General features: G+C 69.3%; 62 protein-coding genes and 1 riboswitch (2 of these 63 cut by a window edge). Of the genes, 30 read left to right on the plus strand and 32 right to left on the minus strand.

Annotation, left to right across the window (positions count from 1 at the left end; genetic code table 11):
- On the plus strand, positions 1-885 hold the 3' portion of the coding sequence (locus ACODR1_RS09625; RefSeq protein WP_488880253.1) for an EamA family transporter. It extends 30 nt beyond the left edge of the window; the window shows 885 of its 915 coding nt (coding positions 31-915); its start codon lies off the left edge, out of view; its stop codon occupies positions 883-885.
- Between the two features lie 10 nt (positions 886-895).
- Here the strand turns inward: ACODR1_RS09625 and ACODR1_RS09630 are convergent, their stop codons facing one another.
- Together ACODR1_RS09630 and ACODR1_RS09635 are read right to left on the minus strand one after the other, a co-directional pair.
- A complete protein-coding gene (locus ACODR1_RS09630) occupies positions 896-1192 on the minus strand; it encodes a hypothetical protein (RefSeq protein WP_488880254.1) in 297 nt (98 codons plus the stop codon).
- Between the two features lie 6 nt (positions 1193-1198).
- A complete protein-coding gene (locus tag ACODR1_RS09635) occupies positions 1199-2335 on the minus strand; it encodes a serine hydrolase domain-containing protein (RefSeq protein WP_488880255.1) in 1137 nt (378 codons plus the stop codon).
- Positions 2336-2388: 53 nt separating this feature from the next.
- On the opposite strand from ACODR1_RS09635, the gene ACODR1_RS09640 reads away from it, so the two are divergent.
- Complete coding sequence (locus ACODR1_RS09640) at positions 2389-2769, plus strand: hypothetical protein (protein WP_488880256.1); 381 nt, start codon at positions 2389-2391, stop codon at positions 2767-2769.
- Here ACODR1_RS09640 and ACODR1_RS09645 read toward each other — a convergent pair.
- Genes ACODR1_RS09645 through ACODR1_RS09665 form a run of 5 tightly spaced genes read right to left on the minus strand, consistent with a single transcriptional unit; the run spans position 2766 to position 5047 of the window.
- A complete protein-coding gene (locus ACODR1_RS09645) occupies positions 2766-3044 on the minus strand; it encodes a hypothetical protein (protein WP_488880257.1) in 279 nt (92 codons plus the stop codon). The two genes, ACODR1_RS09640 and ACODR1_RS09645, sit on opposite strands and share 4 nt — an antisense overlap.
- A 50-nt stretch (positions 3045-3094) precedes the next feature.
- Positions 3095-3514 carry an acyl-CoA thioesterase gene (locus tag ACODR1_RS09650; protein ID WP_488880258.1) on the minus strand — a complete coding sequence of 140 codons (420 nt, stop codon included), beginning with the start codon at positions 3512-3514 and terminating at the stop codon, positions 3095-3097.
- 4 nt (positions 3515-3518) lie between these two features.
- Positions 3519-3860 carry a Grx4 family monothiol glutaredoxin gene (grxD, locus tag ACODR1_RS09655; RefSeq protein WP_488880259.1) on the minus strand — a complete coding sequence of 114 codons (342 nt, stop codon included), beginning with the start codon at positions 3858-3860 and terminating at the stop codon, positions 3519-3521.
- A 53-nt stretch (positions 3861-3913) separates the two neighbouring features.
- Positions 3914-4804 carry an aldo/keto reductase gene (locus ACODR1_RS09660; RefSeq protein WP_488880260.1) on the minus strand — a complete coding sequence of 297 codons (891 nt, stop codon included), beginning with the start codon at positions 4802-4804 and terminating at the stop codon, positions 3914-3916.
- A 6-nt stretch (positions 4805-4810) separates the two neighbouring features.
- A complete protein-coding gene (locus ACODR1_RS09665; RefSeq protein WP_058350024.1) occupies positions 4811-5047 on the minus strand; it encodes a BolA family transcriptional regulator in 237 nt (78 codons plus the stop codon).
- A gap of 673 nt (positions 5048-5720) precedes the next feature.
- Between ACODR1_RS09665 and ACODR1_RS09670 the strand changes: the two genes are divergently transcribed.
- The 4 genes from ACODR1_RS09670 (at position 5721) to dmeF (ending at position 8202) form a co-directional block, all read left to right on the plus strand.
- On the plus strand, positions 5721-5885 hold the full coding sequence (locus ACODR1_RS09670) for a hypothetical protein (RefSeq protein ID WP_488880261.1): 165 nt from the start codon (positions 5721-5723) through the stop codon (positions 5883-5885).
- A gap of 105 nt (positions 5886-5990) precedes the next feature.
- Positions 5991-6908: a M20/M25/M40 family metallo-hydrolase gene (locus ACODR1_RS09675; RefSeq protein ID WP_488880262.1), complete on the plus strand. Its 918-nt coding sequence runs from the start codon at positions 5991-5993 to the stop codon at positions 6906-6908.
- Positions 6909-7003: 95 nt separating this feature from the next.
- Positions 7004-7279, plus strand: coding sequence for a metal/formaldehyde-sensitive transcriptional repressor (locus ACODR1_RS09680; RefSeq protein WP_488880263.1), 276 nt, complete (start codon positions 7004-7006; stop codon positions 7277-7279).
- Positions 7280-7287: 8 nt separating this feature from the next.
- The gene (gene dmeF / locus ACODR1_RS09685) at positions 7288-8202 is read left to right on the plus strand and encodes a CDF family Co(II)/Ni(II) efflux transporter DmeF (RefSeq protein ID WP_488880264.1); all 915 of its coding nucleotides are present in this window, start codon (positions 7288-7290) and stop codon (positions 8200-8202) included.
- A gap of 116 nt (positions 8203-8318) precedes the next feature.
- Here the strand turns inward: dmeF and ACODR1_RS09690 are convergent, their stop codons facing one another.
- Both ACODR1_RS09690 and ACODR1_RS09695 read right to left on the minus strand, forming a co-directional pair.
- Positions 8319-8510, minus strand: a complete 192-nt coding sequence (locus tag ACODR1_RS09690) for a hypothetical protein (protein ID WP_165256608.1) — start codon at positions 8508-8510, stop codon at positions 8319-8321.
- An 80-nt stretch (positions 8511-8590) separates the two neighbouring features.
- Positions 8591-9388, minus strand: coding sequence for an SDR family NAD(P)-dependent oxidoreductase (locus ACODR1_RS09695; RefSeq protein WP_488880265.1), 798 nt, complete (start codon positions 9386-9388; stop codon positions 8591-8593).
- Between the two features lie 125 nt (positions 9389-9513).
- Here ACODR1_RS09695 and ACODR1_RS09700 point away from each other — a divergent pair, with 125 nt between their 5' ends.
- From ACODR1_RS09700 to ACODR1_RS09720, 5 genes are all read left to right on the plus strand, one after another.
- Entirely contained in the window at positions 9514-10014 is a 501-nt protein-coding gene (locus ACODR1_RS09700; RefSeq protein WP_488880266.1) for a winged helix-turn-helix transcriptional regulator, read from the plus strand.
- A gap of 84 nt (positions 10015-10098) precedes the next feature.
- Positions 10099-10860 (plus strand): hypothetical protein, encoded by a 762-nt coding sequence (locus tag ACODR1_RS09705; RefSeq protein ID WP_488880267.1) that lies wholly within the window; start codon positions 10099-10101, stop codon positions 10858-10860.
- 158 nt (positions 10861-11018) lie between these two features.
- Complete coding sequence (locus ACODR1_RS09710; protein WP_488880268.1) at positions 11019-14201, plus strand: efflux RND transporter permease subunit; 3183 nt, start codon at positions 11019-11021, stop codon at positions 14199-14201.
- Entirely contained in the window at positions 14194-15402 is a 1209-nt protein-coding gene (locus tag ACODR1_RS09715; RefSeq protein ID WP_488880269.1) for an efflux RND transporter periplasmic adaptor subunit, read from the plus strand. The genes ACODR1_RS09710 and ACODR1_RS09715 overlap by 8 nt, the downstream gene beginning before the upstream one ends.
- The gene (locus tag ACODR1_RS09720) at positions 15389-16777 is read left to right on the plus strand and encodes an efflux transporter outer membrane subunit (protein ID WP_488880270.1); all 1389 of its coding nucleotides are present in this window, start codon (positions 15389-15391) and stop codon (positions 16775-16777) included. The genes ACODR1_RS09715 and ACODR1_RS09720 overlap by 14 nt, the downstream gene beginning before the upstream one ends.
- Positions 16778-16891: 114 nt before the next feature.
- On the opposite strand, the gene ACODR1_RS09725 is transcribed toward ACODR1_RS09720, so the two are convergent.
- From ACODR1_RS09725 to ACODR1_RS09740, 4 genes are all read right to left on the minus strand, one after another.
- Positions 16892-17383, minus strand: coding sequence for a nuclear transport factor 2 family protein (locus ACODR1_RS09725; RefSeq protein WP_488880271.1), 492 nt, complete (start codon positions 17381-17383; stop codon positions 16892-16894).
- Positions 17384-17414: 31 nt separating this feature from the next.
- Positions 17415-17792, minus strand: a complete 378-nt coding sequence (locus tag ACODR1_RS09730) for a hypothetical protein (RefSeq protein ID WP_488880272.1) — start codon at positions 17790-17792, stop codon at positions 17415-17417.
- Between the two features lie 63 nt (positions 17793-17855).
- Entirely contained in the window at positions 17856-19295 is a 1440-nt protein-coding gene (locus ACODR1_RS09735; RefSeq protein WP_488880273.1) for a heavy metal sensor histidine kinase, read from the minus strand.
- Entirely contained in the window at positions 19292-19975 is a 684-nt protein-coding gene (locus tag ACODR1_RS09740) for a heavy metal response regulator transcription factor (RefSeq protein ID WP_488880274.1), read from the minus strand. Before ACODR1_RS09740 ends, ACODR1_RS09735 begins: the two co-directional genes overlap by 4 nt.
- A 309-nt stretch (positions 19976-20284) precedes the next feature.
- On the opposite strand from ACODR1_RS09740, the gene ACODR1_RS09745 reads away from it, so the two are divergent.
- Positions 20285-20935, plus strand: a complete 651-nt coding sequence (locus tag ACODR1_RS09745) for a hypothetical protein (RefSeq protein ID WP_488880275.1) — start codon at positions 20285-20287, stop codon at positions 20933-20935.
- A 16-nt stretch (positions 20936-20951) separates the two neighbouring features.
- Positions 20952-21614, plus strand: a complete 663-nt coding sequence (locus ACODR1_RS09750) for a hypothetical protein (protein WP_488880276.1) — start codon at positions 20952-20954, stop codon at positions 21612-21614.
- A 7-nt stretch (positions 21615-21621) separates the two neighbouring features.
- On the opposite strand, the gene ACODR1_RS09755 is transcribed toward ACODR1_RS09750, so the two are convergent.
- Positions 21622-21981, minus strand: coding sequence for a hypothetical protein (locus tag ACODR1_RS09755; RefSeq protein ID WP_488880277.1), 360 nt, complete (start codon positions 21979-21981; stop codon positions 21622-21624).
- Positions 21982-22019: 38 nt separating this feature from the next.
- Positions 22020-24227 (minus strand): phosphoribosylformylglycinamidine synthase subunit PurL, encoded by a 2208-nt coding sequence (purL, locus tag ACODR1_RS09760; protein WP_488880278.1) that lies wholly within the window; start codon positions 24225-24227, stop codon positions 22020-22022.
- 68 nt (positions 24228-24295) lie between these two features.
- Here purL and ACODR1_RS09765 point away from each other — a divergent pair, with 68 nt between their 5' ends.
- From ACODR1_RS09765 to ACODR1_RS09775, 3 genes are all read left to right on the plus strand, one after another.
- On the plus strand, positions 24296-24568 hold the full coding sequence (locus ACODR1_RS09765) for a type II toxin-antitoxin system VapB family antitoxin (RefSeq protein ID WP_488880279.1): 273 nt from the start codon (positions 24296-24298) through the stop codon (positions 24566-24568).
- Positions 24565-24957 carry a type II toxin-antitoxin system VapC family toxin gene (locus ACODR1_RS09770; RefSeq protein WP_488880280.1) on the plus strand — a complete coding sequence of 131 codons (393 nt, stop codon included), beginning with the start codon at positions 24565-24567 and terminating at the stop codon, positions 24955-24957. The genes ACODR1_RS09765 and ACODR1_RS09770 overlap by 4 nt, the downstream gene beginning before the upstream one ends.
- 138 nt (positions 24958-25095) lie before the next feature.
- Positions 25096-25242: a hypothetical protein gene (locus ACODR1_RS09775; protein ID WP_165256576.1), complete on the plus strand. Its 147-nt coding sequence runs from the start codon at positions 25096-25098 to the stop codon at positions 25240-25242.
- A 134-nt stretch (positions 25243-25376) separates the two neighbouring features.
- Here the strand turns inward: ACODR1_RS09775 and purQ are convergent, their stop codons facing one another.
- Together purQ and ACODR1_RS09785 are read right to left on the minus strand one after the other, a co-directional pair.
- Positions 25377-26039 (minus strand): phosphoribosylformylglycinamidine synthase subunit PurQ, encoded by a 663-nt coding sequence (gene purQ, locus ACODR1_RS09780; RefSeq protein ID WP_101712516.1) that lies wholly within the window; start codon positions 26037-26039, stop codon positions 25377-25379.
- 83 nt (positions 26040-26122) lie between these two features.
- Positions 26123-27067, minus strand: coding sequence for a LysR family transcriptional regulator (locus ACODR1_RS09785; RefSeq protein WP_488880281.1), 945 nt, complete (start codon positions 27065-27067; stop codon positions 26123-26125).
- A 122-nt stretch (positions 27068-27189) separates the two neighbouring features.
- On the opposite strand from ACODR1_RS09785, the gene ACODR1_RS09790 reads away from it, so the two are divergent.
- From ACODR1_RS09790 to ACODR1_RS09800, 3 genes are read left to right on the plus strand one after another with little or no spacing between them, the layout of a single operon-like run.
- Positions 27190-28266 (plus strand): HlyD family secretion protein, encoded by a 1077-nt coding sequence (locus ACODR1_RS09790; RefSeq protein WP_488880282.1) that lies wholly within the window; start codon positions 27190-27192, stop codon positions 28264-28266.
- Positions 28266-29807: a DHA2 family efflux MFS transporter permease subunit gene (locus ACODR1_RS09795; RefSeq protein ID WP_488880283.1), complete on the plus strand. Its 1542-nt coding sequence runs from the start codon at positions 28266-28268 to the stop codon at positions 29805-29807. Before ACODR1_RS09790 ends, ACODR1_RS09795 begins: the two co-directional genes overlap by 1 nt.
- Positions 29791-31251 (plus strand): efflux transporter outer membrane subunit, encoded by a 1461-nt coding sequence (locus ACODR1_RS09800; protein ID WP_488880284.1) that lies wholly within the window; start codon positions 29791-29793, stop codon positions 31249-31251. The genes ACODR1_RS09795 and ACODR1_RS09800 overlap by 17 nt, the downstream gene beginning before the upstream one ends.
- Before the next feature lie 4 nt (positions 31252-31255).
- On the opposite strand, the gene ACODR1_RS09805 is transcribed toward ACODR1_RS09800, so the two are convergent.
- The 3 genes from ACODR1_RS09805 to purC form a co-directional block, all read right to left on the minus strand.
- On the minus strand, positions 31256-31918 hold the full coding sequence (locus tag ACODR1_RS09805) for a DUF3885 domain-containing protein (protein ID WP_488880285.1): 663 nt from the start codon (positions 31916-31918) through the stop codon (positions 31256-31258).
- Positions 31919-31926: 8 nt separating this feature from the next.
- Positions 31927-32166, minus strand: a complete 240-nt coding sequence (gene purS / locus ACODR1_RS09810; RefSeq protein ID WP_058350003.1) for a phosphoribosylformylglycinamidine synthase subunit PurS — start codon at positions 32164-32166, stop codon at positions 31927-31929.
- Positions 32167-32304: 138 nt separating this feature from the next.
- Positions 32305-33060 (minus strand): phosphoribosylaminoimidazolesuccinocarboxamide synthase, encoded by a 756-nt coding sequence (purC, locus tag ACODR1_RS09815; protein ID WP_101712523.1) that lies wholly within the window; start codon positions 33058-33060, stop codon positions 32305-32307.
- Positions 33061-33446: 386 nt separating this feature from the next.
- Here purC and ACODR1_RS09820 point away from each other — a divergent pair, with 386 nt between their 5' ends.
- The 3 genes from ACODR1_RS09820 (at position 33447) to ACODR1_RS09830 (ending at position 34956) form a co-directional block, all read left to right on the plus strand.
- Positions 33447-33764, plus strand: coding sequence for a DUF1476 domain-containing protein (locus ACODR1_RS09820; RefSeq protein WP_101719177.1), 318 nt, complete (start codon positions 33447-33449; stop codon positions 33762-33764).
- Positions 33765-33988: 224 nt separating this feature from the next.
- A complete protein-coding gene (locus ACODR1_RS09825) occupies positions 33989-34408 on the plus strand; it encodes a DUF1842 domain-containing protein (RefSeq protein WP_488880286.1) in 420 nt (139 codons plus the stop codon).
- Positions 34409-34584: 176 nt separating this feature from the next.
- Positions 34585-34956, plus strand: a complete 372-nt coding sequence (locus tag ACODR1_RS09830; RefSeq protein WP_488880287.1) for a DUF1842 domain-containing protein — start codon at positions 34585-34587, stop codon at positions 34954-34956.
- Between the two features lie 3 nt (positions 34957-34959).
- Here ACODR1_RS09830 and ACODR1_RS09835 read toward each other — a convergent pair whose 3' ends face one another.
- The 4 genes from ACODR1_RS09835 to ACODR1_RS09850 form a co-directional block, all read right to left on the minus strand.
- Positions 34960-35463 (minus strand): DNA-deoxyinosine glycosylase, encoded by a 504-nt coding sequence (locus ACODR1_RS09835; protein WP_488880288.1) that lies wholly within the window; start codon positions 35461-35463, stop codon positions 34960-34962.
- The gene (locus tag ACODR1_RS09840) at positions 35460-36212 is read right to left on the minus strand and encodes a 2OG-Fe(II) oxygenase (RefSeq protein ID WP_488880289.1); all 753 of its coding nucleotides are present in this window, start codon (positions 36210-36212) and stop codon (positions 35460-35462) included. Before ACODR1_RS09840 ends, ACODR1_RS09835 begins: the two co-directional genes overlap by 4 nt.
- A gap of 5 nt (positions 36213-36217) precedes the next feature.
- Positions 36218-37528: an adenylosuccinate lyase gene (purB, locus tag ACODR1_RS09845; RefSeq protein WP_116488057.1), complete on the minus strand. Its 1311-nt coding sequence runs from the start codon at positions 37526-37528 to the stop codon at positions 36218-36220.
- 211 nt (positions 37529-37739) lie between these two features.
- Positions 37740-39233 (minus strand): spinster family MFS transporter, encoded by a 1494-nt coding sequence (locus tag ACODR1_RS09850; protein ID WP_488880290.1) that lies wholly within the window; start codon positions 39231-39233, stop codon positions 37740-37742.
- Between the two features lie 217 nt (positions 39234-39450).
- On the opposite strand from ACODR1_RS09850, the gene ACODR1_RS09855 reads away from it, so the two are divergent.
- Positions 39451-39618 (plus strand): hypothetical protein, encoded by a 168-nt coding sequence (locus tag ACODR1_RS09855; protein WP_488880291.1) that lies wholly within the window; start codon positions 39451-39453, stop codon positions 39616-39618.
- Between the two features lie 112 nt (positions 39619-39730).
- On the opposite strand, the gene ACODR1_RS09860 is transcribed toward ACODR1_RS09855, so the two are convergent.
- Positions 39731-41065 (minus strand): spinster family MFS transporter, encoded by a 1335-nt coding sequence (locus ACODR1_RS09860; RefSeq protein ID WP_488880292.1) that lies wholly within the window; start codon positions 41063-41065, stop codon positions 39731-39733.
- A 94-nt stretch (positions 41066-41159) separates the two neighbouring features.
- Here ACODR1_RS09860 and ACODR1_RS09865 point away from each other — a divergent pair, with 94 nt between their 5' ends.
- Complete coding sequence (locus tag ACODR1_RS09865; protein WP_488880293.1) at positions 41160-41777, plus strand: glutathione S-transferase family protein; 618 nt, start codon at positions 41160-41162, stop codon at positions 41775-41777.
- On the opposite strand, the gene ACODR1_RS09870 is transcribed toward ACODR1_RS09865, so the two are convergent.
- The 3 genes from ACODR1_RS09870 to ACODR1_RS09880 form a co-directional block, all read right to left on the minus strand.
- A complete protein-coding gene (locus ACODR1_RS09870) occupies positions 41774-42424 on the minus strand; it encodes a glutathione S-transferase family protein (RefSeq protein ID WP_488880294.1) in 651 nt (216 codons plus the stop codon). The genes ACODR1_RS09865 and ACODR1_RS09870 overlap by 4 nt on opposite strands.
- 132 nt (positions 42425-42556) lie before the next feature.
- Positions 42557-43540, minus strand: a complete 984-nt coding sequence (gene meaB, locus ACODR1_RS09875) for a methylmalonyl Co-A mutase-associated GTPase MeaB (protein ID WP_488880295.1) — start codon at positions 43538-43540, stop codon at positions 42557-42559.
- 9 nt (positions 43541-43549) lie between these two features.
- Positions 43550-43867, minus strand: coding sequence for a heavy metal-binding domain-containing protein (locus ACODR1_RS09880; protein ID WP_101719187.1), 318 nt, complete (start codon positions 43865-43867; stop codon positions 43550-43552).
- A gap of 174 nt (positions 43868-44041) precedes the next feature.
- On the opposite strand from ACODR1_RS09880, the gene ACODR1_RS09885 reads away from it, so the two are divergent.
- Both ACODR1_RS09885 and ACODR1_RS09890 read left to right on the plus strand, forming a co-directional pair.
- Positions 44042-44506 carry a DUF4112 domain-containing protein gene (locus tag ACODR1_RS09885; protein ID WP_101719188.1) on the plus strand — a complete coding sequence of 155 codons (465 nt, stop codon included), beginning with the start codon at positions 44042-44044 and terminating at the stop codon, positions 44504-44506.
- Positions 44507-44538: 32 nt separating this feature from the next.
- Positions 44539-45009, plus strand: coding sequence for a DUF4112 domain-containing protein (locus ACODR1_RS09890; RefSeq protein ID WP_488880296.1), 471 nt, complete (start codon positions 44539-44541; stop codon positions 45007-45009).
- A 4-nt stretch (positions 45010-45013) separates the two neighbouring features.
- On the opposite strand, the gene ACODR1_RS09895 is transcribed toward ACODR1_RS09890, so the two are convergent.
- The 4 genes from ACODR1_RS09895 to ACODR1_RS09910 form a co-directional block, all read right to left on the minus strand.
- Positions 45014-45589 (minus strand): Uma2 family endonuclease, encoded by a 576-nt coding sequence (locus ACODR1_RS09895; protein ID WP_488880297.1) that lies wholly within the window; start codon positions 45587-45589, stop codon positions 45014-45016.
- Between the two features lie 44 nt (positions 45590-45633).
- Complete coding sequence (locus tag ACODR1_RS09900) at positions 45634-46092, minus strand: hypothetical protein (RefSeq protein WP_488880298.1); 459 nt, start codon at positions 46090-46092, stop codon at positions 45634-45636.
- Between the two features lie 91 nt (positions 46093-46183).
- Positions 46184-48340: a methylmalonyl-CoA mutase gene (gene scpA / locus ACODR1_RS09905; protein ID WP_488880299.1), complete on the minus strand. Its 2157-nt coding sequence runs from the start codon at positions 48338-48340 to the stop codon at positions 46184-46186.
- A 3-nt stretch (positions 48341-48343) separates the two neighbouring features.
- Positions 48344-49786 (minus strand): methylmalonyl-CoA mutase family protein, encoded by a 1443-nt coding sequence (locus ACODR1_RS09910; protein ID WP_488880311.1) that lies wholly within the window; start codon positions 49784-49786, stop codon positions 48344-48346.
- Between the two features lie 181 nt (positions 49787-49967).
- On the opposite strand from ACODR1_RS09910, the gene ACODR1_RS09915 reads away from it, so the two are divergent.
- From ACODR1_RS09915 to ACODR1_RS09930, 4 genes are all read left to right on the plus strand, one after another.
- Positions 49968-50975, plus strand: a complete 1008-nt coding sequence (locus tag ACODR1_RS09915) for an NAD(P)H-dependent flavin oxidoreductase (RefSeq protein ID WP_110121457.1) — start codon at positions 49968-49970, stop codon at positions 50973-50975.
- 92 nt (positions 50976-51067) lie between these two features.
- On the plus strand, positions 51068-51805 hold the full coding sequence (locus ACODR1_RS09920; protein ID WP_488880300.1) for a DUF2793 domain-containing protein: 738 nt from the start codon (positions 51068-51070) through the stop codon (positions 51803-51805).
- 104 nt (positions 51806-51909) lie between these two features.
- A riboswitch (yybP-ykoY riboswitch) is annotated at positions 51910-52049 on the plus strand.
- A gap of 61 nt (positions 52050-52110) precedes the next feature.
- A complete protein-coding gene (locus ACODR1_RS09925) occupies positions 52111-52686 on the plus strand; it encodes a TMEM165/GDT1 family protein (protein ID WP_488880301.1) in 576 nt (191 codons plus the stop codon).
- A gap of 58 nt (positions 52687-52744) precedes the next feature.
- Positions 52745-53420 carry the 5' portion of a hydantoinase B/oxoprolinase family protein gene (locus ACODR1_RS09930; RefSeq protein WP_488880302.1) on the plus strand. 2933 nt of this gene lie beyond the right edge of the window, so only the first 676 of its 3609 coding nucleotides appear in the window; it begins with the start codon at positions 52745-52747; its stop codon lies off the right edge, out of view.

A 53420-nucleotide genomic window follows, 5' to 3' on the forward strand; every position in this document is an offset into this window, starting at 1 on the left:
CTCGACGCGCTGTTGCCCTATGCGGCCCTGTTCGGCGCCATGGTGACGCTGGCCGGCGGCACGTCGTTCGCCAAGAGCCTGTTCCCGGCGGTGGGCGCCCAGGGCGTCTCGGCCTATCGCGTCGGCTTCGCGGCCGTGTTGCTGCTGCTGCTGTGGCGGCCGTGGCGGTTCCGCCTGACGCGCCAGGATCTCCTGGGCGTCGCGTTCTACGGCGCGGCGACCGGGGTGATGAACCTCTGCTTCTACATGGCGCTGCGGACCATCCCGCTGGGCGTGGCCATCGCTATCGAGTTCCTCGGCCCGCTGACCCTGTCGCTGTTGCATGCGCGCAAGGTCAGCCATTTCCTGTGTATCGGCCTGGCCGCCTTTGGCCTGCTGCTGCTGTTGCCGCTGAAGCTGGGCGGCCCGGCGCTCGACCCGGTCGGCGTGGGCTTCGCCCTGGCGGCGGCGGTCTGCTGGGCGCTCTACATCATCGCCGGCAAGCGTATCGGCCACCTGCACGGCGGCCGCTCGGTGGCCATGGGCATGAGCGTGGCGGCCCTGATCGTGGTGCCGTTCGGCGTCGCCTCGGCCGGTGCGACCCTGCTTGACCCGCACCTGATGCTGCTGGGCCTGGTGGTCGCCGTCTGCTCCAGCGCCGTGCCCTATTCGCTGGAAATGGTCGCCCTCAAGCGCATCCCCAAGCGCACCTTCGGCGTGATGCTCAGCGTCGAGCCGGCGATCGGCGCCATAGCCGGCCTGCTGGTGCTGTCCGAGCACCTGTCGCTGCAACAGTGGGCCGCCATCGCCTGCATCGTCGCTGCCTCGGCCGGCGCGATCCTGACGACAACGCCCGAAAACGCCGTGGTCGAAGATCCCGAGGAACTGGAGCGGCCGGGCGCCTGAGACGTGGCGGTCAGTGGCAGGGGCCGATGTCGCGGCCCTCCAGGTTGCTGACGAACACCTCGGGATCGATCCGCATCCGGGTCTCACCGCCGGCATAGGCGTCTCCGGGGCCAAGCCCGTGGCGGAAGCTCAGCGCAGCCGTGCGTCCGTGGTGCTCGACGACGACGCGCCGGCCGCGGTCGGTGGGACGCAGGGTGATGGGGGCCTCGTCCGGACACGCGATGGTCCGGGCCCGGTCGTCCGCGAGGTAGGTCGGCCCGCAGCCAGCGAGCGACAGGCCGGCTGCCACGGCGACATAGGCGCACATTCGCATTCAGGGCGCCTCCACCGGCATCAGACGGCTGTATTCCCAGGCCCAGGGCATGCCGGTCTCGCCTAGCGCCGCCTTGACCAGCGACGGGAAGATCCGCTGGCCGTCGCCGCTGTTGGTCAGGATCACCACGCAGCGCCGACGCTTCTCGACGCAGACCATCATGTTGTCGGTGATGTCGTTGTGGCCGCCCTTGAAGAAGGCCCGGCCCTGCGGCCCCTCGAAGGTGACGACGCCGACGCCGGCCGCCAGCTTGATCCTGGCGTTGTCGGGGTTGGTCTCTTCCGACAGGGTCGGGAACTCCGAGCGCGAGACGATCGGCAGGCTGCCGCGGGTGAACTCGGCGCGGACCTTCTTCGACAGCCCCCAGCCGCCGGCCATGGCCGCCGCCAGCTTGCCCATGTCGTCGATGGTGGTGTCGAGCGAGCCGGCCGCCTTGACGCTGGAGCGGTCGTCGTGCGGCTGCCACTTGCCGCCTTCCTCGCGGCCGTCGGCGATGTCGGGGGCGAAATCGTCGCGCCAGACCATGCCCGAGCGGCTCATGCCCAGCGGCTTGAAGAGGCGCCGGTCCATGTCCTCGCCGACCTTTATCGAAAGGCCCTGCTCGATGACGAACTGCATCAGGTTGATGCCCTCGCCGGCATAGGCGTAGCGGCTGCCGGGCGCGAACTTGATGTCGAGCTTCTCGTCGGGGTTCAGCCAGCGGAAGTTCGGAAAGCCCGCCGAATGGCTGAGCAGGATGCGCGGGGTGATCTTGCGCCAGCGCTCGTCGCCGGCCAGGTCGGCATAGGCCTTGTAGTCGGGCAGGGGCTTGGGGAGGTAGGCCGCGATCGGCGTGTCGAGGTCGAGCCTGCCTTCGTCGACCAGCATCATGACGTAGTAGGAGAACACCGCCTTGGTGATCGAGGCGGCGTACATCACCGTCTGGGGCTTGAGCGGATCGCCTTTCTCGTTGCGGACGCCCTGGGCCGTCACATGCGCGACCTTGCCGTCCTCGACAACGGCGACGGCCACGCCGGGAACCTTGCCCAGGGCCATCAGCCGGGCGATCTCGGCGTCGAGTTTCGGATTTTCGGCATGCGCCGACCCGCCGGCCAAGCACAAGGCGGTCGCCGCCCACGCCAGAGACTTTCCACGCATTTCCAGAGGCCCCACTGTTGCGCGCACCCTCGCGCCGGGCGACCTTGGAGCCCATGGGCGTCATTTTCAACCGCCGCGTGCTGCTGGCCGGGCTGCTGCTTTCAGGATGCGCGACCGTTCCGTCGCGCCCGCCGCGCCTGCTGCCGGGCGATCCGGAGCTCTATGGAGAACTCGAGCCGCTGCTCGATGTTCGTTCGGAGGCCGACGCCCTGGTGATACGCCTGTCGTCGCAGGGCTGTCTGCGCAAGGAGGACCTGCGGTTCTTTGTCGACGGCAAGGATGCCATCCCCGACGTCGCCTTTGCGCGCAGGCGGCTGGAGACCTGCAAGCAGGTGGAACCTGGCTCGGCGGAGATACGGTTCGGCTGGAGCGAGTTGGGGATCGCTGGCGCGATGGCGGTGCGGGTGCTCAATCCGATCGGGAAGGCCGGCTAGCGCGCAGGCTCCTGGATCAGGCCGGTCTTGACGGGTGCGCCCTGCTTTTCCAGTTCACGGTGCAGGCAGACAATGTGGTCGTAGGCGGCGTCTTGCGGGAGGATCAACTGCGGTCGTCCGTCCGAGCCGATATGCAGCCATTCGCGCGGTGCGCCGCAGGCCTTGGCGACGGCGTCCAACTGCTCTGGGCTGGGCGGCGTGACCCGCGACGCTGCCGGCGTCCGAGAGCAGCCAGCGATGACCGCGAGAGCGACGAGGGCGAGCAAAAGCTTCATGCGGTGAAGCTTGAGTCGAGGTTGGCGCGAAGGTCAACCGAGGGGGCTGATCAGCCCTTGGGCGTGAAGCGCTCGACCATCCAGGGCAGCACCCGGGCGGGGCGCTTGGCGGCGATGTCGATCAGCACCCAGTCGGTGCGGCTCTGGGCGCACATCTCGCCGTCGGGGCCGTCGATGCGGACATAGCGCTCGAAGCGCGGCCCCTTCAGTTCGCCGACCCAGGTGTAGCCGGTGGCGACCTCGTGCGGCAGCAGCTCGCGGCGGTAGTCGATCTCGTGGCGGCGGGCGACCCAGCTCCAGGAAGCCCGCTCCTCGGGCGAAGCCCAGGCCTCCCAGTGCGCGATCGCCAGGTCCTGGGCCCAGCTCAGATAGACCACGTTGTTGACGTGGCCGTTGGCGTCGATGTCCGACGCCTTCGGCTCGAAGGTCAGGGGGAAGGCGTCGCTGGGCGGGACGAACAGGCGGCTCACGCGGTTAGGCCGCGATGACGCCCTGCTCGATCAGGAACGACTTCAGCTCGCCCGACTGGAACATCTCGCGGACAATGTCGCTGCCGCCGACGAACTCGCCCTTCACGTAGAGCTGGGGAATGGTCGGCCAGTCGGTGAAGGTCTTGATGCCCTGGCGCAGTTCGTCGTCCTGCAGCACGTCGACGCCGACGAACTCGACGCCCAGGTGGTCGAGGATCTGCACGGCCACCGACGAGAAGCCGCAGCGCGGCTGGTCGGGCACGCCCTTCATGAACAGCACGACGGGGTGTTCGGCCACCGTCTTGGCGATGAATTCGAGGGCGGGGGAGGCGGCGACTTCGGTCATGGGGAGGCATTCCTTGGCGGTAGCCCCTCAGCTAGGCGCCGGAGGGCCCCCGGTCAAGCGCGGCGCTTGGTCCCGGCGGCCTGTTCGGCCGAAAACCGCGCCATCTCGATCTGGGCCGCGCAGCCGGTCGGCAGGTCGCGCTCGACCACGGCGGCCAGGGCCTCGAGCTTGTCGCGCTTGGTGGTGATTACCTGCACCGTGGCCAGGGACGGTTCGGTCAGGGCGTAGCCGAGGCAAAGCTCCTGGCCGGTCCAGCCGGTGGTGTTGTCGAGGAAGTCGTAGCCGCCGAGATTGGTCAGCGGGTCGGTGCGCCGCCGCCACAGCGACGGCTTCTTGAAGATCGGCTTGGCCTCGCGGTCACGGATGCTCTGCGGCCAGAAGTCCTCGCCGATCACCGCCACGTCGTGGGCCATGGCGTTGCGGATGCGGTGGCGGTCGGCCCAGCCGGACGACAGGTTGAACGGCGCGGCCAGGGCGTCGAACAGGCCGCCGGCCAGGTGCCGGTCCTGGCTCTCGCCGCGGCTGGCCAGGCCCAGCGAGCGGATCAGGCCCGACTGGCGCAGGCCCAGCAGCGCGGCCATCGCGGTCGGCGGGAAGGCCGAGCCCGGGTCGTCGACCGTGACGAGGTCCACGTAGGACAGGCCGCAGCGTTCGACGGCGGTGTCCACCAGGTCGTGGATCGCCTGGGCGCTGAGAAGCTCGCCGCCGCTGCGAAGCCGCCAGCCGACGAACAGCAGTCGACGCTCGATCGTGGTCAGCGACTCGCCCACGCCCTCCAGCAGGGCGTTGGACGAGCCGTGGACCTCGAAGCTGTTGATGCCCGCTTCCAGGGCCGTGAAGATCAGGTTGCGCCAGTCCTTGCCGCTCATGCGCGGGTGGTCGGCGAGCCGCAGCGTCACCGCCGAGATCGCCATGCCCGCCTTGCCGAAAGGACGATAGCGCAAGGTGCGTTACTCCGCCGGGGCCGCGGTTTCGAGCGCCAGGGCGTGCAGTTCGCCGCCCAGCACGTCGGCCAGGGCGCGGTTGACCATCTGGTGCTGCTTGACACGATTGAGGCCACGGAAGGCGGGGGAGACGATGCGCGCCTTGTAGTGGTCGCCGTCGCCGGCCAGATCGGTCAGCACGATTTCGGAGTCCGGAAAGGCCGCGTTGAGGCGGGCTTCGAGCACGTCGGGCGCCATGGGCATGGGACGGAGATCTCCGATCTTGGAAGGGCTAGATGCCCGATAAACCTTAAGATCGCGCATATGGCGGGCGTCGCGGCCGGAAGCAATCGCTGGAAAGTCGAGCGCAGGGCGGCGATCGCGCTTGACGATGAAGCGATTTCGCCCAACCAGTCACGCATCCGTGAATATTCCGTGAGGTGTGCGTGATGCGTTCCTTGATGTCGGCGCTCGCGGCGATGGCGCTCGGGTTGGGCGGATGCGCGATGGTGACCTCGGAGGCGCCCTGGCTGACGCCCGAGGCGGGCGGGGCGCGACTGAAGATGGGCTGGTGGATCCTCGACGAGGCCGACTGTCCCGCGCCCAGGAACGACAGGCCCTTTCGCCGTTGGCCCGCCTGTGTCCGCAGCGGGGCCGTCCTGGTCCGCGACGGGGAGATCCTCAGCCTGCAGGGCGCCGCGCCAGACGTGAGCTGGACAGCGCGGGCCCATGTCGTGGGTCTGCGCGCGCCAGTGGTCCTGCAGGTGCGGGATTCCGAAGAGGGGACCTCTTACGGCTACATGGGGCTGGAGCCGGTCGAGACGGACGCCGAAGGCCGGATGACGCGCGTGCGCGTATGGAGCGCGCTCTGCGGTGCGGACGGTTTCCGGGCGCCGTGGAGCGAGCCCACCCCGGAACAGACGGTCGAGCGGCGGCTGTGGCCGGGCCTAGCCTGGGGCGAGGGCAAGAACAGCTGCACGGCCACGAGCCTGGCGGCCCGCAGGCGAGCATCGCCGCCAGCCGGACCGAAGAGGACAACGAGAGCGGCTATCGCTGGGTGCGCGAGGCCCGGCCGGACGACTTCTCCGTTGGCGGGCGATAGGTGCTGGGCGCTCGCCGGTTGCACGGCGCGCCGGCCGATGATCAAAACGGGTGAAAGCCGCGTTGAGCGACGGCGAAGACCGTCCGCCGTCGGTAGGGAGTTCCAATGCGTTCGACGTTCGCCGCCGCCGTCCTGGCGATCCTTGTCTCCGGCCTCGCCGCCCCCGCCATGGCCGGTCCAGGCGACCTCGCCCTCGACGACGTGAAGATCCTGTCGGCCGACGCCATGCAGGGGCGCGCGCCGGGCACGCCGGGCTCGCAACTGGCGCGGACCTACATCCTCGAGCGCTTCAAGATGATCGGCCTGGCCCCCATCGGCGAGGGCTTCGAGCAGCCGTTCGGCTTCACCCGCAAGGACGGGACGGCGATCACAGGCGTCAACCTGGTGGCCCGCATCAAGGGGACGGCTCCGGACGGCAAGGCCCTGGTGGTCACCGCCCACTACGACCATGTCGGCGTGAAGAACGGCCAGATCTACAACGGCGCCGACGACAACGCCTCGGGCGTGGCGGGCCTGCTGGCCGTGGCCGAGGCGTTCAAGGAAAATCCGCCAAGGCATGACGTGCTGATCGTGGCGCTGGACGCCGAGGAGGGCGGCCTGCGCGGCGCCAAGGCCTTCGTCGCCCAGCCGCCGATCCCGCTGTCGGCGATCGGGCTGAACGTCAATTTCGACATGCTGAGCAAGAACGCCAAGGGCGAGCTCTACGCCGCCGGCGCCGCGCCGCAGCCGACCCTGAAGCCGATCCTCGACGCTGTGGCCAAGGCCGCGCCGGTCAAGCTGAAGCTCGGCCACGACACCGACGCCGACGGCAAGGAAAACAACTGGACCAGCCAGTCCGACCACGGCGCGTTCGCCGAGAAGGGCGTGCCGTGGGTCTATTTCGGGGTCGAGGACCACCCCGAATATCACCAGCCCACCGACGACTTCGAGACCATCCCGCAGCCCTTCTTCAAGGCCTCGGTGGCGACCGTGGTCCTGGCGACGCGGGCCTTCGACGACCGGCTGGGGGAGATCGCGCGATAACGAATCCCCACCCGTAAAATCGCAGCTTTCGCGGGGATTTTACGGGGAAGAGAGAGGCTTCACGTGATTGGGGTAATACTATAGGGGGGTATGCTATGGCTCACCTCTCCACCGACAACGACGCCCTGCTCAAGCGCGTCCGCCGCATCGCCGGCCAGGTCGCGGCGATCGAACGCGCGATCGCCGACGACCATGACTGCGCCAAGACCCTGCACCTGGTGGCCGCCACCCGGGGCGCCCTCAACGGCCTGCTCGACGAGATCGTCGAGGCGCACCTGCGCGAGCACGTCGCCGCGCCCGGGCTCACCGACGCCGAGCGCGAAAAGGGCGCGGCCGAGGTGATGGAGGCCTTCCGCCGCTATTCCAAATGAGTTCCGACATGACCGCCGCCGTCACCGCGCCTCCACATCCGCACGATCACGTCTTCCTCGCCGCCGACCACGACGCCAACGCCCGCCGCACGCTGTGGGTGGTGGGCCTGACCGCCGTGATGATGGTGGTCGAGATCCTGGCCGGCTGGTGGACCGGCTCGATGGCCCTGCTGGCCGACGGTTTTCACATGGCCACTCACGCCGGCGCCCTGGCCGTGGCGGCCGCCGCCTACGCCTATGCCCGCAAGCACGCCGCCAGCCGGCGCTACAGCTTCGGCACCGGCAAGGTCGGGGACCTGGCCGGCTTCGCCTCGGCCCTGGTGCTGGCGGTGATCGCCATCGGCGTGGGGGTGGAGTCGGTGCGCCGCCTGTTCGAACCGTCGTCGATCGCCTTCATGGAGGCCATCGTCATCGCGGTGGTGGGCCTCCTGGTGAACCTGGCCAGCGCGGCCCTGCTGTCGGGCGGCCATCACGGTCACCATCACCACGGCCACGATCATGACCACCATCACGGCCATGGCCACGACAACAACCTGCGCTCGGCCTACATGCACGTGCTGGCCGACGCCCTGACCTCGGTGCTGGCCATCGTCGCCCTGATCGCCGGCCGGCAGTTCGGCTGGACCTGGCTGGATCCGATCATGGGCGTGGTCGGCGCGGTGGTCATCGCCCGCTGGGCCTGGGGCCTGATGCGCGACACCGCCGCCGTCCTGCTCGACGCCACCGACGACCACGTCGCCGAGGAGATGCGCGAGCTGCTGGAAGGTCCCGGCGACGCCGAGATCCTCGACCTGCACGTCTGGAAGGTGGGCCCGCAGGCCCATGCGGCCATCGTCAGCGTCGCGGGCCTGTCGGCGCAGGCCGTGCGCGGGCGGCTGGAGCCGGTGCACGAGCTGCGCCACTTGACGGTGGAGGCGGGGTAGGTCCGGATCCTCTCCCAGAGGGGGAGGTGGCCCAGAGGGCCGGAGGGGGATAGCGCAGCGCCGGCCCCCTCAGTCGGCTTCGCCGACAGCTCCCCCAGAAGGGGAGCATCTATGCGCTACTCCGCCTCGTCGTTGGCGGCCTCGACCTCGACGCCGAACACCTCGTCGATGACCTCCATGATCTCTTCGAGATCGTCGAGCGTGACCTTGACGCGCATGGTCTGGTCGTCGTCGGCCGTGAGCGTCAGGAAGATGCCGTGCTCGGTCTCTTCCAGGATGAACTCGTCGAGATTGGCTATGACGGCCATGTTGCGCCTCCCGGTTTCACAAGGGGGAGCGGCCGGCGACGGCTTTCGTTCCGCGATCTGGCCGCCGCCGACATAGGGTTTCAGGCCACGCCGTAGCGAGGCGCGGGCCGGTCGCGCGACAGGTTGGGAGCCAGGTTCAACCGGGCCGCGTCATAGGCGGCGAAGTCGCCGGCCTCGGGCAGCGAGGGGATGGTGACCAGCTCGCCCTGGTCGAAGCCGGCCAGCGCCGCGTCTACGAGGTCGCCGACCTCCATCACCGTCGACGGATCCAGCGCGTCGACGCTGCCGCCCGAGCGGTCCCAGATCTCGGTGCGGGTGGCGCCGGGCAGCACCGCCTGCAGCTTCACCGCTTCGGGCAGCTGGCTGCGCAGGCCCTGCGTGAAGTAGGTCACATAGGCTTTGGTCGCGCCGTAGACCGGCGAGCGGAACTCGGGCAGCAGGCCCACCACCGACGAGATGTTTACGATGGCGCCGCGCCCGCGGGCGTTGAAGGCGCCGGCCGCCGCGTGGGCCAGGCGCGTCACCGAGACCACGTTCAGCTGGATCAGGTTGTCGACCTTGTCGACGTCCTGGTCGACGAAGTCGCCGCCCAACGCCGCGCCGGCGTTGTTGATCAGGATGTCTATGCCCGCATCGTCGCGCAGGCGGGCCTCGACGCGGGAGAGGTCGACGGCGTTGGTCAGGTCGGCCTGGATGACGTCGACCTTCACGCCGGTCTCGCCGCGCAGGCGTTCGGCGAGGGCGGCCAGGCGCGCCGCGTCGCGGGCCACCAGAACCAGGTCGTGGCCGCGCCTGGCCAGGCGGTCGGCATAGGTGGCGCCGATGCCGGTGGAGGCGCCCGTGACCAGGGCCGCGCCGGGAAACTGCTTCTTGCTCATGTCTCGATCCCCTCGGGATGCTGGCCGCCACGCTCGTCGCGGCGGGGTGACTTGCAGATGGCTAGTTACTTTCGAATTGCAAGTGACTGGCTTTCATTTTGCTATCGACCGCCTATCTTCATCTCATGACCACGCGCGCCTTCGATCCCGGACAGTGCCCCGTCGGCCGCACGCTCGAACGCGTCGGCGACACCTGGAGCCTGATGATCCTGCGGGACGCCCTGCAGGGGCTGTCCCGCTTCGACGAGTTCGAGAAGAGCCTCGGCGTGGCCCCCAACATCCTCACCAAGCGCCTGGCCGGACTAGTACGATCCGGCTTTCTCGAACGGCGGCCCTATCAGGAGCGGCCGGTGCGCCATGAATACGTGCCGACGGCGCGGGGGTGGGACTTCGCGCCGGTGCTGACCGCGCTGCTGGCGTTCGGCAACCGCCACTTCGCCGAAGAGGGGATCGCCGGCCAGCTGGTCGACCGGGCGACCGGCGAGGCGGCCGAGCCGATCGTGGTCGACGCCGTAAGCGGCCGTCCGATCGACGGCGAGACCTTCACCTATGCGGCCGGCCCCGTCGCCGGCGAGGTGGTGCGCAACCGCGTGGCCCTGGTCGAGGCGCGACGCGGGCGCGGCTGAAACGGCGCCTTTGGGTAATCTCTGTAGGGTTGTATGCTGCCCAGGATTGCGAAGGCCGCGCGCCTTCGCCGAGGGGACACGACCATGGACACGATCACCGCCAAGAGCGCCAACGGCGCGAGCGATCCGGGCCTCGTCTCGGCCCTGGTCGAGGATGTCGCGCTCGCGCCGCCGCCGGCCGACGAGGCCGCCGAGGAAGCCCCGGTCCTGGCCGCGGGCGCGGGCGCGACGGGGCCCGAGGTGAAGCTGAACTTCGTCAATCGGTCGAACGACGCCGGCAACGTGCATGTGCTGGTGTTCGGCCAGCCCCCTTCGCCGGAGCTCGACGGGATCGGGCAGGCCTGGCGAGTGATCGACAACTGCGGCCCCGGCTGGAGCCATCCGTTCACCTGGCCCGTCGCGGTCACCCTCGGCGTCGTCGATCCCAACGGCAATGTCTCGCCGCAACTGGACATCGCCGAGGGCCAGGTCGCGGAGGTCGTCGCCGCCCCGTCCGGCACGGTCCTGAAGATCGCCGACCAGCAGGGGCCTTCGCGCGCGATCGCCCTGATGAACCAGCTGCCCCAGGGCTTCGTCGCGGCCACCGTCTTCCGCGACGGCCAGCCCTATGCGCGGACGTCCCTCGCGCCGCACACCACCGTCACCCTGGCGTTCAAGCCGACGATCTGGATCGGCGCGGCCGCCCGGACCGAGGCGGGCGAGGCGAACGGGGGCGAGGCGGTCTCGACGCTGACCGAAATCAACCTGATGGGCATCGCCAGCGCCGACATCGTGATGACGGGCGGCGGCCAGGGGGCGGACGCCAAGCCGTTCCTCTTTACCCTGGCGAACATCGCGTACGTCTGAGGGGGAGGGGGCTTCGGAAGCCTTCCGCGCCCCGCTTTCCCGTCCAGGCAGCCAAGGTTGTCCACCGTTGCTGACCGCCTTGTCAGGCGGGCGTCAGCCTGACGACCCGATGGCGCCGCTACATCCGTCGCAACCTCTCCGGAACGACGGATTTCTCGATGATCTCGCTTGTGCGGACGGCTTTGGCGCGTCCCTACACCTTCGTCGTCATGGCCGCGATGATCCTCATCGTGGGCGTGCTGGCCATTCTGCGCACGCCCACCGACATCTTTCCGGAGATCCGCGTCCCCGTCGTGGCGGTGGCCTTCACCTATAACGGCCTGTCGCCGGAAGACATGTCGGGCCGGATCCTGACGCCTTACCAGCGAGCGCTGACCACCACGGTCAACGACATCGAGCACATCGAGGCCACGTCGCTGCAGGGCATCGGGGTGGTGAAGGTCTATTTTCAGCCCGGCGCCGACATCCGCCTGGCCAACGCCCAGATCACCGCCGTCTCCCAGACCCTGCTGCGCCAGATGCCGACCGGCACCACCCCGCCGCTGGTGCTGAACTACAACGCCTCGACCGTGCCGATCGTGCAGCTGGCGCTGTCGGGCCAGGGCATGAGCGAGCAGCAGCTGTTCGACTACGGCGTCAACTTCATCCGCACGCGGCTGGTCACCGTGCCCGGCGCGGCCGTGCCGTTCCCGTTCGGCGGCAAGACCCGCCAGATCCAGGTCGACATCGATCCGCAGGCCCTGCTGTCCAAGGGGCTGTCGGCCACCGACGTCGGCGCGGCCATCGCCGCCCAGACCCAGATCACTCCCGCCGGCTTCGTCAAGATCGGCGAGTTCCAGTATTCCCTGCGGCTCAACAACGCCCCCGGCTCGGTCGGCGAGCTGAACGCCCTGCCGGTGCGCACGGTCAACGGCGCGACCATCCGCCTGGGCGACGTCGCCCACGTGCGCGACGGCTCGGCCCCGCAGCAGAACGTCGTCCACGTCGACGGCCAGCGCTCGGTGCTGATGACGGTGCTGAAGTCGGGCGCGACCTCGACCATCGCCATCGTCGACGGCATCAAGGGGGCGCTGCCCGAACTGAAGGCCCAGCTGCCGGCCGAGCTGTCGATCACCCCGCTGAACGACCAGTCGACCTTCGTGAAGGCGGCCGTCGAGGGCGTGGTCCACGAGGGCGCGCTGGCCGCGGTGCTGACCTCGCTGATGATCCTGCTGTTCCTGGGCAGCTGGCGCTCGACGGTGATCATCGCCGTATCGATCCCGCTGGCCGTGCTGGCGGCGGTGGCGGCCCTGGCCGCCTTCGGCCAGACCCTCAACGTCATGACCCTGGGCGGTCTGGCCCTGGCCGTCGGCATCCTGGTCGACGACGCCACGGTGACCATCGAGAACATCAACTGGCACCTGGAGCACGGCAAGGACGTGAAGACCGCGATCCTCGACGGCGCGGCCCAGATCGTCACCCCGGCCTTCGTCTCCCTGCTCTGCATCTGCATCGTCTTCGTGCCGATGTTCTTCCTGCCGGGCGTGTCGGGCTTCCTGTTCGTGCCGATGGCGATGTCGGTCGTCTTCGCGATGATCGCCTCGTTCCTGCTGTCGCGGACCCTGGTGCCGACCATGGCGGCCTTCCTGCTGAAGCCGCACGCGCCGCACGATCAGGAGGCGCCGTCCAAGAACCGCCTGGTGCGCTTCCAGCGCGGCTTCGAGCGGGTGTTCGCCAAGGTGCGCGACGCCTATGCCGGCCTGCTGGGCTTTGCCTTGGGCGCGCGCGGCAAGTTCGTCGCCGGCTTCCTGGCCTTCGCGGTGCTGAGTCTGGCGCTGGTTCCGTTCCTGGGCCGCAACTTCTTCCCGGCCGTGGACTCCGGCTCGATCGCCATGCACGTCCGCGCGCCCTCCGGTTATCGCGTCGAGGAGTCGGCGGCCCTGTTCGACCGCATCCAGCGCCAGGTGCGCACGGTGATCCCCAGCGCCGAGATCGACACCATCGTCGACAACATCGGCCTCTCCACCAGCGGCATCAACGTCGCCTACAACGCCTCGGGCACCATCGGCCCGATGGACGGCGACATCCTGATCAGCCTGAAGAAGGGCCACAAGCCGACCGACGACTACGTGAGGGCGCTGCGCCGGGAACTGCCCAAGGCCTTCCCGAACGCGACCTTCTCGTTCCTGCCGGCCGACGTCACCAGCCAGATCCTCAACTTCGGCAGCCCCGCGCCGATCGACATCCAGGTGGCCGGCGGCGATGCGGCGACCAACCAGGCCTACGCCCAGAAGATCCTGCGGGCCATTCGCGGCGTCGAGGGCATCGCCGACGTGCGCATCCAGCAGCCCACCGGCTCGCCGCAGCTGCGCTTCGACGCCGACCGCACCCGTATCCACGCTCTGGGCCTGGACGAGCGCGACGTCACCGCCAGCCTGGCCGGCGCCGTGGCCGGCAGCGGCCAGACTGCGCCGGTGTTCTGGCTGAACCCGCAGAACGGGGTGTCCTATCCGATCGTCGCCCAGACGCCGGAGTACCTGATCGACAGCTTCGAGAAGCTGGGCGCCATCCCGGTCACCGGCAGCCGTGTGCCCAACGAGGCGCCGCAGGTGCTGGGCGGCCTGGGCGCGTTGAGCCGAGGCGCGACCCCGGCGGTGGTCTCGCAATACAACATCCAGCCGATGGTCAACGTCTATGCGGCGACGCAAGGCCGCGACCTCGGCGGCGTGGCGGCCGACGTCCAGAAGGTTCTCAAGAGCCTGGAGAAGGACAAGCCGGCCAAGGTGCGCGTCACCCTGCGCGGCCAGTACCAGACCATGAACACCGCCTTCTCCGGCATGGGCTGGGGCCTGCTCGGCGCGGTGGTGATGATCTACCTGCTGATCGTCATCAACTTCCAGTCCTGGCTGGACCCGTTCGTGATCATCTCGGCCCTGCCGGCTGCTCTGGCGGGCATCGCCTGGATGCTGTTCGCCACCGGCACGCCGCTGTCGGTGCCGGCCCTGACCGGCGCGATCATGTGCATGGGCGTGGCCACGGCCAACTCGATCCTGGTGGTCAGCTTCGCCCGAGAGCGGCTGGCGGCCACCGGCGACGCGGTGCAGGCCGCCTTCGAGGCCGGGGTCACCCGCTTCCGCCCGGTGCTGATGACGGCCCTGGCTATGGTCATCGGCATGGGCCCCATGGCCCTGGCCTTGGGCGAAGGCGCCGAGCAGAACGCGCCGCTGGGCCGCGCCGTCATCGGCGGCCTGATCTTCGCCACCTGCGCCTCGCTGCTGTTCGTCCCGACCATCTTCGCCATCGTCCACGGCCGCCGTCCGCGCGCCGAGACCCCGTCCACCGAAGGACACGTCCATGCCTGACACCCTGCCCAAGACCGATCCGCGTCGGCTGCGCCGCCTGGCGCTGGTCGGCGCCGCGGGTTTCGCCCTGATCCTGGCGACGGGGGCGGCCGCCCGCTTCATGGCCGGCAAGGACCTGGCCAGCGCCAGCCAGGACGCCGGCGTGGTCACCGTCAGCGTCGTGCGGCCCACCGCCGGCGAGGACGGCGCGCTGGTGCTGCCCGGCCGTCTGCAGGCCTGGAACCAGGCGCCGGTCTACGCCCGTACCGACGGCTATCTGCGCCGCTGGTACGTCGACATCGGCCAGCCGGTGAAGGCCGGCCAGGTGCTGGCCGAGATCGACGCGCCCGAAGTCGACCAGCAACTGGTCGCCGCCCGCGCCGCCCTGGCCACCGCATCGGCCCAGCGCGACCTGGCCGCCGTCGGCGCCGCGCGCTGGAAGCGGCTGGTGGGCGAGAACGCGGTCTCCCAGCAGGAGGCCGACGAGAAGCAGGGGGATCTCGCCGCCCGCGAGGCCATGCGCAACGAGGCCGCCGCCAATGTGCGCCGGCTGGAGAGCCTGGCCGCCTTCAAGCGCATCGTCGCGCCGTTCGACGGCGTGGTGACCAGCCGCGACACCGACCTGGGCGCCCTGATCAGCGCCGGCGGCGGCGCGCCGTCGCCGCTGTTCACTGTGTCGGACACCCGTCGCCTGCGCCTCTATGTCAGCGTGCCCCAGAGCATGGCCGGCTCGATCCGCCCGGGCATGACCGCCAGCTTCTCGAGCCCCGACCTGCCGGGCCAGTCGTTCCAGGCGCATCTGGTGCGCGCCGCCGACGCCGTCGACGCCCAGTCGGGCGCCATGCTGGTCCAACTGGAGGTCGACAACGCCGCCGGCCGGCTGAAGCCCGGCGCCTACGCCCAGGTCAGCCTCGACCTCGGCAAGGGCGATACGGCCGCGTCCGCGACCCTGCGCGTGCCGGCCAACACCCTGCTGTTCCGCAAGGAGGGCACGGCCATCGCCGTGGTCGACAGCAACGGCAAGGTCCATATCCGCAAGGTCGCGATCGCCAAGGACCACGGTTCGGAACTTGAACTGGCCGGCGGCCTGACCGCCAGCGACTGGGTGGTCAGCAGCCCGCCCGACGCCATCGCCGACGGCGACACGGTGCGCGCCATCCAGCCCAAGCCCGCGCCCGCCAAGACGGCGCAAGCCAACGGAGGCGCCGGTGCGCACGGCTGACGTTGTCTTGCCCCTGGCGCTGCTGGGCCTGGCGGCCTGCAGCACCGCGCCGGCCTATGCGCCGCCGACGGTTTCGACCCCGGCCGCTTTCCGTGACACGGGGCCCTGGACGCCGGCGAGCACGACCGAGGCCGTTTCAACCGGCGACTGGTGGGCGGTGTTCGCCGACCCGACCCTGGCAGGACTGGAGCAGCGGCTGGCCGACGGCAACGCCAGTCTCGCCCAGGCCCTGGCGCGCTACGACCAGGCCCGGGCCCTGGCCCGCCAGGCGCGCACGGACCTCTATCCGACGGTCGGGGTCGACGCCGGCGCGGCCCGTCAGCGCACGATCTCGTCGGGCCGCACCGACCCTGTCGGGATCAGCGCCTCGGCCGCCTACGAGCTCGATCTCTGGGGCCGGGTCCGCAGTCAGGTCGAGGCCGGCCGCGCCGACGCGCAGGCCAGCGCCGCCGACCTGGCCGCCGTGCGGCTGAGCCTGCAGGCGCAGCTGGCCGACGCCTATTTCCAGCTGCGCGGGGCCGACGCCCAGATCGCGGTGCTGGCTTCCACCGCCGACGCCTATCGCCAGGCGCTGGACCTGACCCGGCGTCGCCAGGTCGGCGGCGCTTCCAGCGCGCTCGACACCGGCCGCGCCGAGACCCAGCTGGCCACCGCCCTGGCCCAGCAGGAACAGGCCAAGGCCGATCGCGCCCTGCTGGAGCATGCCCTGGCGGTGCTGGTGGGCGAACCGGCCTCCAGCTTCTCGCTGGCCTCGGTCGAAGGGTTGTCGGACGCGCCGCGCACGCCGGTCAGCACCCCGTCGCTCGTCTTGCAGCGCCGGCCCGACATCGCCGCGGCTGAGCGCCGGGTGGCCGCCGCCAACGCCCGCATCGGCGTGGCCCGCGCCGCCTGGTTCCCGACCGTGACCCTGGCCGCCAGCGGCGGCTGGCAGTCGACGGGCGGCGAGCTTTTGACCACGGCCAACCGCGTCTGGGCCCTGGGTCCGGCGGCCGCGGCCCTGCCGTTGCTGGACGGCGGCGCCCGCAAGGCCGAGGTCGCCCGCACGCGCGCCGTGTTCGACGAGGCGGCCGGCGGCTATCGCCAGACGGTGCTGGACGCCTTCCGCGAGGTCGAGGACCAGATGGCGCTGGCCAACCGCCTCGCCGCCGCCCAGGACCGCCAGGACGAGGCCGTCGACGCGGCCGCCCGCACCGCGGCCCTGGCCACGACCCGCTATCGCGAAGGCGCGGCCAGCTATCTCGACGTGGTCACCGCCCAGACCGCCGAACTGGACGCCCGCCGTTCGGCCCTCGACCTGCGCACCCGTCGCCTGGCGGCGAGCGTCGACCTGATCCGCGCGCTCGGCGGCGGCTGGACGGGCGGGGAGGGCGCTTAGGGTCAGTACCCCAATTGTTTAGCGGCAAGACGCTTTGAAGTTCGAAGCTTCCAACGGTCGTCATCCCGGCCGGGATGACGACCTTTATGGAGCCTAGGCAATCGAGTCTCGATCCTAAGGCTTCGCCGCCGCGGGCGGCTGGGGCTTGGGATACCAGAGCGCGTTGACGATCACCCAGCGCTCGCCGAACCGGCCGAGGTTCAGGTGGTCGACGAACCACGGCGTCTCCACCCGCGCCACCGCCACGTTGCCGGCGACGTCGAGCACCCGCACCGTGCGGTCCCACTGATCGCGCGGGGTCTTTAGGGCGCCCTGCCTCGTCAGGCCCACGAGTTCGTCGCGGTTCATGCGCCGCAGGGCGAGGGTCTCGTCGGGATCCGGCCGCGACCGGATGGCGCGCTTGGCCAGATCGGGGTGGAGCGAGCGGGTGACACGCGCGACGTCGCCTTCCAGTTGGCCGTCGACATAGTCGTAGGCCACAGCCTCGACCGCCTTCACGGCGGCCGCATCCAGCGCCGCCTGTGCGGCAGGCGCCGGCTGGGCCTGGGCGGCGGGCGGCGTGGCCGCAGCTTCGAGGGCTATGACGGCGAGCAGGGCGGCGATCATGGGCGTCTCCGAATTGCGGATGAAAGGTGCGTCACTCGACCGGGCGGGTCCAGACGAGGGCGGCGAGGTTCTTGGCCTTCAGGTCGATCTCTTCGCCCTCGGGCGTGCCGTACTGGAAGCCTTCCAGGCAGGTCGGAAAGCCGTCTTCCAGCCAGAGGATGAAGCCCATCAGCAGGGTCTTGCCGTCGACCGCGATCTCGGCGGTCGGCCCGTCGAGCGTGCGCGTGGGCCAGACGACGGGCGGCTGGTTCCTGTCGATGTCGAAGCAGGTGTAGAAGCCGTGCCCGGTGTTCTCGCGTTCGGGCAGCCGCATGGTCGCCAGCAGCGAGCGCAGCTGTCGCGCGATGGCCGGCCGGCCGTCGCAGATCGCGCCCAGCGCGGCCTTTTCAAGATCCGTGAAACCCGACATGCGCCCCCCTGGGGGCGAACCTTAGCGCCAAGGTTGCGGGTCGCCTATGGGGGCTCGTTGGGCTCAGGCCCCGGCGGGTTCGATCCGGCGGGCGGAGGGCTCCTGCGGTTCGCCGGTCGAGACCGCGCCGCCGGGCAGGACGAAGCCGATCAGCACCTCGCCGGCCTCGCAGCGGGCGAACACCGAGCCGCCGTGCATGGTGACGATGGCTTTCACCACGGCCAGGCCCAGGCCGTGGACGTCGTGGCTGTGCTCACGGGCGCGGTCGAGGCGATAGAAGCGGTCGAACAGCCGCGCCAGATGCGCCTCGGGTATGGGGCCGCCGCGATTGCGCACGCCCAGGCAGACCTTGCCGTCCTGCGGTTCGATGGTCACGCGAACGGTCTTGCAGTCCACCCCGTGACGGATGGCGTTGTCGAGCAGGTTGGTCACCGCCCGCCCCAGCAGCGAGGCGTCGGCCGCCACCATGCCGTCGCCGACCACTTCCAGCCGCACGCCGGCGTCCTCGAACAACACGTCCAGGAAGTCGGCGGTCTTGTGGGTCAAGCCGGCCAGCGACACGGGTTCCAGGTTGGCGGCCAACGCGCCCTGATCGGCGCGGGCCATGAACAGCATGTCGTTGATGATACAGCGCAGGCGGTCCAGCTCTTCGAGGTTGGAGTGCAGCACTTCCTCCAGCTCGCCGGCCTCGCGCGGGCGGGAGAGGGCCACCTGGGTCTGGCCGATCAGGTTGCCCAGCGGCGTGCGCAGTTCGTGGGCGACGTCGGCGTTGAACGAGGCCAGGCGTTCATAGGCGTCCTGCAGGCGGTCCAGCGCGCCGTTGAAGGCGGTCATCAGGCCCACCAGCTCGGTCGGCAGGTTCTGGGTCGGCATCCGCAGGCCAAGGTCGTTGGGGTTCAGCGCCCGGGCTCGCTGCGACAGCCGGTCGACGGGGGCCAGGCCCTTGCGGGCGACCCACCAGCCCAGCAGGCTGACCAGCGCGATCGTCACCAGCGACACGGCCAGCACGCCCACGCCCAGCACGCGGCGCGAAGCGTCGAACGGCGCGGTGTCGGCGGCGATCACCAGCCGCACCTCCGGCCGCTCCAGATAGGGCGGCACGCGGCGGGTCAGGGTCATGTAGCGCTTGCCGTCGAAATGGATCAGGTCGACGCCGTCGCGCGCCCGGGCCAGGGCGTCGTCGGGGGCGAAGCGGAAGCGGGCGTCGGGACAGTCGACCCGGTAGCGGACGCCGCCATTGGCCGGGGTGAACGACTCCAGCTTGTCGCCCAGCATTGGCCAGCGCTTGGGATCGCCGGCGTGACGGATCATCGCGTCGATGATCTCCATGCGGGCGTTCAGCTCCTCGGCCTGGTGGCGGCGCAGCTCGAGGCTCTGGAAGCCGAAGATCGCCACGCCGGCCAGCACCGACACCAGGGTGGTGGCGATCGCGAACATCAGGGCCAGTCGCCCGGCGATCGACTGAGGCCCGATGGCCTTAGGGGCGATGGAGGCGGGGGTCATTCGGGGCTTCCGTCGGGACGGTATTCGAGCACGTAGCCCATGCCGCGCACGGTGTGCAGCAGCTTGGTCTCGAACATTCCGTCGATCTTGGCCCGCAGGCGCTTGATGGCCACCTCGACCACGTTGGTGTTGGTGTCGAAATTGATGTCCCAGACCAGCTCGGTGATGATCGTCTTGGAGACGATCTGCGACTGGCGACGGCCCAGAACGGCCAGCAGGGCGAACTCCTTGGCCGTCAGGTTCAGGCGGCGGCCGGCGCGGGTGGCGCGGCGGGCCAGCAGGTCCAGGTGCAGGTCGCCGACGGTGATGGTGGTGGCCTCGCCGCGGCCGCGCCGGGTGATGGCCTGCAGGCGGGCCAGCAACTCCAGGAACGAGAACGGCTTGACCAGGTAGTCGTCGGCTCCGGCGCCCAGGCCGCGCAGGCGGTCGTCGACGCTGTCGCGGGCGGTCAGCATGATTACCGGCGTCTGGCGGGTCTGGCGCAGGCGCTCCAGCATGGCCACGCCGTCCAGGCCCGGCAGCATGCCGTCCAGCACGATGGCGTCGTAGTCGAGGGTCTGGGCCAGGTGCAGGCCGTCCTCGCCGTCGCCGACGAAGTCGACGGAGTAGCCCTGCTCCGTCAGCCCCTTGCGCAGATAGGCGACGGTCTTGGGTTCGTCCTCGACGATCAGGATCTTCATGATGGCGGCGGCCCGGCGGCGCGGTGTTCGTGCGGCGGAGGCGCAAGGCCTCCTCGAACAGCTTTGATACAGCGTCCTCGCGCCGACCGCCACGGCTGGGGCGGGAAGGGGGCTCGGTGGCGGCCGGGCGAGAACTGCAGCCTAGGTGCCAGAGCGCTCCGGTCGCCAGGCTGACGCCAGCATGACATTTCTGACCGGAAGGCGATGGCGGCGCCGATGTGCGCCATCTCCAATTGCGAAGCTCTTCGATTCATGTCCAGGTTGCGCCCGATTTCGACGCGAGCGGCGCGTCGTGGGTAGGGGCGTACGATGGCGATCTGGACGATCGAGGTGGTCAACGAAACCAGGGAGGCCAAGGACTTCTTCGTCTACAGCGAGCCGCCCAAGGTGCGGTTCTCGGGCCAGGCTGTCGCCGTTCACCCCTGCGCCTGGATCACCTATCCCGGGATCCAGCCGGGCGATCGTCGGCGCTCGACCTTCAGCGAAAGCATCGCCATCTACGTGGACTTCAGCGCCAAGCCCGCGCCCGGCGTGGTGCTGACGGAAAACGCCAACGTGCCGGTCGACGCCCGGGCGCGCGACCGCGTCGACCTGCTCAACAACCCCGACCTGTTCGGACCCGTGGAGCATGACCGGTCGGACTACGGCACGGTCTCGCTGCACACGCCCGACCCGCTGTCGGGCGGTTCGTTCCCGCCGCCCGCGACGATCGGGCTGGGCAAGTTCGGCGACAGCGACGTGCCGACCCCGATCGCCGGTTTCCTGCCTCAGCCTGGCGGCGTGTTCGTTATCGAGCCTTCGCACCGCTTCCATCTGGCGCAGGGGCGTCCGTTGCGCGGCGAAGCGCTGGCGCTGCATCCGCCGTCGCTGGTGGCCATCGACTTCGACCAGGACAAGCTGACGGCGACGATCGTGGCCAAGGCCGACGGAACCTTCGCCGTCACCTACCAGCCCATCTGATCGAGCGGAGGCGAGCATGGCGGTCTGGACGATCGAGATCGTGAACGGCGGCTCCAAGGCCCGCAGCTACGCGCTGCTGCCTGCGCCGCCGGATGTGACCCTGGACGGGGCGCCGGTAGTGGTATGGCCCGCCGTATGCGCGCCCTTCGACTATGTCGAGCCGCACACGCCGCGCGTCGCCACCTTCAGCGAGGCGGTTCAGGCCCTGTTCGCCTTTCCGGCCAAGGTGGAGGTCGAGCGTGTGATCAAGGCGGCGTTCACGGCGCCGGTGAACCCGCTGGCCCGCGACCTCGTCACGATCACCCACATGGAGCACGAAGGCCCCAGCCGGGGCTTCGCCGAGAAGCTCACCGCCGGCGCCGCCGAGCCCGGTCACTTCGCGATCGACACCAAGGCCGACTTTCCGGAAGGCGACGGGGTCGTGCTGGGCATGACCAAGCAGATCGACAGCAACGAACCCGTGCCTGCGGCGGTCTTCGACGCCCTGCCGCACGTCACCTACCAGATCCGGCCGCGGCCGGTGTTCCACCTGATCGAGGGGCGCTATGTGCGGGGCAAGGTGCTGGATCTGTCGGCCAGACCCAGTGCGGTCATCGACTTCACCGGACGCGAGCGGGCCAAGGCCGCCGTCGTCCAGGCGGCCGACGGGGTCTTCACTGTGACTTACGATCCGGCCTGAGGTCGCGTCAGTCGACGCAGATCGCGCCGGTCGCCTTGCCGTTGACGACCTTGGCGTAGCAGCCGAACTGCACGTTCGAGCGCTTGCATTGACCGGTCACCGGGGCGTCGTTCGGTTCGAGGTTACCCTCGACGATGCAGCCGCCCTGGCACTGGGCGTTGTCGGTGCAGGCCTTGCCGGCGTCGGCATAGGGCACGACGCAGGTTGGCAGGCCCCGCCGGCCCACGGTCTCGATCTGGCCGCCGCGGGCGGCGCAGGTCTCGGCGGTGTCGCTGCCCGAAGTCGCTTGCGTCGGCGACGGCGGCGAAGCCGTCGGGGCGCAGGCGGCCAGGGTCAGAAGGGCGGCGGCGATCAGCGGAAGACGCATCCGGGACACTCTTTCGTACTTTCGCCGCTAGCCGGCGATCAGCCCATGAACGCCGGCAGCCAGGCTTCGTTCGCCTCGCGCAGCTTGTTCAGCGGGATCGAGAACAGGTCGGTCGAGGCGAAGGCCTCGCCGCCGGCCATGCCCGCGATGTTGGCGTGCACGCCGGCGTCCTTGGCCGCTTCCAGCAGGGCGTCCGGATCGGGCGTCGCCACCAGGTAGCGGGCCTGGTCCTCGCCGAACAGGTAGGGGTGGGCGTGGGCGTGGCTGGTGGCGTTCAGGGTGACGCCGACCTTGCTGGCCAGGGCGATGTCGGCCGCGGCGACCAGCAGGCCGCCGTCCGACAGGTCGTGGACGCCGGCCACCAGGCCCGAGCCGATCAGGCCGCGGACGAAGTCGCCGTTCTTGCGCTCGACGGCCAGGTCGACCGGCGGCGGAGCGCCGTCCTCGCGGCCCAGGATCTCGCGCAGATAGATCGAGGCGCCCAGTTCGCCGTGCGTCTCGCCGATCAGCACCAGGGTGTCGCCTTCGGCCACGTTGCCAAAGCCCGTGCGCAGGTCGAAATCGGCCAGCAGGCCCACGGCGCCGACGGTCGGGGTGGGCGGAATGGCGACGCCGTTGGTCTCGTTGTAGAGGCTGACATTGCCGCTCACGACCGGGAAGTCGAGCGCGCGGCAGGCCTCGGCCATGCCGTCGGTGGCGCGTACGATCTGGCCCATGGTCTCGGGCTTTTCGGGGCTGCCGAAGTTGAGGTTGTCGGTGATGGCGATCGGCACGGAGCCGGCGGCCGTCAGGTTGCGCCAGGCTTCGGCGACGGCCTGCTTGCCGCCCTCGTACGGGTCGGCCTGGACATAGCGCGGGGTGCAGTCGCTGGTCACGGCCACGGCCTTGCCGGTGCCGTGGATGCGCACGATGCCGGCGTCGCAGCCGGTGGCGCTGTCTTCCAGCGTGTCGGCCATCACGTGACGGTCGTACTGCTCCCACAGCCAGCGCTTGGAGGCCATGTCGGGGCAGCCCAGCACCTTGAGCACGGCCTCTTCCCAGTTCTCGGGCGCGGCCACCTTGGCCGGATCGAGGCGGGCGTCGACCTTCGGTTCCGTCCAGGGACGGTCATAGAGCGGCGCATCGTCGAACAGCGGGGCCAGCGGCACGTCGCAGACGGTCTCGCCGTGGTGGTTGAGCACCAGGCGGCCGGTGTCGGTGGTGTAGCCGATGACGGCGGCGTCCAGGCCCCACTTCTCGAAGATGGCGTGGCCGTCCTGCTCGCGGCCGGGCTTGAGGACCGCCAGCATGCGCTCCTGGCTTTCCGACAGCATCATCTCGTAGGCCGACATGCCGGTTTCGCGCTGCGGCACCATGTCCATGTTCAGCTCGATGCCGACGCCGCCCTTGCCGGCCATCTCGACCGACGACGAGGTCAGGCCGGCCGCGCCCATGTCCTGGATGGCGGCGACGGCGCCGGTGGCCATCAGCTCCAGCGTGGCTTCGATCAGCAGCTTCTCGGCGAAGGGGTCGCCGACTTGGACGGTCGGGCGCTTCTCTTCCGAGTCCTCAGAGAACTCGGCCGACGACATGGTCGCGCCGTGGATGCCGTCGCGGCCGGTCTTGGAGCCGAAATAGACGACCGCCAGGCCCGGGCCCGGAGCGGCCGAGTAGAAGATGCTGTCGGCCTTGGCCAGGCCCACGCACATGGCGTTGACCAGGATGTTGCCGTTGTAGCCCTTGTGGAAGTTGGTCTCGCCCGCGACGGTGGGCACGCCCACGCAGTTGCCGTAGCCGGCGATGCCGGCGACCACGCCGTCCACCAGGCGCTTGGTCTTGGGGTGAGCCGGCTCACCGAAGCGCAGAGCGTTCAGGAGGGCGATGGGGCGCGCGCCCATGGTGAAGACGTCGCGCATGATGCCGCCCACGCCCGTCGCCGCGCCCTGGTAGGGCTCGATGTAGGACGGGTGGTTGTGGCTTTCCATCTTGAAGATGATCGCGTCGCCGTCGTCGATGTCGATGACGCCGGCGTTCTCGCCCGGACCGCAGATCACGCGCGGGCCGCTGATCGGGAACTTCTTCAGCTGGTTCTTCGACGACTTGTACGAGCAGTGCTCGGACCACATCACCGAAAACACGCCCAGCTCGACGAGGTTGGGCTCGCGGCCCAGGCGGTCGAGGACGACCGCGTATTCCTCGGGCTTCAGGCCGAACTCGGCGGCCGTATCGGCCATGGATTTCGCGGGGGCGTTGGTCGGTGCGCTCATGGGCGCGCCTTCTAGCGCGACTGGGGGGATTCCGCTATATTTCAGGTGACCAGAAAGGCGCTTCTCGCATGGGTGTCGAGATCAATCGCGGCGAGATCGAGCGTCTGGCCCACGAACTTTCCGAGATCACGGGGGAGAGCCCCGATGAAGCGGTTCGCAGCGCGCTTGCCGAGAAGATCGGCCGTCTGGCCCGCCCAGCGCCTGGTTCGGCCGCCTATGAGGCGCGCAAAGCGGCTTTCTTTGCGCGGCTGAGCGCTCGGCCGCGAACCGCTGACGTTCGACCTTGGCAGCAGATCGAGGACGAGGACATTTACGACGAGCACGGACAGCCTGTCGGATGATCGTGGATACATCGGCGCTTGCCGCGATCCTGCTGGGAGAGCCTGACGCAGGGCGCTTTTATGATGCGATCATGGCGGTTGCTGAGCCCAAGCTTTCAGCGGCGTCATTTGTGGAACTTGTCGAGGTCTACGCGAAGAAGATCGAGATCGAGGGCGTCATGGATGTGCTGCGCGAGGACCTGACGATGTTGGGCGTTGTCGTCGTGTCCGTGACGGTCGAGCAGGCCTTGCTCGCGGGAGCGGCCAGGCTGCATTTCGGCAAGGGCCGACATCCCGCCCGCCTGAACTACGGCGACAGCTTCGCCTACGCCCTCGCCAAGTCGCTAGACGCGCCGCTGCTGTTCAAGGGCGACGACTTCGCCCGTACCGACATCCGGTCGGCGATCTGACGCCTGGCGAGAAAGCTCTCGCGAAAACAGAAGCTAAGCAGGAACTAAGGCAGCTGCGCCGAAGGAACGCTGCGAGTCTTGCGCCCGTTCTTCATCCCGTGCGCATCGCAGCGCGCGGAACGAAGAGGAGTAAGGCCCATGGGCGAACAAACCCGCAATCCGCAGCAGCAACAGCAGAACCCGCAGCGACAGGCTCCGGGCCAGCAGCAGCAGCAGCGCCAGAACGAACAGGGCCGCAACCCGGGCGGCCAGGAAAAGCAGCCGGAGCGCGATCGCGACCGCTGATCTGAAGCTTTAGCGCATTTTCTGACGACGAACCGGTACCCACTTCGTCGGAAAATGCTTTGGCGAGCGTTAGCAGCGCTCCATCGGAGGAAGGGTCGGCGTCGCTCCGCCGGCCCTTTTCGTGCGCGAAGAGTTCAGGCGCTCTGGAAGACGCTGCGGAACAGGATCGCGCCGTCTTCCGAGCCGAGGTCGGCGTCGAACGAGCGGTCGGGGTGGGGCATCAGGCCCAGGACGTTGCCGCCGGCGTTGACGATGCCGGCGATGTCGCGGGCCGAGCCGTTGGGGTTGTCCTTGTAGCGGAACACCACCTGGCCCTCGCCCTCGATGCGGTTCAGCGTCTCTTCGTCGGCAAAGAAGTTGCCCTCGCCGTTGCCGACGGTCATCACCGCGTCGCGCTGCTCGCCGAAGGCGGCGGTGAAGCGGGTCTGGCTGTTGACGATGTCGAGTTCGACCGGCTTGCAGATATACTTCAGCTTGGCGTTGCGCAGCAGGGCGCCGGGCAGCAGGCCGACTTCCGTCAGCACCTGGAAGCCGTTGCAGATGCCGACCACGGCCACGCCCTTGTTGGCGGCCGAGACGACTTCCTTCATGACCGGGCTCTGGGCGGCCATGGCGCCGCAACGCAGGTAGTCGCCATAGGAGAAGCCGCCGGGCAGGACGATCAGGTCCAGGTCGTCCGGCAGCGCCGTCTCCTGGTGCCAGACCATTTCGACGCGGGCGCCGGTGGAGCGTTCGACGGCGACCTTGCAGTCACGATCGCAGTTGGAACCGGGGAAGACGACGACGGCGGCTTTCATGGCGCGGGCCTGTAGCACCGTTCGAAGGCAATGTCAGGCGCCGGACGGGCGGAAACTGGCGAAACCCTCCGGTCGCGCGATCGCTATATCCTCTCGGCGGCCTCGCGGCAGACCTCCAGCAGCCAGCCGTTGGGCGAGTCGGGGCCGTCGCTGGCCCGCATCACCGCGCCGAACGGGGTGGGCGGGGGCGGGGCCGGCGGCTCGATCATCACCACCTTGCCGCGCTCGGCGGCGGTTTCGGCCAGGCGCCTTGGCAGGATGCAGATCATGTCCGAACGGCTGATCATGCTGAGCGCGCTGAACGAGTCCTGCACCGAGAACGGCTGGTAGGAATCGTCGCCCAGGGCGTAGCGCTCGCCCCACGAGGTCACGCGCCGCAGGCCGATGTGGCCGGCCGAGGTGCGGTCGGGATCGTCGTTGCCGCCGGTCACGCCCAGCCGGGGCAGGCGGGCCAGGGCCTCCAGGTCTATGCCGTCGGCCACGGCGGGGTGCCCGACGCGCACGACCCAGACCCCGCTCTCGTCGAACAGCCGGGTGTGGGTGAAGCGCCCCGGGACCGACTCGAAGCAGCCGATCACCATGTCGAGGCGTCCGGTGTCGAGGTCCTCGGTCATGCCAGCGTAGAGGCCGCGGAAATGGATCTGCACATTGGGGGCGACGGCCATCACCCGCTCGGCGATCAGCGGACCCAGGACGTAGGAGATGTAGGCGCCGGCCGCGACGGTGAAGGCGTGCTGGTCGACGTGTGGGTCGAAGCGCTGGGCTAAGACGGCGGTCTCCAGCAGCTTCAGCGCCGTGCGGGCGGTGTCGGCGATCTCCATGGCGCGCGGCGTGGGGCGCAGGCCGGTCTGGCCGCGCACGAAGAGATCATCGCCCACCATCTCGCGCAGGCGCCGCAGGGCATGGCTGACGGCCGACTGCGACAGGCCCAGGCGCTCGCCCGCGCGCGTGGCGTTCTTTTCCTCCAGCAGGGTGACGAACACCCGGAAGAGATTGAGGTCGGCGGTTTTGAAATTCGCTGAGTTCATGACTGACGTGAAGAGATATCATTTCTCTCATGACCGGCAGAGTCCTATTTCGCCGGCCAGGTTCGCGATCGAACGGACCTCCCTTTCGATTCCCCGAAACTCGAAGACATGTGGAGCAGCGCGTGAGCGACGCTGAAGGTTACGACGCCATCGCCGAGGCCGACGCCCTGGCTGCCCGCAAGCGGCAAGGCAGGACTCTGGGCCAGCGGCTGCGCCTGCCGTTGATGATCGGCGTGCCCGTGGTCATCCTGGCGGGCGTCGGCGTGGTGCTGCTGACCGGCGGCAAGTCGCAGGCCACCGACAACGCCTACATCCAGGCCAGCCGCACGGCCATCAGCGCCAGCATCGACGGCCGGGTGGTCAGCGTCGAGGTTCACGAGAACCAGGCCGTCAAGAAGGGCCAGGTGCTGTTCCGCCTCGATCCGGCCGACTACGAGGTCGCCGTGTCGGAAGCCGAGGCCGCCCTGGCCCAGGCCCGCTTCGACGTGCAGGCCCGCCGCGCGGTCTATGCCCAGCGCCTGGCCGACCTGGCCGCCGCCGAGGAAACCGCCGGCTACGCCAAGCGCGAGGCCGCGCGCCAACGCGATCTGGCCGCCGCCGGCGTCGCCACCCAGGCCCAGGCCGACGAGGCCCGCCACGCCGCCGACCAGGCCCAGCGCCAGATCGCGGTCGTTCGCCAGCAGATCGCCACGGCCCTGGCCGATCTCGGCGGCTCCGCCGACGCGCCCACCGAGCGCCAGCCCAAGGTGCTGGAGGCCCAGGCCCGTCTCGAACGCGCCAAGCTGGATCGCTCCTATGCCGCCGTGGTCGCCCCGACCGACGGCGTGGTGGCCAAGGTCGAGCAGCTTCAGGTCGGCGCCCGGGTCAGCGCCTCGCAGGCGGTGTTCTGGCTGATCTCGGGCAAGCCCTGGGTCGAGGCCAACTTCAAGGAAGACCAGCTGGCCCACATGCGCGTCGGCCAGCCCGCCTCTATCAAGGTCGACGCCTACGACGCGCCGCTCAAGGCCCACGTCGCCAGCTTCAGTCCCGGCACCGGCTCCAGCTTCGCCCTGCTGCCGGCCGAGAACGCCAGCGGCAACTGGGTGAAGGTGGTCCAGCGCGTGCCCGTGCGCCTGACCCTGGACGACGCCGCGCCCGCCAACCTGGGCGCGGGCCTCAGCGCCAAGGCCACCGTGGACGTCCGCTCGGGTCGCGAGTGATGAGCGCCGCGCGGGCCCTTTCCGGCCACGACCGCGACGTCGCCAACCGCGGGCCGATCACCGTATCGGTCATGCTGGCGACGATCATGATCTCGCTGGACACCACGATCGCCAACGTCGCCCTGCCGCACATCCAGGGCAGCGTCTCGGCCTCGGCCGACCAGATCACCTGGGTGCTGACCTCCTACATCGTGGCCGCCACGATCATGACGCCGCTGACCGGCTTCATGACCGAGCGCCTGGGCCGCAAGATGGTGCTGAACGTCTGCATCATCGGCTTCACGATCGCCTCGATGCTGTGCGGCATCGCCACCAGCCTGGCCGAGATCGTCATCTTCCGCCTGCTGCAGGGCCTGTTCGGCGCCGCGCTGATCCCGCTATCGCAGGCCGTGCTGCTCGACATCAACCCGCCGCACCGCCACGGCCAGGCCATGGCCGTCTGGGGCGCGGGCGCGGTGCTGGGACCGATCCTGGGTCCGGCGCTGGGCGGCTGGCTGACCGACAATCTCGACTGGCGCTGGGTGTTCTTCATCAACCTGCCGGTCGGCATCCTGGCCTTCTGCGGGGTGTTCTTCTTCCTCTCCGAGAAGAAGGGGACCGAGAAGAAGCGCTTCGACATTCTGGGCTTCGCCAGCCTGGCCATCGCCATCGGCGCCTTCCAGCTGATGCTCGACCGCGGCCCCGGCGAGGACTGGTTCGGCTCGGCCGAGATCTGGACCTACCTGGTGATCTGCGTGATCTGCGTGTGGATTTTCGGCGTGCAGCTGGCTACGGCCGACAAGCCGTTCATCTCGCGGGCGCTGCTGGCCGACGCCAACTTCGTGACCTGCTGCATCTTCGGCTTCTTCATCGGCATCCTGCTCTACAGCACGCTGGCCCTGCTGCCGCCGATGATGCAGACGCTGCTGGGCTATCCGGTGGCCTTTACGGGGCTGGTCTCCATGCCCCGCGGCCTCGGCTCGTTCATCGCCATGTTCGCCGTCGGCCAGCTGGTCGGGCGGATGAACATCAAGCTGATCCTGACCATCGGCATGGCCATCAGCGTCGTGTCGCTGTGGCAGATGAGCCAGTTCAGCCTGGGCATGGACACCCACCTGATCATCGTCTCGGGCTTCCTGTCGGGGGCGGGGACGGGCCTGATCTTCGTACCGCTCAGCACCATAGCCTTCGCTACGGTCAAGCCGGAACTGCGGGCCGAGGGCGCGGGCCTGTTCACCCTGGTGCGCAACATCGGCTCGGCGGCCGGCATCTCGATCATGCAGGCCCTGTTCGTCAGCGGCATCGAGAAGCACCACGCCGTGCTGGTCGAGCACGCCCGGCCCGACAATCCGATCTACCAGGCCTACGCCAAGAGCGTGTTCCTGACCCAGAACGCCATGGCCGCATTCAACGGCGTCATCAACCGCCAGGCCTCGATGCTGGCCTATCTCGACGACTTCCGCCTGATGCTGCTCATCACCGTGGCCTGCTCACCGCTCATCCTGCTCATGCGAACCCCGAAAGCCAAAGGGGGCGAGACCGTTCATGTCGCCGACCACTAAGACCGCCCGCCGCCTCGCCGCCCTGGCCGGGGCCGTCAGCCTCGCCGTGCTGGCCAGCGCCTGCACCACTGTGGGCCCTGATTTCCAGGCGCCGCAGGCCCCGAAGACCGCCGGCTACGTCGGCAAGGACGAGACGCTTCCGGCCATGGCCGGCCTCGACAGCACTGGCGTTGGCCCGTGGTGGACGGCGCTGGGCTCGCCCGAGCTCGATGCGGTGATCCGCCAGGCCCTGGCCGACAACCCGTCTCTGGCGGAGGCAGACGCCACCCTGGCCGGCGCGCAGTCGGCCCTGGCGGTCGCCCGCGGCCAGGCCGGCCCGCAGGTCAGCGCCAACGCCGGGATCGATCGCGAGCGGGCCAACCTGCAGGCCTTCGGCTTCACCGGCTTTGGCGACATCAAGCTCAGCAACCCGACCTTCAGCCTCTATTCGGTGGGAGCAGGCGTCGGCTACGACCTCGACCTGTGGGGCGGGAACAGGCGCCGCATCGAGGGGGCGACGGCGCGGGTCGAGGCCGAAGGCCGCCGCGCCGAGGCGGCCTACCTGTCGCTGACGGCCAACATCGCCCTGCAGGCGGCGACCATCGCCGCGCTGCAAGCCCAGATCGCCAGCGTCGAGCAGATGATCGCCGACGATGAGGCCAATATCGAACTGGTCCGCAAGGCCGACGCCCTGGGCGGGGCGACCCGTCTGGCCGGCGTCTCGGCCCAGGTCCAGCTGGAGCAGGACCGCGCCCTGCTGCCGGATCTGCAGGGCGAACTGGCCGCCGCCCGCCACGCCCTGGCGGTGCTGGCCGGCAAGGCGCCGGCCGACTGGACCCCGCCAGCCTTCACGCTGGACAGCCTGAAGCTCGCCGCGCCCGTGCCGGTCGTCCTGCCGTCGACCCTGGTGCGCAAGCGGCCGGACATCCTGGCGGCCGAGGCCGAACTGCACGCCGCCACCGCCGACATCGGCGTGGCGACGGCCGATCTCTATCCGAACCTCAAGCTCAGCGCCTCGCTGACGCAGGGCGCCCTGAAGCCCAAGGACCTGTTCAGCTACGACGCCAGCGGCTGGGACGTGGGCGCGGGCCTGACCGCGCCGCTGTTCAACGGCGGCGCCCTGAAGGCGCGGCGCGAGCAGTCCAGGGCGGCGGCCCGTATCGCCTCGGCCCGCTACCAACAGACCGTGCTGACCGCCTTCGGCCAGGTGGCGGACGCCTTGGCGGCGCTGTCGGCCGACGAGGCCGCACTGGCGGCGCAGGAGCGTGTCGAGCGCCAGGCGGGCGAGCGCCTGCGCCTGGCTCGCCTGGCCTTCGATCGCGGCGGCGGCACGATGCTGGAGGTGATCGACGCCCAGCGGACCCTGAACGCCGCCCGCCAGTCGCGGGCGCGGATAGAGGGGCGCAAGCTGGCGGACGCCGTGCGGCTGTTCGCGGCGACCGGGGCCGACTGGCGGACGGCCTGAAGCCTCAGACCACCGTCAGCCTGGGCGCCGCGTCGCGCCAGGGCGCCAGCAGAGCGTCGCAGCGCTCGACCTCGACGTCGCGCACCCAGTCGCGGAAGCGCCAGTAGACCGGCGCCAGGCGCTCGGGCGTGACGGCCATCGGGGTCATGCCCTTGGCGTCGTAGAACTCGAGCGCCAGGCCCGTTTCGAAGTCGACGATTCCCACCGACAGATTGATCAGGCCGCGCTTCTGGAAGCCGCCGACGGCCGCCATCAGGAACGGGGCCAGGGCGTCGGGCGTGGCGGACGTCTCGACATAGGCGAGATTCCACCACCAGTCGGGCGCGTCGGCAGGATCGGGGCGCAGGCGCCAGGCCGGCTCACGCGGCAGGTCGAAGCCCAGGTGCGACAGGCGCTTGAACGGCGGCTTTTCGTGGGAGCTCCAGCCCAGCTCCAGGGTCACGCGCTCGGACCGGCCGAACAGGGCGGCGACGACCGCGCGGGCGGTGTCGAGCTCGCGCAGCAGGCGGGCGGCGGGCGTGAAGGGCTGGGGAAGACGGTCGGGGGCCGTGGCGTCCGGGATCAGTTCGATCCGCGTCCAGGCCGGCCCCCGGAAGTCGTGCAGGCGCTCGACGCCGAAGACGTCGAGCATCCGCTGGCGGGTGGGATGGAGGCTGGCCTCTCCCACGATCCGCCTCAGGCGATGTCGATGCGGTAGCTTTCGATGACCGTATTGGCCAGCAGCTTCTCGCACATGGACTTGACCTCGGCCTTGGCGGCCTCGGCGTCCGTGGCGTCGAGGTCGAACTCGATGACGCGGCCGACGCGGGCGTCCTTCACCGACGGCCAGCCCAGGCCATGCAGGGCGTTCTCGACGGCCTTGCCCTGGACGTCGAGCACGCCGGGCTTCAGGAACACGTGGACGGTGGCTTTCAACTTAAATTCCTCCCTCGCGAAGCGGGGGAGGGGGACCGCGAAGCGGTGGAGAGGGCGTGAGCCGTCCACGGCGATCGGGATCTTCCCCCTCCGTCGCCTTTCGGCGACACCTCCCCCTTCAGGGGGAGGATCAAATGACTAGTGCACGCCGCCTTGGATGACGGTGGGCATTTCCTTCATGATGCCGAGGCGGCGGGCCACTTCGGTGTAGCTCTCGATGACGTTGCCGAGGTCACGACGGAAGCGGTCCTTGTCCAGCTTCTCGTTGGTCGCCGAGTCCCACAGGCGGCAGCTGTCGGGGCTGATCTCGTCGGCCAGGATGATCCGCGAGAAGTCGCCCTCGTAGACGCGGCCGAACTCGATCTTGAAGTCCACCAGCGTGATGCCGACGCCGCCGAACAGGCCCGACAGGTAGTCGTTCACGCGCAGGGCCATGGCCATCATGTCGTCGATCTCCTGGGTGGCGGCCCAGTTGAACGCGGTGATGTGCTCCTCGGAGACCATCGGGTCGCCGAGCTTGTCGTCCTTGTAGTAGAACTCGATGATCGAGCGCGGCAGCGGCTGACCTTCGGTCAGGCCCAGGCGCGTGGCGATCGAGCCGGCGGCGATGTTGCGCACCACGACCTCGAGCGGAACGATCTCGACTTCCTTGATCAGCTGCTCGCGCAGGTTCAGGCGGCGGATGAAGTGGTTCTGGACGCCGATCGCGTTCAGGCGAGTCATGATGTACTCGCTGATGCGGTTGTTGATCACGCCCTTGCCTTCGAGGACGGCCTTCTTCTGCGCGTTGAACGCGGTGGCGTCGTCCTTGAAATACTGGATGAGGGTGCCGGGCTCGGGGCCCTCGTACAGGATCTTGGCCTTGCCTTCGTAGATCTTCTTGCGACGGGTCATGGCTCTCGTCGAGGCCCTTCCTGCGAATAAGCGCGCCGTCCTTGCCCGGAAGACTCCCGAGAAAACGAAAAGCGCGCGCGGCGGATAGCTGCGCGCGGCGTTCGACTCAAGGCCGCTCACTGAAAAATGTCCGCCGGAACCTACCCGAACGCCGGCTTTTCCGCAAACACGGCCTGCCATCGTGGTAAACCTTCGCCCTGCGGCGTCGCGGGCGATTGCCCCCCGTCGCTGGGCGGGATATGGAGCCGCCACAAGAACACTTCGTCTCGCGGACACACCATGTTCGCAGGGGACGAAACCGAACTACTCTCTTACACTGGAGCGCCGTACTACCGCCCTGGGTTGCACCCGTCGGCGGTAGGCGTTTCGGGAAACTTGGGGCTTTCATGACGACCTTCGACGACCGCGAACAGGCTTTCGAACGCAAGTTCGCGAACGACCAGGAGCTGGAGTTCAAGGCCACCGCGCGCCGCAACCGCCTGCTGGGCGAATGGGCCGCCGGCCTGATGGGCCTGGCCACGGTCGAGGAATACGCCCGCGCCGTCGTGAAGTCGGACTTCGAGCAGCCCGGCGACGAGGACGTGTTCCGCAAGGTCTTCGAAGACCTCAAGGGCTCGGGCGTCGCGGCGTCGGAAGGCGAGGTTCGCATGAAGATGGCCGAACTGCTGGCCTTCGCTCGCGAGCAGCTGCGCGCCGGCGAATAAGCCGGTCCGCCGGAAGGCGACCACGAAGAGGCCCGGCCCGGTTCGCACCGGCCGGGCCTTTTTCTTTGGCCGCAATCGCGCATCTGTGAACTTGCGCACCTTTAGGTTGTCAAAAAACTGCAATCGTCCTCAGGCTTTATCGGGCGGCGAATTCGCCCGTGAGGCGCATCGTCGACAACGGAGCGGCGATCAAGCGACCGCTCCGATAACCGGAGGACGCAAACATGGCTGACGACGTCGGCAACCTGCATTCCCAATCGGCCGAGATCGGCCCGGTCGGCCTGTACCTGGTCAAGGTCGTGGTCGGTAACGTCGGCACGCCCGGCGTCCCGATCGTCAACCTGGCCCTGACCGTCGACGCGCCCTCGGGCAACGTCAGCGGCATCGCCGAGATCACGCAAGCCGTCCAGGGCGGCAATCATCGCTTCCCGGTCTCGGGCCACATCTACCACACGGGCCTGGGCCAGGATCAGCTGCTGGTCGCCCTGAACGGCCAGTTCGTCTACAGCGTGCCGCCGCCGGCCATCGGCTCGTTCCTGGCCCAGTTCCGCGCCGGCCTGGTGGTCGACAAGACTTGGAACGGCCACGGCGGCTTCGACTACCTGAACACTCACATCGACAACGTGCCGGTCAAGCGGGTCTGACCCCTTCGGCGCGCTGAGAGGCGGGGTTCGGTCGCTTGACGACCGGACCCCGTTCTTGCTCGGGGATCGGCGTTGTGCGAAATCGCACGGCGTGTCGGGGACGCGCGCTGTAGCGTTCCCGACGACGACCAGGGCGGCGCAGGGGGCGGCCGTCCGGCGTCGCGGGGGAGCACGGCATGGCCGACGATATCGAGATTTGCGGCGCGGACGCTGGCGTGGTCCAGCTGGTCGTCGGCAAGCTGGGCATGCCGGGCGCGCCCATCCTGAGGCTGGACCTGCAGTTCGCCGCCGACCGCGCCAACGGCGTGGCCGAGATCAACCAGGCGGTCATCGGCGGCAAGCATCGGTTCGAGGTGTCGGGCGAGGTCACGCCGACCGGCGACGCGCCCTTCGGGCTGCGGGTCACGCTGGCGGGCCAGTTTCCCCATGCCGGGCAGGCCGCCCGCTTCAGCGCCGTCCTGACGGTCGACGAGGCCTGGGTCGGCGAGGGCCAGTTCGAATACCTGCAGACCAAGGTCTCGAAGGTCCCGGTCAAGCCCGCGGTCTGACGGCTATAGATAGGTCCGCAGGGCCATCCAGGCCTCGCGCTTGGCCTCTGGCCCCATCGCCGCGTGGGCCGGGCTGGACGAGGGCAGGGGGATCTGCGCCAGGCGTTCGGCCCGCGAGGCCAGCAGGCGCGCCCCGGCCTTGGCCGCCGCGCCGCCGTTGAACGCCACGGCGCGCAGGCGCGGCAGGCCGTCGATCAGGCCGGCGAGGTCGTTGTCGGCGGCGTCCTTGATCGCCGCGTCCAGGCTGCCGGGGCGCACCGCCTCGGCGTGGACGTCCCACAGCCCGACGCCGGCCGCCAGCAGCGCGGCCAGGCGCTCGTCATAGGGTAGGCAAACCAGGTCGCGCTCGATCACCGCGCCAATCAGTCGCCAGAAGCCGTTGCGGGGATGGCCGTAGTATTGCGCGGCCGCCAGCGAGGCGTCGCCGGGCAGGCTGCCCAGCACCAGCACGCGCACGCCGGTGTCGACCACCGGAGGAAAGCCGCGCTTGCGGGCTTCTCCGGTCACGCCTGGCGGGGCTTGCCGGCCGGCGGGCTGTCCTTGAGCCAGCCGGTGACCATCAGCCGCGGCGCGCCGGCATAGGGCGCGACGGGGGCCACCGAGTGCTGCCTTGGCACCTTGAAGATGGTCATGGTGTTGAAGGCGGGGGCAAAGCCGCGCTCGATGTCGCCCTCGGTGTCGTGGAACAGCAACTGGCCGCCCCAGTCGCTGCGCCATTCCCGGGTCAGGCTGATGGTGTAGGCGGCCCGGCGGTCGCCCTCGCCGGTGTCGTCGTGGCGGGTGAGGAAGTCGCCTGGCCGATACAGCGTGGCCTGGGCGTCGAGCTTGGTGATCCCCGGTTCGCCGATCACCTGGGCGCCGAAGGCGATCATCTCCGGTCCGTTGAGGAAGTCGGTCAGGTCGTGGATCGGGTGGCCCGGATTGCGCCCGGTGAGGTAGGCGTTGATCATCGGGTAGCCGAGATAGACATAGGCGAAGCCGGTGCGGGCCCGCAGGGTGGCGGCCTTCAGCTTCTCGCCGATGGCCGCTCCGCCCAGGCGCTGCACCGTCGCGCGGTCCAGCACCTCGGCCTTGCCGGTCTCGGTGGAGCAGATCACGTCCCACTCGATGCCCTGTTCGAGCATGCGGGCCAGGATGTCGGCCACAGCCGGCTCGAAAAGACCCGGGATGCGGACCATGCCGTCCCGGGCGTAGGCGGCCGCGAGGGCCGCCGGATCCAGCGCCGGATTGAGACGAAGGATCGGCGGCTCGCTCAACGGGATCAGGCCTGTTCGCCGAAGACGCGCTTGAAGATCACGTCGACGTTCTTGGTGTGGTAGCCGAGGTCGAAGAGGTCTTCGAGCTCCGTATCGGTCAGGGCCTTGGAGACCACCGCGTCGGCCTTGAGGAAGTCGAGGAAGCGGCCTTCGCCGCGCCACACCTTCATGGCGTTGCCCTGCACGGCGGCGTAGGCGTCTTCGCGCGACACGTCCTTGTGCGTCAGGGCCAGCATGACCCGCTGCGAGAACACCAGGCCCCCGAGCTTGTCGAGGTTCTTGGCCATGTTGTCGGGATAGATGTTGAAGCGCTCGATCACACCGGCCAGGCGGCGCAGGGCGAAGTCGAGATGGATGGTGGCGTCGGGGCCGATGCCGCGCTCGACCGACGAGTGGCTGATGTCGCGCTCGTGCCAGAGGGCGACGTTCTCCATCGCCGGCACCACGGCCGAGCGGACCAGGCGAGCCAAGCCGGTGAGGTTCTCGGTCAGGATCGGGTTGCGCTTGTGCGGCATGGCCGACGAACCCTTCTGACCCGGATCGAAGGGCTCTTCGGCTTCGAGGACTTCCGTGCGCTGCAGGTGGCGGATCTCGGTAGCCAGGCGCTCGATCGACGAGGCGACGACGCCGAGAGCGGCGAAGTAGGCCGCGTGGCGGTCGCGCGGGATCACCTGGGTCGAGACCGGCTCGACGGCCAGGCCCATCTTGTCGGCCACGTGCTGTTCGACGCGCGGGTCGACATTGGCGAAGGTGCCGACGGCGCCCGAGATCGCGCAGGTGGCGATCTCGAACTTGGCCATCGCCAGGCGCTCCTTGGCGCGCTGGAACTCGGCGTAGTAGCCGGCCAGCTTCAGGCCGAAGGTGATCGGCTCGGCGTGGATGCCGTGGCTGCGGCCGACGCAGACGGTGAACTTGTGTTCCAGCGCGCGGCGCTTGAGGGCGGCCAGGACCAGGTCCACACCGTCCAGCAGCAGGTCGGTGGCGCGCGACAGCTGCACGGCGAAGCAGGTGTCCAGCACGTCCGACGAGGTCATGCCCTGGTGCAGGAAGCGGGCCTCGGGGCCGACGATTTCCGACACGTGGGTCAGGAAGGCGATGACGTCGTGCTTGGTGACGCGCTCGATCTCGTCGATGCGGTCGCTGTCCCAGACCGCGTCGCGGCCCTTCTCCCAGATGGTCTCCGCGGCGAGCTTGGGGATGACCCCAAGTTCGGCCATGGCGTCTGCGGCATGGGCCTCGATCTCGAACCAGATCTTATACTTGGTCTGGCTGGACCAGATGGCGGCGGCTTCGGGGCGGGCGTAGCGGCTGATCATGGGCCGGGGGTTTCGTCGCGTGAGGCCGGAGAGTCAAGGGAAGCGGGTTATTACTTAGCGGGGCGGAGATCCTCCCCCTGAAGGGGGAGGTGGCCCGGAGGGCCGGAGGGGGAAGTTTCTGACGAACCGGCGAACCCGTCGAAGGGAGTGGTCACATCCCCCTCCGTCGGCTTCGCCGCCACCTCCCCCTTCAGGGGGAGGATTTCGGATGTCACCCCCGCGACTTCATGTGCTTGACCATGCCGATGGCCGCCAGGGCGTAGTGCACGCCGGCCCAGGCGTAGAAGCAGAGCGAGACGATGATGCCCTGCTGGGTGGCGCGGGCCATGGCGCCGCCGCAGGCCTTGGCCGCCTCGATCCCCGCACCCTTGGGGGCGATCCCGCCTGGGCAGGCGCTCGCGAAGTCGATCGGGCCGGGCGAGAACATGCCGCCAAGCGCGGTGAAGATGCCGCCGGCCTGCGGGTGGTTGAAGTGGAAGCCGGCCAGATGGTCGATCAGCCAGCCGGTGAACACCGGCCCGCCGCCCAGCGCGATCAGGTTGAGGAAGAAGAACAGCAGAGCCGTTGCCGTGGCGCGGCGGCGAGGCTCCACCGAATTCTGCACCACGCCGAAGGTCGGAGCGAGATAGACGTAGTGGAAGACGCCCGGGATCAGCAGGATCAGCGCCGTCATCTGCCAATCGGTCTGCAGGTAGGCGACGATGTAGATCGGCGTGCAGACGATGAGGCCGATGGCTGGGGTCAGGGCGTACCACTTGGCGCTGCGCTTGCCGGCCCAGTCGCTTAGGAAGCCGCCGACCAGGGTGCCGACGCCTGCCGAGAAGCCGCCGATGAGGCCGACGATCAGGCCGACCTGAGCCAGGCCCAGGCCGAAGGCGCGCACGAAGTAGGGCGGCACGAACGCGCCCGAGCCGTAGGAGCCGAACGAGGCGATGGTCACGCCCAGCACCATGTGCAGCACCGGCCACTTGCCGAACAGGATCTTGGTCACGGCCCAGAGCTCGGAGAACTCCTTCTGCAGCGAGAAGGCCGGCTTGGCCGGCTCGGCCGGGGTCACGGCTTCCGGCTCCAGCGGCGTCTCGACGACGTCGGAATGGCCGCGCGGCGGTTCCTTGACGATCAGCTTGACCAGCAGGGCCAGCAGGATGCCCGGCAGGCCGACGATGACGAAGGCGGCCCGCCAGGAAAGCTCCTGGGCCAGCCATCCCCCGGCGACGGCGCCGAACATCGTGCCCAGCGGAATGCCGAAGCTGTAGATCGACAGGGCCGAGGCGCGCTGCTTGGGCGCGTAGTAGTCGCTGATGAGCGAGTGGCTGGGCGGCGAGCAGCCGGCCTCGCCGACGCCGACCCCGAAGCGGTAGAGCGCCAGCTGGGCGAAGCTGGCCGCGGTGCCGCAGAGCGCCGTGAAGCCCGACCAGATGACCAGCGAGATCGAGATGATCGACACCCGGTTCCAGCGCTCGGCTAGGCGAGCGATCGGAATGCCGAGGATGGTGTAGAGCAGGGCGAAGTAGAGGCCGCCCAGCAGGCCCAGCTGGGTGTCGGTGAGGTGCAGGTCGACCTTGATGGCCTGGCCGATGGTGGCGATGATCGTGCGGTCGATGAAGTTGAAGGTGTAGGTCGCCAGCAGGAGCGCCAGCACCGAGGCCTTGTATCCCTTGGAATAGAGCGGCCGATCGCCGCCCGGCGCACGCGCCTGGCCCATACTGACTCTCTCCCTTCAAACGTTTGTTCTATTTGCGCCGACTGTGACCCAACGGCAGGGGGAGCGCCACCCCCTTTTCGAAGCTTCGGAATGGTGGCGGCTTTGCGGCGCGCGGATGAACCGCAGATAACAGGAGATGGCGGGAAGGTTCAGGAAAGCGAGCGCCTACTGGCGCCACACAAGGCCGGTCAAACGGCCGCCGCGTCGGAGGTCTCTCATGCAAGCCGCCCCCCGCAAGTCTGAACAGGAAACGCCTGCCCGCGAGGCCGAGATCGTCTCGCTGGCGCAGTTCAACCACGCCCGCTCGATGAAGGCGCTGGACCGCTGGGACAACGGCGTCCCCGCCGACCCGTATCCCTTCGCCTACTGCTTTCCGCGCCGATGAAGAGATCCTCCCCCTCTGGGGGAGGTGACGCGAAGCGCCGGAGGGGGGCCGTTTTCAGCTTCCGAGGACGCTGGCCGTCCTCCCCTGCCGATCACTAGGGGAGGGTCGCTGACTACCCCACCATGTCCTCGCGGATGGTCTTCCTCGCCGCCCAGAACAGCGCGAACGCCACCAGGCCGAACATCGTCGAGACGATCAGCGCCCAGCGCACGCCCTGCGCCTCGCCCAGGCCCATCGGTCCGGCGAACATGTCGCTGAGGACGCCGACGGCCACGGGGCCAAGGCCCAGGCCGATCAGGTTGATCACGAACAGCAGCACGGCCGAGGCGGTGGCCCGCATCGACGGATCGACGATGCTCTGGGCCGTGGCGTAGACGGGGCCGTACCACAGCGTGCCCAGAAGGATCGGGATCGTCAGGATGCCGATGGCGGCGGTCACCGAGTCGAGGCTGACGGCGGCGATGTAGAACGGCAGGGTGACCAGCGAGGCGATGGCCGGCACGGTGACATAGGCCCGCAGGTCCTTGGCGCCCAGCTTGTCGGCCAGCTGACCGCCCAGCCAGGCGCCGATGACGCCGGCCGTGCCGCCGATCAGACCCAGGGCCAGGCCCAGGAAGCCGGCCGACTTCAGACCGAACTGCGCAGCCAGGGCGGCGACGTCGGCGCCGTGGTTGCGGAAGAAGTACGAGGCGATGAACGGCGCCTGGCCGTAGCCGACGAAGGCCTTGATCGAGGCGGCGAAGGCCACCAGCCAGAAGGTCTTCTTGGTCATCAGCACCGCCAGGGCCGCGCCGAAGCTGACCTGGTGGGCGGCGCGGCCGGCCAGATCCGCGGCCAGCTGCTTGCGAGGCTCGACCAGGGTGAAGGCGGCGATGATGGCGAACAGCACGCCCGGCGCGCCGGCGACCATGAAGGCCGCGCGCCAGCCGTAGGCGTCGGCGATCAATCCGCCCATGGCCATGCCGGCCAGCGTGCCCAGCGGCGTGCCGATCGAATAGAAGGCGATGGCGCTGGCCCGCTTTTCCTTGGGCACATAGTCGGTGATCAGGGAGTGGGCGGGCGGCGTGCACCCGGCCTCGCCCACGCCCACCCCGATGCGGGCGGCGATCAGCTGCCAGACGTTCTGGGCGAAGCCGCACAGCACGGTGAAGGCGCTCCAGGCCAGGATCGAGGCGGCGATGATCCGCGGCCGGTTCTTGCGCTCGGCAAGGCGCGCGATCGGGATGCCCAGCACGGTGTAGAAGATCGCGAAGGCCAGGCCCGTCATCATGCCCAGCTGCCAGTCGGCCAGCCCCAGGTCGCGCTTGATCGGCTCGGCCAGGATGTTGACCACCTGCCGGTCGAGGAAGTTCAGCGTGTAGATGATCAGCAGCACCCACAGGGCATAGCGGCGATAGCCGCTCGACACGGGCGCGATCACCGGCGACGGGATTGCCGTCTCCGCCATGGGCGTTCCTCCTCGAACAGTTGTTCTAATCGTTGAGGCGACTGTAGACGCGCGTTAAGCCGGAAGGCCAGTCTGCATCGAACAGGAGACCGTCATGGAACTCGTCATCGGCACCAAGAAGTGGTCGACCTGGTCGCTGCGGCCCTGGCTGGCGCTCAAGCGGACCGGCGCGCCGTTCAAGGAGATCGAGATCGAGCTGCGGCGCGGCGACGCCACCGAGGCCGACATCGCCAAGCACTCGCCCAGCAAGCTCGCGCCCGCCCTCAAGGACGGCGACCTGGTGGTCTGGGACTCGCTGGCGATCTGCGAATATCTGGCCGAGAAGTTCCCAGAGGCCAGGCTGTGGCCCGAGGATCCTGAACTGCGCGCCCTGGCCCGTTCGGCGGCCGCCGAGATGCATTCGGGCTTCTCGTCGCTGCGCGGCGAGTGCCCGATGGACCTTGGCCTCGTCAAGCACGCGGACCTGTCGGAAGCCACCCAGAAGGACGTGCGCAAGATCACCGAGCGCTGGAACCAGCTGCTCAAGCGTTCGGGCGGGCCGTTCCTGCTGGGCGAATGGTCGATCGCCGACGCCTTCTACACCCCGGTCGCCACCCGCTTCCGCACCTATGGCGTGCACCTGTCGGACTACGGCGACACCGGCGCGGCCGGCGCCTACTGCGAGCGCCTGCTGGAAACGCCGGAGTTCCTGGCCTGGGAAGCGGCGGCCTAGGCCGCCGGGAAGAACCGCATGTAGGGCTCGGCCTCCTTCAGCGTCCGCGCATAGGAAGGCCGGGCCTTCAGCCGTTCCAGATAGGCCGCCGCGTTGGGGCGTTCGGGCGCCAGGGGCATGACCTTGTCGGCGTAGAACATCGCCGGGGCGGCGGCGCAGTCGGCCATCGAGAACGCCTCGCCGACCGCCCAGGTGCGGCCTTCCATATCGCGCTCGACGATGTCGAGCGCGGTCGCCAGGTGGGCTCTCGCCTCGGCTAGGCCATGCGGGTCCTTGGCGTCGGCTGGCCGGATGCGGTCGTTGACGATCTTCTGCATCGGGACCTGGACCGACAGGTCGAAGAACCGGTCCTTGGCCCGCACCTCCAGCGCCAGGTCCTGATCCCGCGGGATCAGGGAGGCGGCGCCCTGGTGATGGATTTGCAGATACTCGATCAGGATCGAGCTCTCGGGCACGACCGCGCCGCGACCCGTATCCTCCAGCACCGGCATGCGCGCCATCGGCCATAGGACGCGGAAGGCGTCCGCCGAGGCGGGATCACCGAAGTCGACCATGCGCAGTTCGAACGAAAGGTCCAGCTCGTACAGAGCCACCAGCGCCTTGTGGCAGAACGACGAGAGCGGGTGGGCGTGCAGGATCAGCGCCATCGGTTTCCTCCCAGCGGCGGGGAAGACCCCCTCCGGCCCTTCGGGCCACCTCCCCCAACGGGGGAGGATCTGGCGAGTTAAGCAGATGCTCCCCCTTTGGGGGAGCTGTCGCCGAAGGTGACTGAGGGGGCCTTACAGCCCGAACGCCTTCAGCAGCCGGTCGGCGGCGGCGGAAGCCGGCAGGTCGCCGGCCCGCACCGCGCCTTCAGTTTCGTCCACCAGCGCAGCCACGGCCGGCGCGGCGCGGAAGGCTTCGGCCAGGCGGTCGTTGACCATGGCCCACATCCAGCGGGCGTCCTGGTCGGCGCGGCGCGAGGCGCGCGCGCCGTTGGCGGTCATCACCTCGCGGTGGCGCTGGACCTGGCCCCACAGCGTGTCGAGCCCGGCGCGGGTCAGGCCCGAGACGGTCAGCACCGGCGGCGTCCAGTCGCGATGGGCGGGGGTGAGGATGTGCAGGGCGTTACGATAGTCGCGGGCCGAGCGTTCGGCCTTGGTCGGATCGGCGTCGGCCTTGTTGATCACCAGCAGGTCGGCCAGCTCGATCAGGCCCTTCTTGATGCCCTGAAGCTCGTCGCCGCCGCCTGGGATCAGCAGGGCGACGAAGATGTCGACCATGTCTGCGACGACCGTCTCGGACTGACCCACGCCCACGGTCTCGACGATCACCACGTCGAAGCCGGCGGCCTCGCACAGCAGCATCGCCTCGCGGGTCTTGCGGGCCACGCCGCCCAGGGCGCCGCCGGACGGGGAGGGGCGGATGAAGGCGTTCGGATCGACGCTCAGCTGTTCCATCCGGGTCTTGTCGCCGAGGATCGAGCCGCCGTGGCGACCTGACGACGGGTCGACCGCCAGAACCGCCACCCTGCAGCCGTCGGCGGTCAGGGCGCAGCCCAGGCTCTCGATGGTGGTCGACTTGCCCGCCCCCGGCACGCCGGTGATCCCCACACGCTGGGCGCGGCCGGTATGGGGCATCAGGCGCTGGAGCAGGTCACGGGCGGTGGCCTGGTGGTCGATCCGGCGGCTCTCGACCAGGGTGATGGCGCGGGCCAGGGCCGCGCGCTCGCCGGCCAGCAGGCGGCGTTCGAGATCGGCTATGTCGAAGACGGGCGGAGGCACGCCCCCGACTTAGAGGACGACCGCCGTGCCGGAAACCGAAACCATCATCATCTGCCCGTTGGGGCCGACGGTGTTGTAGTCGAGATCGACCGCCAGGATGGCGTTGGCGCCGACCTTCTGGGCTTCCTTCATGAGGCCCTTCAGGGCGTCCTCGCGGGCGCGTTCCAGCACCCGTTCGTAGGAACTGGAGCGGCCGCCGATGAAGTCGCGGATCGAGGCCAGCAGATCGAGCACGACGTTGGCGCCCAGGATCGCCTGAGAATAGACCGCGCCCTTGTATTCCTTGACCGGACGGCCCTCGATGAACGGGGTGGTCGAGATCAGCATGCCTGCGGGTCCTTCGCTCATGGCGCATAGTTAAGCATAAACGGGGCGCGCCGCGAGGGGCTCCGGCATTGCACGCGCGGCGATACGGCGAAGTTTCCCCTCTGGCGGGAAACCGGCTTCCGGCAAGCCTGGCCTTGAGGCAGATTGCCCGCGCTGAAGCTGGGGGGCTGGCCGTTGTTCTTCGCCAAATCGCATCTCGACCTGCACAACATCCGGGGCAGCGTCGAGCGCACGGTCAAGCTGTCCGACAACATCGTCGGCGTGGGACCCGTGGGCATCGGCCTGGACGGCATCCTGGCCTGGTTCGGCGGGGCGGGCTCGCTCTACTCGCTGGGCGCGGGCGGGGTGCTGTTGTTCGACGGCGTGCGCGCCCGGGCCGCGCCGATGGTGCTGATCCAGATGACCGCCGTGCTGCTGATCGACGCCCTGCTGCCGCTGGGCCCGCCCGGCCTGGGCGCGGTGGCCGACACCCTGTTCACCGGCCAGAAGTGGGCCGGCGGGATGTTGATCAAGCACATGGACGACACGATCTATTTCGAGGGCGCGCGCAAGGAAGCGCAAGGCACGGCCGAGTACCGCGACCTGCTCGAGCGGATCCGGTCGGGCAAGGAAAAGCGCCGGGTGGTGTTCCTGGGCTGACAACCAAGCTTGCGGCGAGGCGTTGAGACAGCATGACCGACGAAGCCGTCCTGCAAGGCGAAGTGATCGACGCCAAAACCCTTGATGGGGCCCCCGCCGGCCATCGAGCGCGGGCGCACAGGGCCTGGCGCAACGCCGAGACCATCAAGCGCCTGTCCGACCGGCTGATCGGCGTCGGCCCGGTCGGCATCGGTCTCGACGGCGTGCTGGCCTGGGTGCCGGGCGCGAACACCGTCTACAGCGTCGGGGCGGGCATTCTGCTGGGCTACCAGGCCTGGCAGGCCCGCGCGTCGCTGCCGACCGTGGCGCGGATGGCCGCCTACATGCTGTTCGACAGCTCGACCAGCGCCGTGCCAGTCGTCGGCTGGGCGGTCGACACCCTGTTCCCGGGCCACCTGATGGCCGCCAAGGCGCTGCAGAAGGACATCGAGGCTCGCCACGGCGTGCCCGAGGAGATTGACCTCAAGCGCCGGAAGAAGAAGGCGAGGGCGCCAAAGCGCTAGTCGCTCAGCGGATCGGCGGCAGGTCGGCGAGGCACAGGCTGAGTTGGGGCAGGATCAGAGAGGTCAATGTGTCCCGGGCCGAAAAGCGCACGACGTCGCGATAGACGCCGCCGCTGAGGCTGCGGTGCACGACGATCTCGGCGCTGTTGACGTCCACCACCCAATAGTCGCGCACGCCATGCTCGGCGTAGAACTCCGCCTTCACCGAAAGGTCCTTGGCGACCGTGCTCTGGGCGACTTCGATGACCAAGCCGACATTGCGCCCGTCTATCGTGCTGAGCGGCAGACGGGCGTCATAGGCGTACAGATCGGGATCCGGTGCGTAGGTGGCCGACAGCCGCAACGTCGAGTCCACGATCACTTCTATGGCTTGGCCGGCCTGAGCCAGGAACGCCTTGGCGATCTGCATCTTGACGCGCGTGTGCTCCGCGCCTTCCGACGCCATCTCGACCAGCCCCCCGTCGATCAGCTCCACCCTGGCGTCGGCGTCGAGAATGCCGGCGTCCTGCATGCGCAGGACGTCTTCCAGCGTGAACCGGTGCGGTTCTGAGGTTTCGAGCGCGCGGGCCAGGGCGTTCATGGCTGGACGATAGCACGGCCTCGGCGGCGCGTAACGCCGTGCGCTCAGAGCACCAGACGGCCGCGGGGCGGCGGGGCCACGGGTTTCAGCATCCATTGCCGGCCGTAGGCGATCCACCAGACGCCCAGGCTGGTCAGCAGGCCGACGCTGATACAGAGCGGCCAGGCGATCGGCAGGCCGAAGAACAGCCCATCGCGAAACGAGAACCAGGCCACGCCCGCGCCGACGGCCAGGCCGGCCAGGGCGGCGGCCCACGGATGATGCTGGTCGATCTGGTCGAGGAGGGCCCAGGCCGCCAGGCCGGCGGCGACGTAGGGCCAGCCCAGGATCAGGCCGAACATCGGCGCGGCCAGCATGGCGTTGAAGGGCTCTCCGTCGATCTCCGAGCCGCCGGGGACGAACAGGCCATACACCGCGCCCAGGGTCATCGATGGCGCCAGATGGCTGAACAGGGCTCCCACGATCACCCGTGGCACGGTCGTTCGCGCCTTCGCCCGTCGCATGTCGGCCTCCTCGCTGTTGGCGAGGGCCAGGGGAAGGCGCGGGCATGCAGCCCGCACGGTGCTGGCTATGGAGAAGCGATGCAGGCGGCTGCTAAGCCGCCTCGCCCTGGGTGTAGCCCAGCTGCTTGTTCAGCTTGTCGAGCAGCTCGATCACCGCCTCGGCGATCACCGTGCCGGGCGGGAAGATCGCCGCGGCGCCAGCGTCGCGCAGGGCCTGGAAGTCCTGCGGCGGGATCACGCCGCCGACCACCATCATGATGTCGGCGCGGCCCTGCTTGCCGAGCTCGGCCTTCAGTTCCGGGGCCAGGGTCAGGTGACCGGCCGCGAGCGAAGACGCGCCGACGATGTGGACGTCGTTCTCCACGGCCTGGCGGGCCGCTTCGGCGGGGGTCTGGAACAGCGGGCCGATGTCGACGTCGAAGCCGAGGTCGGCGAAGGCGGTGGCGATCACCTTCTGGCCGCGGTCGTGGCCGTCCTGGCCCATCTTGGCGACGAGGATGCGCGGACGGCGGCCGTCGGCCTGGGCGAAGGCCTCGACCATGGCCTTGGCGCGGGCGGTGGTGGGATCGGAACCGGCTTCCTTCATGTAGACGCCCTGGATCGACTTGATCTCGGCCCGGTGGCGGCCGAACACCCGCTCGAGCGCGTCGCTGATCTCGCCGACGGTGGCCTTGGCGCGGGCCGCGTCGACGGCCAGGGCCAGCAGGTTGCCGGTTCCCCGCGCGCCGTCTTCCAGCGCCTTCAGCGCCGCTTCCGTGGCCGCCGGATCGCGCTCGGCCTTCAGGCGGGCCAGCTTTTCGAGCTGCTGGTTGCGCACCGAGCTGTTGTCGACCTTCAGCATCGGGATGACGTCGGCCACCTCGGGCTTGTAGCGATTGACCCCGACCACGCTCTGGCGATTGGAGTCGATGCGGGCCTGGGTCTTGGCGGCGGCTTCCTCGATGCGCAGCTTGGGGATGCCCTGCTCGATGGCCTTGGCCATGCCGCCGGCGGCCTCGACCTCCTCGATATGGGCCAGGGCCTTGACCGCCAGGTCATGGGTCAGGCGCTCGACATAGAAGCTGCCGCCCCAGGGGTCGGCGACGCGGGTCGTGCCGCTTTCCATCTGCAGGAACAGCTGGGTGTTGCGGGCGATGCGGGCCGAGAAGTCGGTCGGCAGGGCCAGGGCTTCGTCGAGCGCGTTGGTGTGCAGGCTCTGGGTCTGGCCGTTGACGGCGGCCATGGCCTCCACGCAGGTGCGCGAGACGTTGTTGAACACGTCCTGCGCCGCCAGCGACCAGCCCGAGGTCTGGCTGTGGGTGCGCAAGGAGAGCGAGCGGTCGTCCTTGGGCTCGAACTCGCGCTTCATCAGGCGGGCCCACAGCAGGCGGGCCGCGCGCATCTTCGCGACCTCCATGAAGTAGTTCATGCCGATGGCCCAGAAGAAGCTCAGGCGCGGCGCGAAGGCGTCGATGCTCATGCCGGCCGCGACGCCGGCCCTGGCGTACTCGATGCCGTCGGCCAGGGTGTAGGCCAGCTCCAGGTCGGCCGAGGCCCCGGCCTCCTGCATGTGGTAGCCGCTGATCGAGATCGAGTTGAACTTGGGCATGTTCGCCGAGGTGAAGGCGAAGATGTCCGAGATGATCCGCATCGAGGGCCCGGGCGGATAGATGTAGGTGTTCCGCACCATGAACTCTTTGAGGATGTCGTTCTGGATCGTGCCCGAGAGCTTGTCGGGGCTGACGCCCTGTTCCTCGGCGGCGACGATGTAGAGCGCCAGGATCGGCAGCACCGCGCCGTTCATGGTCATCGATACGCTCATCTTGTCGAGCGGGATGCCGGAAAAGAGCGTGCGCATGTCGAGGATCGAGTCGATGGCCACGCCAGCCATGCCGACGTCGCCCTTCACCCGCTCGTGGTCTGAGTCATAGCCGCGGTGGGTGGCCAGGTCGAAGGCCACCGACAGGCCCATCTGACCGGCCGCCAGGTTGCGGCGGTAGAAGGCGTTCGAATCCTCGGCCGTGGAGAAGCCGGCGTACTGGCGGATCGTCCACGGGTTGGTGACGTACATGGTCGGGTAGGGGCCGCGCACGAAGGGCGCGACGCCGGGGCGGCCGTCGGTGAAGTCCAGCCCTGCCGCGTCTTCGGCGGTGAAGGCGGGGGCGACGTCGACGCCCTCGGGCGTGCTCCAGACCGGGCCGGCCTGCGGTGCGGCGGCGGGCTCGGGCGCCTCGAAGCCGAGGTTCGCGAAATCGGGGAACTTGCTCATGGCTCAGGCTCCCTCGAAGGCGGCGGCGAAGCGGATGGGGGTCAGCGGCGGGCAGCGGCTGTCGGGGCCGGGCAGGCGCGGGTCGGGGCCGTCGACGGCGAAGGCGGCCGGATCGGGCGTTTCGACGTCCGGCGTCTTGTCGTCGGCGTTGGGGAAGGCGGTGACGCCCAGGATCTTGCGGCTCTTGTCGGCGAAGGACGTCTCTTGTCCCTCACGGGTTTCGGCGACCATGTCGGCGATCAGGCCGCTTTCCAGGGCCTTGACGATCCCACCGTCGGCCTCGATGGCCTGGAAGCCGCCCCAGGCGGCGCGGGCCAGCTGGTCGGTCAGGGTGTCGAGGTACCAGGCGCCGCCGGCCGGGTCGGCGACACGGCCCAGGTGGCTTTCTTCCATCAGCACGAGCTGGGTATTGCGGGCCTGGCGGCGGGCGAAGGCGGTGGGCAGGCCGATGGCGTCGGTGAAGTTGCCGAGGATGACCGTGTCGGCCCCGCCCACCGCGCCGGCGAAGCCGGCAGCGGTCAGGCGCAGCAGGTTGGTCCAGGCGTCGGCCCGGGCCAGCATCCGCTGCGACGAACGGGCCTCGATGCGAGCAGGGGCCTCGACGCCGCAGGCGCGGGTCAGCTGGGTCCACAGCGAGCGGACGGCGCGCACCTTGGCCACGCCCGTGAAGTATTCGCCGTCGAGGCTGACGCCCAGCACGATGCGCGACCAGGCGTCTTCCATGGAGAGGCCCGAGCGCACCAGGGCCTTGGCGTAGGCCACCGCGCTGGCGGCCATCACCGCCAGTTCCTCGGTGTTGGAGCCGCCGGCCTCGTGCACCGCGCGGCCGCTGGCCAGGAACAGGCCGGCCGTGGCGTAGGTCGCGGCCAGCCGCGCGCCGACCGTGGCGGCGCTGAACAGGTGGCTCTCGATCGGGCCGGGGCTGACGCCGGCCTGCATCCAGGCGGTCAGCGGGTCCATGTGGAAGGAAAGAGGCGCATTGGGCGCAGCCTTGGCCAGGGCGGCCAGCCAGTCGGCGGCCTTGGGGCCGAGGAACCCAGCGTCCAGCGCCACGGGCGCCAGGTCGAGCAGCACGCCGTCCAGAACGCGGGCCAGGTCTTCGCGCGAGCCGACGGCGACGCCGTTGGCGCCCGTGGGATCCAGCGCCAGCAGCACCGAGGCCGCGCCGTTCTCCAGATCCTTCAGAATCTCGCCGTTGGCATGTTTGGGATCAGGATGGGCGACGCGGGTGCGCAGGTCCCAGGGACGGTCGATGTCGCGCGCGCGCAGGTCGCGGGTCACCGTGACAGCGTCGTCGGCGGTGTAGAGCGGACGAATGGCGACGCCATCCGGCGTGGCGCGCACCAGGGTCTCGTCGAAATCGGCCCCTTTCAGGGTCTTCTCGACCAGTTTCAACCACTTGGCCTGCGCCAAGGCTTCGTCGGGCGGGCCGAAGTCGTCGGCCAGTTGGGCGGGCGCCTCGCTCACGACGGGGTTCTCCTGCGGTGCGGCATTCTTGTATTTTGACGCAGTTGCGCGCCTGCCGCCACGGAGGTCAAGCGCTTGCAAGTCCCATGAACAGGCGTTTAAGCTAACGCTGTTAACATGCGCGGCGCGTGACGTCGCGGAACGAGGAGACCCCCGTCCCATGGCCCTGCCGCCCATCCTGCGTGACCGTCTGCGCCTGCCGGTGATCGCCTCGCCGCTGTTCATCATCAGCAATCCGGACCTCGTCATCGCCGAGTGCAAGGCCGGCATCGTCGGCTCGTTCCCGTCGCTGAACGCCCGCCCGCTGTCGCAGCTGGACGAATGGCTGGCTCGCATCACCGAAGAGCTGGCCGCCTGGGACAAGGCCCATCCGGACATGCCCTCGGCCCCGTTCGCCGTGAACCAGATCGTCCACAAGACCAACAACCGGCTCGAACAGGACATCGAGCTGTGCGTGAAATACAAGGTGCCGGTGGTGATCACCTCGCTGGGTGCGCGCGAGGACCTGAACCAGGCGATCCACTCGTACGGCGGCATCACCCTGCACGACGTCATCAACGACCGCTTCGCCCGCAAGGCCATCGAGAAGGGGGCCGACGGCCTGATTCCCGTGGCGGCCGGGGCCGGCGGCCACGCGGGCGCCATCTCGCCCTTCGCCCTGGTGCAGGAGATCCGCACCTGGTTCGACGGCCCGGTCGCTCTGTCGGGCGCCATCGCCAGCGGCCGTTCGATCCTGTCGGCCCAGGCCATGGGCGCGGACCTGGCCTATATCGGCTCGGCCTTCATCGCGACCGAAGAGGCCAACGCGCCCGAGGCCTACAAGCGGACGATCACCGAGGCCAACGCCAGCGACATCGTCTACTCGAACCTCTTCACCGGCGTGCACGGCAACTATCTGCGCCAGTCGATCGTCGCCGCGGGCCTGGACCCCGACAACCTGCCGGAAAGCGATCCGTCGAAGATGAGCTTCGGCTCGGGCGGCAACCAGGACGCCAAGGCCTGGCGCGACATCTGGGGCTCGGGCCAGGGCATCGGCGCCATCAAGGAAGTGCTGCCGGTCGCCGAACGCATCGCCAAGCTGGCGGAAGAGTATGAGGACGCGAAGGCCGAACTGGCGGCCAAGACTGCGCTGACGGCCGGCAATCGCCTGGCTTTCGCCGCCGAGTAGGACGGGGACAGGCCCGGGGACGAAGGCGGCTTCGTCCCCGGCGACTCCGGCGCGGCGATCCTTGGTGGGTTCGAAACCGCCAGGAGCAAGCCATGTCCGACGCCGTCACGCCCCGCCTTTCGCTGCCCTACGTGGCCGCAGGGCAAGCCCAGAAGCATGTCACGGTCAACGAAGGCCTCGCCCGCCTCGACGGCCTGGTTCAGCCCTGTGTCGTCAGCCGGACGACGAGCGTCCAGCCGTCCGCGCCCGCTGACGGGGCGATGTGGATCCGGCCTGCAACGGCGACCGGCGCCGATTGGGCGGCGGCGTCCGCCCATAGCCTGATGCGCTTCGAGGCCGGGGCCTGGGAGGCGATCGCGCCCGCCGCCGGCTTCACTGCCTGGATCGTCGACGAAGGCCAGGCAGCCGTGTTCACCGGCTCGGCCTGGGTCGCGCTTTCCTCGACCTTCCAGAGCCTGACCGCCGCTCGCTCGCCGTTCGGGGCCGACGTCCGCGTCGAGATCCGAGAGGTCGAGGCGACTTTGAGCGGCGCGTCGGTGACCACGGCGGCCGTCATCCCCGCTCGATCCATCGTGCTGGCCGTCTCGACCCGCACCAGCGCCGCGATCACCGGAGCGGTCTCCTACAGCTGCGGGATCGCCGGCGAGACCGGCAAGTTCGGCAGCTCGTTGGGCGTGGCGCTGAACGCCAGCAACATCGGCGTGGTCGGGCCGACGGCGTACTACGCCGACACGCCGGTGGTGCTCACCGCGGCGGGCGGGAGCTTCGTTTCCGGCAAGGTGAGGGTGGCGATCCAGATGCTGCGCTTCGAAGCGCCGGCGGCGGTTTAGAATCCCTCTCTCTTTGAGAGAGGGGTCAAAACACCGCCTGCCGATCACCTCGCAACTTGCGAATGGCTCTCTGCTTGATCCTGGGAGCGGCGGCGGGTAAACGCCCCTCATCCCTTGGGGAGTAGCCGCCCGCGCCTATCAGCGGGGCCCGCCGTCAACATACTTGGCTCTTTACGAGCCATGGCGCGGGCGAAGGAAGCACCGACAGCTTTCTTGGCGAGACCAATGGCGTCGTTTTCCGTCCGGGCTGGGCGGGGAAACGGTCGCTGTTGTCTTGTCTGCGCTCGGCCCCGCAACGGTGTTTCATGGAATCCCTGCTCGTCTCGACCCTGGTCGTGGCCATCGCCGAAATCGGCGACAAGACCCAGCTTCTGGCCATCATCCTGGCCACGCGGTTCAAGAAGCCGATCCCGATCATCCTGGGCATACTGGTCGCCACCTTGCTGAACCACGCCCTGGCTGCGCTGGCCGGCTCGCTGGTCGCCCAGTACCTGCAGGGCGCCTGGTTCCAGTGGCTGATCGCCATCTCGTTCATTGCCATGGCCGCGTGGGCGCTGATCCCCGACAAGGCCGACGACGAGGACGGCGGGGCTGTGGGCCGCTATGGCGTGTTCGCCACCACGGCGGTGGCCTTCTTCCTGGTCGAGATGGGCGACAAGACCCAGATCGCCACCGTGGCCCTGGGCGCCCAGTTCCACAACGTGACCCTGGTGGCCGCCGGCACCACCCTGGGCATGATGCTGGCCAATGTGCCGGCCGTTTACCTGGGCGAGGCGGCGACCAAGATCGTGCCGCTGAAGTATGTGCGCATCGGCGCGGCGCTGATCTTCCTCGGCATCGGCCTGTGGGGGATCGCCAGCTTGCTTGGCCTCTTCAAGTAATGACGTAGGCGGGGGCGGGGGCTATGGACGGATCGAACTGATCCGGAGCCTTCGCCCCATGACCCTCGACGATCCGCGCGCGACCGGTTGGGAATTCTGGATCGATCGCGGCGGCACCTTCACCGACATCGTCGCCCGTCGTCCCGATGGACGCCTCGTCACCCACAAGCTGCTGTCGGAAAATCCCGAGCAGTACGAGGACGCCGCCGTTGCTGGCGTGCGCGCGCTGCTGGAGCAGAGCGGCGGTGGAGTGGTCGAGGCGGTGAAGATGGGCACCACGGTGGCCACCAACGCCCTGCTCGAACGCAAGGGCGAGCCGACCTTGCTGGCGATCACCAAGGGTCACGCCGACGCCCTGCGCATCGGCCAGCAGGCCAGGCCCAAGCTGTTCGACCGCAATATCGTAAAGCCGGAGGCCCTCTACACGCGCGTCGTCGAGATCGACGAGCGCGTCGGCGTCGACGGCGAGGTGGTGCGGCCGCTGGACGAGGCGGCCGCCCGCGAAGGCTTGCAGGCCGCCTACGACGCCGGCTTCCGCGCCGTGGCGATCGTGCTGCTGCACGGCTTCCGCTTCACCGACCACGAGGCGCGTGTCGCCGCCATCGCTCGTGAAGTCGGCTTCACCCAGGTCTCGGCCAGCCACGAGGTCAGCCCGCTGATGAAGCTGGTCGGGCGGGGCGATACGGCGGTGGTCGACGCCTATCTGTCGCCGATCCTGCGCCGCTATGTCGACC

The organism is Caulobacter sp. FG7, from assembly GCF_057808875.1.

Coding starts and splice junctions, on each gene's coding strand:
- ACODR1_RS09630 (WP_488880254.1), bottom strand. CDS start 1,192: ATGTGCGCCTATGTCGCCGTGGCAGCCGGCCTGTCGCTCGCTGGCTGC.
- ACODR1_RS09635 (WP_488880255.1), bottom strand. CDS start 2,335: ATGCGTGGAAAGTCTCTGGCGTGGGCGGCGACCGCCTTGTGCTTGGCC.
- ACODR1_RS09640 (WP_488880256.1), top strand. CDS start 2,389: ATGGGCGTCATTTTCAACCGCCGCGTGCTGCTGGCCGGGCTGCTGCTT.
- ACODR1_RS09645 (WP_488880257.1), bottom strand. CDS start 3,044: ATGAAGCTTTTGCTCGCCCTCGTCGCTCTCGCGGTCATCGCTGGCTGC.
- grxD (WP_488880259.1), bottom strand. CDS start 3,860: ATGACCGAAGTCGCCGCCTCCCCCGCCCTCGAATTCATCGCCAAGACG.
- ACODR1_RS09665 (WP_058350024.1), bottom strand. CDS start 5,047: ATGCCCATGGCGCCCGACGTGCTCGAAGCCCGCCTCAACGCGGCCTTT.
- ACODR1_RS09675 (WP_488880262.1), top strand. CDS start 5,991: ATGCGTTCGACGTTCGCCGCCGCCGTCCTGGCGATCCTTGTCTCCGGC.
- ACODR1_RS09680 (WP_488880263.1), top strand. CDS start 7,004: ATGGCTCACCTCTCCACCGACAACGACGCCCTGCTCAAGCGCGTCCGC.
- dmeF (WP_488880264.1), top strand. CDS start 7,288: ATGACCGCCGCCGTCACCGCGCCTCCACATCCGCACGATCACGTCTTC.
- ACODR1_RS09690 (WP_165256608.1), bottom strand. CDS start 8,510: ATGGCCGTCATAGCCAATCTCGACGAGTTCATCCTGGAAGAGACCGAG.
- ACODR1_RS09695 (WP_488880265.1), bottom strand. CDS start 9,388: ATGAGCAAGAAGCAGTTTCCCGGCGCGGCCCTGGTCACGGGCGCCTCC.
- ACODR1_RS09700 (WP_488880266.1), top strand. CDS start 9,514: ATGACCACGCGCGCCTTCGATCCCGGACAGTGCCCCGTCGGCCGCACG.
- ACODR1_RS09705 (WP_488880267.1), top strand. CDS start 10,099: ATGGACACGATCACCGCCAAGAGCGCCAACGGCGCGAGCGATCCGGGC.
- ACODR1_RS09710 (WP_488880268.1), top strand. CDS start 11,019: ATGATCTCGCTTGTGCGGACGGCTTTGGCGCGTCCCTACACCTTCGTC.
- ACODR1_RS09715 (WP_488880269.1), top strand. CDS start 14,194: ATGCCTGACACCCTGCCCAAGACCGATCCGCGTCGGCTGCGCCGCCTG.
- ACODR1_RS09725 (WP_488880271.1), bottom strand. CDS start 17,383: ATGATCGCCGCCCTGCTCGCCGTCATAGCCCTCGAAGCTGCGGCCACG.
- ACODR1_RS09730 (WP_488880272.1), bottom strand. CDS start 17,792: ATGTCGGGTTTCACGGATCTTGAAAAGGCCGCGCTGGGCGCGATCTGC.
- ACODR1_RS09735 (WP_488880273.1), bottom strand. CDS start 19,295: ATGACCCCCGCCTCCATCGCCCCTAAGGCCATCGGGCCTCAGTCGATC.
- ACODR1_RS09740 (WP_488880274.1), bottom strand. CDS start 19,975: ATGAAGATCCTGATCGTCGAGGACGAACCCAAGACCGTCGCCTATCTG.
- ACODR1_RS09745 (WP_488880275.1), top strand. CDS start 20,285: ATGGCGATCTGGACGATCGAGGTGGTCAACGAAACCAGGGAGGCCAAG.
- ACODR1_RS09750 (WP_488880276.1), top strand. CDS start 20,952: ATGGCGGTCTGGACGATCGAGATCGTGAACGGCGGCTCCAAGGCCCGC.
- ACODR1_RS09755 (WP_488880277.1), bottom strand. CDS start 21,981: ATGCGTCTTCCGCTGATCGCCGCCGCCCTTCTGACCCTGGCCGCCTGC.
- purL (WP_488880278.1), bottom strand. CDS start 24,227: ATGAGCGCACCGACCAACGCCCCCGCGAAATCCATGGCCGATACGGCC.
- ACODR1_RS09765 (WP_488880279.1), top strand. CDS start 24,296: ATGGGTGTCGAGATCAATCGCGGCGAGATCGAGCGTCTGGCCCACGAA.
- ACODR1_RS09770 (WP_488880280.1), top strand. CDS start 24,565: ATGATCGTGGATACATCGGCGCTTGCCGCGATCCTGCTGGGAGAGCCT.
- ACODR1_RS09775 (WP_165256576.1), top strand. CDS start 25,096: ATGGGCGAACAAACCCGCAATCCGCAGCAGCAACAGCAGAACCCGCAG.
- purQ (WP_101712516.1), bottom strand. CDS start 26,039: ATGAAAGCCGCCGTCGTCGTCTTCCCCGGTTCCAACTGCGATCGTGAC.
- ACODR1_RS09785 (WP_488880281.1), bottom strand. CDS start 27,067: ATGAACTCAGCGAATTTCAAAACCGCCGACCTCAATCTCTTCCGGGTG.
- ACODR1_RS09795 (WP_488880283.1), top strand. CDS start 28,266: ATGAGCGCCGCGCGGGCCCTTTCCGGCCACGACCGCGACGTCGCCAAC.
- ACODR1_RS09800 (WP_488880284.1), top strand. CDS start 29,791: ATGTCGCCGACCACTAAGACCGCCCGCCGCCTCGCCGCCCTGGCCGGG.
- purC (WP_101712523.1), bottom strand. CDS start 33,060: ATGACCCGTCGCAAGAAGATCTACGAAGGCAAGGCCAAGATCCTGTAC.
- ACODR1_RS09820 (WP_101719177.1), top strand. CDS start 33,447: ATGACGACCTTCGACGACCGCGAACAGGCTTTCGAACGCAAGTTCGCG.
- ACODR1_RS09825 (WP_488880286.1), top strand. CDS start 33,989: ATGGCTGACGACGTCGGCAACCTGCATTCCCAATCGGCCGAGATCGGC.
- ACODR1_RS09830 (WP_488880287.1), top strand. CDS start 34,585: ATGGCCGACGATATCGAGATTTGCGGCGCGGACGCTGGCGTGGTCCAG.
- purB (WP_116488057.1), bottom strand. CDS start 37,528: ATGATCAGCCGCTACGCCCGCCCCGAAGCCGCCGCCATCTGGTCCAGC.
- ACODR1_RS09850 (WP_488880290.1), bottom strand. CDS start 39,233: ATGGGCCAGGCGCGTGCGCCGGGCGGCGATCGGCCGCTCTATTCCAAG.
- ACODR1_RS09855 (WP_488880291.1), top strand. CDS start 39,451: ATGCAAGCCGCCCCCCGCAAGTCTGAACAGGAAACGCCTGCCCGCGAG.
- ACODR1_RS09860 (WP_488880292.1), bottom strand. CDS start 41,065: ATGGCGGAGACGGCAATCCCGTCGCCGGTGATCGCGCCCGTGTCGAGC.
- ACODR1_RS09865 (WP_488880293.1), top strand. CDS start 41,160: ATGGAACTCGTCATCGGCACCAAGAAGTGGTCGACCTGGTCGCTGCGG.
- ACODR1_RS09870 (WP_488880294.1), bottom strand. CDS start 42,424: ATGGCGCTGATCCTGCACGCCCACCCGCTCTCGTCGTTCTGCCACAAG.
- ACODR1_RS09880 (WP_101719187.1), bottom strand. CDS start 43,867: ATGCTGATCTCGACCACCCCGTTCATCGAGGGCCGTCCGGTCAAGGAA.
- ACODR1_RS09890 (WP_488880296.1), top strand. CDS start 44,539: ATGACCGACGAAGCCGTCCTGCAAGGCGAAGTGATCGACGCCAAAACC.
- ACODR1_RS09895 (WP_488880297.1), bottom strand. CDS start 45,589: ATGAACGCCCTGGCCCGCGCGCTCGAAACCTCAGAACCGCACCGGTTC.
- ACODR1_RS09900 (WP_488880298.1), bottom strand. CDS start 46,092: ATGCGACGGGCGAAGGCGCGAACGACCGTGCCACGGGTGATCGTGGGA.
- scpA (WP_488880299.1), bottom strand. CDS start 48,340: ATGAGCAAGTTCCCCGATTTCGCGAACCTCGGCTTCGAGGCGCCCGAG.
- ACODR1_RS09915 (WP_110121457.1), top strand. CDS start 49,968: ATGGCCCTGCCGCCCATCCTGCGTGACCGTCTGCGCCTGCCGGTGATC.
- ACODR1_RS09920 (WP_488880300.1), top strand. CDS start 51,068: ATGTCCGACGCCGTCACGCCCCGCCTTTCGCTGCCCTACGTGGCCGCA.
- ACODR1_RS09925 (WP_488880301.1), top strand. CDS start 52,111: ATGGAATCCCTGCTCGTCTCGACCCTGGTCGTGGCCATCGCCGAAATC.